This window comes from Paraburkholderia caribensis (assembly GCF_002902945.1).
GTDB classification, from domain to species: Bacteria; Pseudomonadota; Gammaproteobacteria; order Burkholderiales; family Burkholderiaceae; genus Paraburkholderia; species Paraburkholderia caribensis.
The window spans coordinates 2,240,930-2,298,600 of the sequence record NZ_CP026101.1 but is presented as its reverse complement, the minus strand read 5'-3'; the positions used below and the strand labels follow the sequence as shown (position 1 = coordinate 2,298,600).

Genomic DNA, 57,671 nt, shown 5'->3' with positions numbered 1-57,671 from the left:
TTCGAAGACGAAATGGTCCGCCTGATTCTCGGCTTTCTCAACTACGATCTCGATCCCGACATTCCACGTCTGGCGCCGGAGGGTGGCAGTTTTACAAGCGCGTGAAAGTTATGAGGATTCCTCGCGTATACGCAATGCAGCAACGACGGGCTTGCGAGGGAATTTTCCCTGATGTCATATTGTGCATCCGAGGGCTGCAAGCACTTGCCGGTGCAATGAATCATCCCGTGGCGAGCGCGTCGTGGCTTCCTGAAGGACAGATCAATTCGACACCGCCGTGACGCCGCACTGTCGGTCCGCGCGGACGGTGCAATCGGGGAAAACATGAACCATCACCAGCTTGAGTCGGCTCTCGACCATCTCGAGCACATTTTGGCGCGAATTTCCGGCACGGATCACCTGCCGCTGTCGTACTGGCGCAAGCGTGTCGACGACGTCACGGCTGCCGCGCGCATTCCCGCTCAAAAGAACCGCGCGCGCAGGCTGGACGAGGCGCTCAGCGCGCTGGAGTCGCGCGCAGGAGCATGACGGCTGCCAGCTGGCGCGAAGGGAAAGTATTGCAAGCGGACGCGCTATAAATTGCACGTCCGCTGGCACGTCGCATCCGTCGTCAACGTCGGATCACGCCCATGAGCAGCGTGACGAGAAAGATCACGATAAAGATAAAGAACAGAACCTTCGCTATTTCGGCAGCGCCAGCGGCAATGCCGCCGAAGCCGAAGACGGCCGCGATAATGGCGATGACGAAAAAGATGGCAGCGTATCGAAGCATGGAAGTCTCCACCAAAGGATTGCTGGACAGATCGATCCGATGACCGACCCACGCGCGGGAACCGCATTGACGGACGCAGGCGCCGCCGTCACGGCATGGAGCAACACCCGTGCCCATCTGGCTGTGCGCCGGAATCCGATAGTCGCGTTATGAAAAGGATACTCGTTAGCGCGTGCCTCGCCGGTCTCCCCGTGCGATATGACGGCTCCGCGAAGACGCTCGCAAGCATGCTGCTGCAGACATGGCGCGACGAAGGGCGGCTGGTCGTCGTGTGTCCGGAAGTGGCGGCGGGCTTCGCCACGCCGCGCCGTCCCGCCGAAATCCAGTTGCGCCGCAATGGGCACGATGTGCTGGACGGCACGGCCCGCATCCGCGACAACGCCGGCGCGGACGTCACCGCGCTTTTCATCGACGGTGCGCGCCACGCGCTCCAGCAGGCGCTTGCGCATGATTGCCGCTACGCGCTGCTCGCCGATGGCAGTCCATCGTGCGGCAGCAGCTTTATCCATGACGGCACGTTTTCGCGCGTCGCGCACGAGGCAGTGGGTGTGACAGCCGCGCTGCTCGAACGGCACGGCATCCGCGTATTCGCGCCTGACGGGATCGATGAGCTGGCAGCATCGATCAATGTCGACGGATGATGCCCTGTCGTGACCTTGACGACCTCATAGCCACTCGCGCGCGAGCATCGTCAGCACACTCGTTGCGATCGCGAGCAGCACGACGCCCGTGACGCGTTCGATTGCGGCGCCGTGCCGCGTGAAACGCGCGACCACGGCGGGATGCCCAACGCCCATCGCGACGAGCAGATCCCAGCCGAACACGGCGGCGAACATCCATACGCCATACACGATTTGCGCGCTGAACGGCGCGTCGCGGGCCGCGAGCAACGCAAACAGGCTCGCGTAAAAGAGCGCGTTCTTCGGATTGAGAATCGCGGATGCGAAACCCATCGCGAAACGCGTAGGCCACGCGCCCGTGTTCGACGCAGGCGAATCGTCCTGCACATGTGCCGCAATCGATGCCGCCCTTGCATGCCGAAGCATCAATACGCCGAGATAGAACAGATACGCGCATCCCGCGGCCTGCACGAGCGCGAAGGCGATGCCGTGTCGATGCAGCGCCGCAAAGCCGCCGACCGCGAGCACGATGAACACGCCGTTCGCGCAGGCGATGCCGAAGCACACGGCGCCCGTCTTGCGCCAGCCGCGCAACAGCGCACTGCGCGCGATCAGAAAAAAATCCGGGCCGGGGCTGAGCAGCGCCAGAAGATGCGCGCCCGCGACCATCGCGAATTGCTGTAGAGAAAGACCCATCTCGACTCCTTGTGTGTGCCGGGAGTCTGCTGGACAGGCGAACGAAGATATTGAAGAAAAGTGCGCGACGCGAAGCGGCAGGGCGCGCTCACGACACGGCGGCGCGACGGTAGGCGCCGGGCGTCATCGCGACACGCTCCTTGAAGGCGCGCTGGAAATGCGCCTGATCCGCGAAGCCGAGTTCATGCGCGATGGCCGTGAGCGCGCGTCCATGGCGCAACAGACGCCGCGCCGCGTTGATGCGCAGATCGAGCTGATAGGCGTGCGGCGACATGCCCGTCGCGGCGCGGAACGCGCGAATGAACGCGTAGCGGCTCATGCCCGCCATCTGCGCAAGTTGCGCGATGGGCAGGCGCTCGCCGTACGCATCATGCAGAAGGCCGGTGATGCGCGCGAGGCGCTCGCCTGCGATACGCGGCACAGGAGGCAGGTCGCGCGCCTCACCGAGCCACGAGCGTTCGCCGACGAACAGGATCAGCGCCGCTTCCTTCTCGCCGCTGTCCGCATTCGAGAACAACAGCCGGTTGAGCGCGCAGTAACGCAGGTACGCTTCGCGGTTCTGGTTGATCGACGGACACGCGAGCACGGTGTCGGCGTCCGCGCTGCCGTTCTCGCGCAGCACCGCGCTCGCCCATGCGACGTCGAGATGAAGCATCTGGTAGCTCCACTCGCTCTGCGCATCGGGATTGCACGAGTGGACACGCATGGCCGGAATCAGCACGAGACTGCCCGGACCGAGACGCGCGCGGTCGCCGCCGCACGCGTAATTGCTATGCCCGCTGTCGACGGCGCCGATCGATAGCGTCTCGTGTGTATGCGGCACATAGCACGCGCGGGAATGGGAGGCGCGCCGGCTTTCGACGAACGGCAGCTGCGGATCGCACCAGTAACGTTGATCGTTCATGCGCCCGATGATCGCACAAACCTGCTCGCGCCCGCGAGTTGCGCCGGGTTGCAATCGCGAAATCGTTTGCGTTCCTTTCAATTATGAAATATTGGGATTTTAAAATGGCCACACCCTGCATGAAATACAGGCATTGCACTGTCGCCGAAATGAAAAATAATGAAAAGTGAATATCCGTTCGCTATTATCTGTTTAACGTTTGCGAGCCTTTCTCAGTTTAATTCGCTATCGCCCGGGCCCTTCTTTAAAGCCTTTTCAGCCGCGTGATATTTTTACGACACCCGTTTTTTTCGACGTCGTTCGCGTTAGAATTCGCGCCGATTCACAGAGATAGCGCTTCATATCCTCTGATCTTTCCAGTCTGCAGATTTTCATCCGCATGCAGCGGCCGCCAGATATTTAACAATTGGCCATCCAGTGCTGCCGTAGGGACATAAATCCCGGGGGAAACCGGCTTTAAAAACCGGTCGGTAAAAAGTAATAAAACCGAAGAAAAAATCGTATGCCAGTGGGGATTCAATCGATATTCGAAGCGCGACAGGCGCTCGACGGGGTAATGCAAGGCGATAAGCCGCGAATGGTCCGAACGACGATGGCGCAGCCGCGCGCGCTCGTTCGTGCGCTGACGCTCGTCCGCATGGTTGCGCTCACTTCGACGGCAGCGCTTGCGCTGCACGGCGTGGCCGCGCATGCACAGACGCAGGCTCAGGCTCAGGCTCCCGCGTCCACTCAGTTGCACGCGCAAGCGTCGGGCGGAGCTCAGGCGCCGCGCGTCAATCTCGCATTCTTCTATGGCTCGCGCGTGCCCGTCGGCGAGTTGCAGGCGTTCGATGCCGTCGTGATCGATCCCGCCAGCGGCTTCGATCCTGCCGCGCACCCGTTGCGTCACACCGTGTGGCTCGCGCGCACGCATGCCGATGCCGCACAAGCCACGCCCGACGCATTCGTCGCTGCGCAGATCGAAACGCTCTGGCAGCGCGGCTATCGCGGCTTCCTGCTCGACACGCCGACGGCCATCGCGGCCGTCGATGCGATCCGCGCCGCGCATCCCGACGCGCGTCTCGTGATCGGCGGGGACGCGGCGTTGCAGGCCGCGTTGCCGCATGCGAAAGCGCTCTATGCGGTGATCGGCCCGTCCCTGGTGCGCGACGCGGCGAGCGGCAATGTCGCGGCCGGCGAGCGCGACGCGCGCAGCGCCGCCGCGCAACAGTTCACGCAAACGACGGGCGTGCCCGTCGTATCGATCGAAACCTGTCCCGCCGACGACCGCGCCTGCGCGCGCGCAACGGCCGCCCAGGTGCTCGCTGCGGGCGTCACGCCGTATGTGACGAACGCGTCGTTGAATGCGGTCGGCATCGGCGCAATCGAAGTGCTGCCGCGCAAGGTGCTGATCGTGCAGGACAGCGACGAAGACTTGCCGCTCGACGAAACACCCGGCGTGCGCGACCTCGCGACGCCGCTCAACTATCTCGGCTACGACGTCGAATACGCGAACGTCCACGAGCCCCTGCCCGAGGGCATCACGCCGGACCGCTATGCGGGCGTCGTCGCTTGGCTGCAGGGCGACGAGACGCCGAACAGCGGCGCGTGGCGCGCGTGGGTCGATGCGCGCCTCGCGGCGCACGTGCCGATGGTGTTTCTCGGCCAATTCGGTTTCGATGCGGCAGAAGACGAAGGACGCGCGCTCGATCTGCAAGCCGTGGCTGGGCCGTTCGCGGACAAGATCGAGGTTGTCTCGCGCGATCCGATGGTCGGCTTCGAAGTCGATCCCAAGCTCGGCACGCGCGATCTGACGGGCGTGCAGGTCGGCAGCGCGAGCAGGTCGCTGCTGCGCGTGAAGAGCGGCGAAGCGACGCTCGACCAGATTGCGATCACGCCGTGGGGCGGCTTCGCGATGAGCCCGTACACGGTGGTCTCGCTCAACGGCATCGGCCAGGAGCGTTGGGCCATCCAGCCGATCGCGTTCCTGCGCGAGGCGTTGCGTCTGCAACCGATGCCGTCGCCGAGCGTCACCACGGAAAACGGCCGGCGTCTGTTCATGTCGCACGTGGACGGCGACGGCTTCGCGTCGCGCGCGGAGTTTCCCGGCGCCGACTATTCGGGCGAAGCGCTGTTCCAGCAGATTTTCACGCGCTACAAGGTGCCGATGACGCTGTCGGTGATCGAAGGCGAAGTGGGGCCGAAGGGGCTGTATCCGCAGATCTCGCCGAGACTCGAAGAGATCGCGCGCAAGATGTTCGCGCTGCCGTATGTCGCGATCGGCACGCACACGTATTCGCATCCGTTCGAATGGGAGAACGTCGATGCGAAGACGGGCGAGCGCATCGATCGCGGCGGCGGCGACACCGCGTTCTCGCTGAACATTCCGAACTACACGTTCAATATCGACCGCGAAGTGACGGGTTCGATCGACTACATCAATTCGCGTCTCGCGCCGCCGGGCAAGAAGACGACGATCCTGCAATGGCCGGGCAACTGCGAGCCGCCCGCGATCGTCGTGCGCAAGGTCTATGCAGCAGGGGTCGACAACGTGAACGGCGGCGACACCGTGATCACGAAGAGCGCGAACAGCTGGACCAATATCGCGCCCATCGGCGTGCTGAAAGGGCCGGGCGCGTATCAGGTGTACGCGCCGAACCAGGACGAGAACGTCTACACGAACGACTGGCTCGGCCCGTTCTACGGTTTCACGCGCGTGCTCGAAACCTTCGACATGACGGACAAGCCGCTGCGCTTCAAGCCGATCGACATCTACTACCACATGTATAGCGGCACCAAGGTCGCGTCGCTGCGCGCGCTCGACCAGATTTTCGCGGCCGTGCTCAAGCAGCCTGTGCTGCCCGTGCATATGACGGACTACGCGCACAAGGTGCTCGACTGGCGCTCGTTCGCCGTCGCGCGCACGGTGCAGAGCGAGGCGTCGAATGCGAAGTCGAGCGACTGGATCGTGCGCGGTAACGGCGAAGTGCGCGAACTGCACTGGCCGCTGACGAGCTCGCCCGATCTGCGCGCGTCGCGCGGCGTCACGGGCTATGCGGCGGGACCGGACGGCACGTACATCCATATCGCCGATGGCGCGGCGCGCGTGTCGTTCGACCCGGCCGGCGCGCTGTCGAAAGCGGATGCGCTGCCGTACATCGCCGAAGCGAATGGCTTTGTGCGCGATTTCAAACGCGACGGCAAGAACATGTCGTTCGAGTTCGGCAGCTACTACCAGCCGTTCGTGAAGCTCGCGAATGCGCAGACGTGCAGCGCGACAGTAGCGGGCCGCGCGGTGCCGCTGCAACGCGACGGCGCCTACGTACGCTTCGACACGCCCGCGCTCAATGCCCTCGAAGCCCACTATCAGCCCGTCGAGATCCGCTGTGAACGATAAAACGAACGACAAACGTCCCCGTATCGTTCCGACGTGGCTCGTCTACACGCTCACGGGCGTCGTGCTCGCGACCATGTACGGCGTGTCGCCGCGCGGCGGCTTGCGCCAGCGCGTCGCGTCCGTCGGCGCGCCCAGCGAGTTGAGTGTCGCGTATCTGGAAGCGTGGTCGAGGGTGCGGCCCGACAACGAGGAATTCCTGTCGCTATTGGGCGCGCAGTATCTGTATCTGGGGCGCACCGACGACGCCGAACGTATCGCCACGCGCATGGAAGCGCTCGGCAGCGACGACATGATGCGCAGCGCGATGATGCTGCATCTGTCCGTGACGGAGCAGCGCACCTTCGCGATTCCCGAAGACGATCCGCGCCGCGTGGCCGCGCTCGACGATCTGCGCGCGCGCCTGACCCAGGCCGCGCAGCTGCCGTGGGCGCCGAAGGATCTGGAATGGCTCGCGCAACGTTCGGCCGCCGTCGGCATGCCCGATGTCGCGGCGCGTCTGTACGCGCGTCTGTCGGCCAACGATCCCGACGGACGCACGAAGTGGGACACGCAGATCACGCGCTACGCACTGCAGGTCGGCGACTATCACGCAGCCGCTGACGCATGGTTCCGTCAGGAAGCCGTGGCGCAGACGCGCGACGAGCAACGCCGTTGCTTTGTCGCAGGCGTGCGCGTGCTGCAATCGGGCAATCTGCTCGACGACGCGCTGACAGCCGCCGACGCGCATCTCGGCAAGCTCGCCGACGATCCCGCCACGCTTATCGTGATGCTCAATCTCGCCCGCGCGGCGAATCGTCCCGATGCGGTGGACCGGTACGCGAAGCTGCTGGCGAAGTACGCGCTCGCCGAGCCGACGTCGCCGCTGGCCGGGCATGTGCGCGCCGCGGCGCAAGCGGGCTATGCGTATATGGATGGTCCCGTCGCGTACCGGCATGGCGGCTCGCTCGTCAGCCTGCGCGCCGCGATGCGCGAGGCAGCGGCGCAACAGCAGGGCGAAGTGCGCGTGATCCGCGTCGCCACGCAAGCCGTGCCGGCGCAGCAAGCCGCAAGCAGCGTGAATGGTGTGGACGCTTCGGCAGTCCGTTCGGACCCGAGCGTCGCGAATGTCGTGTTTCAGGCCTTCGTCGAATCGGGCGATCTCGCGAGCGCGCAGAAAATCGCCGCGCAGCAGGTGCAGCGCGATCCGCATTCGGTGGAGTGGGTCAAGCGTCTCGCGCAGGTCGCCGAATGGAATCGCGATCCGTCGCTCGCGCTGAAGTCGTGGCTCGATTATGCGCAACTGTCGAACGATCAGGTCGGCTGGCAGAACGTGCTGCGCATCGCGCCGATGCTCGACGACGACGAAGCCTATCTGACGGCACTCGTGCACGAAGCGCGCGCGAAGCCGAACGACCTGAAACTGATCGACGACGTCACGGCAACCTACGAACGCCTCGGCCGTCCCGACGACGGCCTCGCATTCCTGCGCTCGCTGCCGCGCGCGACGAACGCCGATGCGATCGATCAACGCATCGGCCAGCTTGCCGAGCGTGCGGGTCATGACGATCAGGCACTCGCGACCTATCGGGCAGTGCAGGCGCGTCATCCGAACGACGCGAATGCGGCGCTGCGCACCGCGAGCGTGCTGTACCGGCAGGGCGACTATCGTGCGTCGCTGGCCGCGCTGAAGACGGCGCGCGCGGGCGCGAAAGATAGCGACGAAGATTTCTGGCGCAACTACGCGGAACTCGCGCGTCTGCTGCAACGGGACGACGACGCGAACGAAGCGTATCGCCATCTGATCGCGAGCGGCGCGGCGACGCCAGAAGACCTCGGCGACATGACGTACTTCTACGATCCGTATCCGATCGATGCGGGCCGCGTCGCCGAATTGCGTTATCGCCGCGATCACACGGTGCGCGCGTTGCAGGACGCGATCTTCTACTACACCGACGCGCAGGCGATGGACCGCATCGCGTTTCTGCTCGCGAGTCTCTCGCCTGAAGAACTGAAGGCGGCGGAAGCCTCGCCCGCGCTGCTCGGCGTGCGCGCCGAATACTACCGTCTCATCAACGAGCCGCAGAAGGCACTCGCCGATCTGAAGCGCGCCGTCGATTTGCCGGGCGCGAGTTCCGATCTGCGCGCCGCGTACCTGTGGACGCTGGTCGACTACGGCAGCGACGGCGATCTGCGCGAAGCGCTCAAGCGTTGGCGCGGCAGTGCCGATCAAAGCTCGGCTCTGTGGGAGCCATACGCAGCCGCCGAAATGCGCCTGAACCGGCCCGTCGCGGCGCTCGAATATCTGCGCCGCCAGTCGGCGATGATGTCGCGCGATCCGCTATGGCTGCTCACCTATGCCGACGCGCAGGAACAGGCGGGGCACGACGGACTCGCGTGGTCGATCCGCAAGAAGGTGTGGCTGCAGATGCAGCAGGACGAAGCGCAGCTCGTGAAACTGCACGGCGCGCAGCGCGCGGCGATGCGCGGGCGCACCGCGCAGGACGCCGAGACGCTCGAAGATCTGCGCGGCCGGCGCGTGACGCTTTCGGCCGAATATGCAACGGGCGATACGTCGGCTGCGCTGCTCGACAGCCTGATGTCGGCGCGGCCCGCGACGGCTGACAATGCCATCGCACGCCGCACCATGATCGGCACGGCGAAGGGCCTGCCGGGCGGCGCGCCGCTGGACGGCGCAGGGCTGCCGGAGAATGCGCGCGTGCGCGGCGCCGTCGCGAAAGAAGTGGCGGTGGCGTGGGCGCTGTCGAAGGAAAGCAATCCGCTGGCCAAGCGCTGGCTTGCGCAGCAATACGCGGAACGCCTGTCGCGTCCCGCCGATGCGCAGCTGACCATCGCGCTCGCCGAGAACGATATTCCCGAGATGGAGCGCCTGCTCGCGGTGGAGCGCTCGCGCCTGCCCGTCAACGACCGCATCGACGCGACGATCGCCGTCGACCGGCCGGACCGCGCGCAGCAGCTCGCGTTCGACGCGCTCGACGGCGCGCCGGAAGACACCGACCTGCATACGCGCGTGACGGAAACGACGCTCGACTGGCCGCAATCGATCGACGCCGATGTGGTCAACCATATCGAGCATCCACTCGATTACGTCGAAACCACGCTCGCGGCCAGCCGCAAGATCGCCGAGCGCTATCTGGTCGGCGTGACGGCCGTGCAGCACTTCCAGCATTCGACCGACATCACGCAGCTGGTCAATGTGCCGTCCGTCGACCGCTGGCTCAACATCTACGGCGAGCGGCAAACGCGCGATACGTCGTTGACTGTGACAGGCGGACGGCGCGTCGGCTCGGCCGCGTTCTACACGCTCGATCTGGCAGGCGAAGTGGGGCGCAACTCGCCGCTCACGCTCGGCGTGCGCGCGGGCCGCAACCAGGTCGCGGACGAAAACCAGGCGCTGCTGGTCGGCGGCATGAAAGACAACGTGATCGGCGATCTCACGTATCGCATGACCGAGCGGATCACGTTCACGGGCAGCGTCGAAGCGGACCGCTTCTATAGCCAGGCGCGCAACTATATCGGCAGCGGCGTGCTGTCTACAGCGGAAGTGAGCTACCGCATCCGCACCAGTTACCCGGACTACACGTTGCGCGCGCTGATCACGCACGGCGGCTACGGCGCAAGCGGCCAGGCCGACGCGCTGATGACGCGCCTGTTGCCGACTGCGCTGCAGCCCGCGACGCCGCAGGACTTCATGCCGGACACGTACACGCAATACGGCTTCTACTTCGGCTTCGGCAACGATCTGCGGGAGCAGTACACGCATGCATGGCGTCCGTTCTTCGACGTCGGCATCGTGCATGACTCGATCCAGGGCTGGGGCCCGGACGTGAGTCTCGGTATTGCGGGCACCGTGCTGGGTGGCGATCATCTGGCCGTGTTCCTGCAGCATCAGCGCGTGTCGAAGATCGGCACGCCCGTCACGCTGCTGGGTGCGACCTACAAATGGTTTTACTGACTCGGGTTTTACTGACTCGGGTTCTCCGATCCGGCGAATTGGGACGATAACGACATTTCTGAGGAGTGGTTCGATGAGCAACATCAACGGCTGGACACGTTTGATCAAGTGGGTGGCGGCAGCAGCCGCATCGGCGCTGGTGCTGGGCGCGTGCGGGTCGATCCGCCAGGCGGGGTCGCCGGCGATCGAATCGAAGGATTCCGTTGCGGTCGTGACGATGGCGAACTTCACCGAAACGCCGGCAGCGGGCAGCAGCGCGGCGGCGATCGCGGCGAACGCGTTGCGTCAGAACGGTTTTGTCGATGTGCGCCTCGCACCCGTCGATGCGTCGGCGAACGCGATGTTCGACACCGCGCAGCGCGATATTGGCGAGAAGAAGCTCGCATGGGCGCGCGAGCAGCGCGTGAAGTACGTGCTGACGGGCGCTGTCGAAGAGTGGCGCTACAAGGTCGGCGTGGACGGCGAGCCCGTTGCGGGCGTGACGTTCGAGCTGATCGACGTGGCCTCGGGCCAGGTCGTGTGGAGCGCGACGGGTTCGAAGAGCGGCTGGACGCGTTCGAGCCTGTCGAGCGTCGCGTCGTCGCTGATCGGCAGCCTGCTGTCGCCGCTGCGCACGCCCGGCTGATGGCGTCGCGCGTCTGTCGTGTGCTGCCTGACATGCGCGCGGCAATCTGCAATACCAGTGCAACTCGACACGTGATGAGGAGTCGGCCGTGAATACCGTCACCGCGCAAAGCGCCGCCAGTGCCGCGGCGAAACCGCGCCAATCGAACCCGTTCGGCAACCTCAGCGCGTGGCGGCGCCTGGTCGCGCCCGCGGTATCGCGTCCGTTTTCCATCGTGGAGACGGTCGTGTTCATCGGCGTGGTGTTCGCGGTTTCCTATGCGCTCGATCGCAACGATCCGTTCCTGTTGCACACGGGCTTCCCGTGGCTGTGGTTCGCGCCGCTCATCGTCGCGCTGCGTTACGGCACGCTGCTCGGTCTGCTCGGCTGCGCGATGCTGATCGGCGCGTATCAGTTCCTGATACAGGGCAGCAGCGCAGCCGCGTGGCCGACGCTGTTCTTCACGGGCGGCGTGTTGCAGACCATCGTCGCGGGTCACTTCGGCGACACGTGGGGCAGCCGCGCGCAGCGCGCGAATGCGATCAACGACTATCTGAACGACCGGCTCGTTGCGATCACGAACAGTCACTATCTGATGCGCCTGTCGCACGAGCGCCTCGAAAAGGATCTGTTGACACGGCCGACCACGCTGCGCGATTCGATCACCGAACTGCGCCGCATCTCCGTCGCGCATGGTCTCGACACGAAGCCGCGCAGTTCCGGCGACATGCCCGGCACGCGCGAGCTGCTCGAATTCGTCGCGCAGGCCTGCCAGATCGAAGTGGCCGCGCTGTATCCCGTGCATGACGGCAAGGTCGGGCGCGAGGCGCTCGCGCATATCGGCGATACCTTCGACTTCGATCCGCGCGACGAACTCGTGCAGCGCGCGCTCGAAACGCGTGCCGTCGCGCATCTGAAGAGCGAAGAGCGGCCGGTGACGAACACGCATCTGCTGGTGTGCGCGCCGCTGATTTCCGCCGACGGCACGATGCTCGCGCTGCTCGCCATCCGCCGCATGCCGTTCCTGTCGCTGAATTTCGACAACCTGCAACTGCTGCTCGTGCTGCTCGGCTATTACGCCGACGGCGTCGAGCACTCGCAGCAGGTACGCGAGATCCTGCACGCGGTGCCCGATTGCCCGTACGAGTTCGCACTCGACGTGAGCCGGCTCACGCGGCTCGAACGCTCGGCGGGCATCACGTCGTCGCTGGTGGCGCTGGTGTTCCCGCATGACGACGCCGGCGATTCGTTCTTCGAGCACGTGATGCGCCGCCGCCGGTCGCTCGACCTGATGTGGCCGGTGAAATCGGCGGGGCAGTCGGTGCTGCTGAACCTGATGCCCGCAACCGACGCCACGGGCGTCGACGGCTACCTCGCGCGGATCGAATCGAGCCTGCGCGCGCAGTTCAACCTCGACCTCGAAGGCGCGCGCATCGGCGTGCACACGCTGCATCTGGGCGGCGACGAGCCGGGCCAGGCGTTGAAGCGTCTTCTTCTGCGCAGTGGTCTCGATGGATAAGGCCACCGCAAACCGCTCCCGCGGCGGCGGGTTCGTGGCCGGACTGGCCGCCGTGCTCGCCGCGCCTGGCATTGTCATCGTTGCCGGTCTTCAGTGCGTGGGCATTGTGTACTTCGCGAACGTATCGACTGCGTACGATCCGCTGCTGCCCGCCGTGGCCTTCAATGCGGTGTGCGGCGTGCTTCAGGCGCTGCTGTTCCGCCTGCTGCTGCCGCTGCGGTATCGCGAGCCGCGCGCGTGGAGCTTGCTGCTGCTCGGTCTTGCGTGCACGTTCGTGCCGCTGCTCGGCGGCGTCGTGGTACTGGTGAGCTGCATCTGGGCTGCGTGCTATCCGGTCTCGCATGCGGACGACGAAATGGGCGATGTGCCTGCGCCCGAGTTCGTCACGTATCTGATGTCGCGTGTTTCGCACGGCGGCGGCGCGCGCTTGCAGGCGCGGCTCGTGAACACGAAAGTCGCGGCCGCCGATCGCCTGTCGGCGCTCGTCGCGATCCAGAGCATGCCGACCCGCACGACGGGCACGCTGCTGCGCGATCTGCTCGCGGACCCGGTCGAAGACGTGCGCCTGATCGCGTACGGCACGCTGGATCAGGCGGAAAACGATGTGATGCAGCGCATTTTCCATGCGTCGAAGACGCTGGAATCGGCCCAGTCGGAAGGCGATCGTCATGCGATCAACCGGCAGCTTGCCGAGCTGTATTTCGAGCTTATCTATCAAAACCTCGTGCAGGGCGTCGTCTATCGGCACACGCTCGAACAGGCGGACCGCCATGCGCGCGCCGCGCTGGAGATCGACGCAAGCGACGCTGCATTGTGGATGATTCGCGGCCGCCTCGCGCTGACCAACGGCGCCGCCGACGAAGCCGCGCAGCACATGGACCGTGCGCAATCGCTAGGTTTTCCGCGCGAGCGTCTGGTGCCGTGGCTCGCCGAAGTCGAATATCTGCGCGGCGATTATGCGCGCGTGTCCGAACTGCTCGCGTCGCTCGGCAATGCCGCGACGCTGCCGATGCTCAATCCTGTTGCGCGTTACTGGTCCACATGAAACCGTCACTGATGCGCCGCGCTGCGGACGCCGATGTCTGCCTGCTGCTCGAAGGCACGTTCCCGTATGTGCGCGGCGGCGTGTCGAGCTGGGTCAACGAAATGCTCCGCTCGTACCCGGAGATCCGCTTTGCGATTGCGTTCATCGGCAGCCGCGAAGAGGACTACAAGGCGGCCGCCTACGCGCTGCCCGACAACGTCGTGCACTTCGAGGCGCATTACCTGTACGAAACGTCCAGTGCCGACGATCAGGCGGCGCGCGAAATTCCCGGCGATGCGCAGGCGTTCGCGCAATCTGCGGCGCTGCACGAAGCGTGGCGCAACGGCGGCGAAGTCGATGCCGGCGCGATGATGGCCGACATGGTGCAGTTGATCGGCGACAAGGCGCCGCTCAGCGAGGAACAGTTCCTGACGAGCCGTGCAGCGTGGGACTTCATCGTCGACCAGTATCACCGCCATTGCACGGACCCGTCGTTCACCGATTACTTCTGGACCGTGCGCATCATGCACAAGCCGTTGTGGCAGCTCGCGCGCGTCGCCGGGCAGTTGCCGCCCGCGAAGGTCTATCACACGGTATCGACGGGTTATGCGGGCTTTCTCGGCGCCTTGCTGCACTACCGGACTGGGCGGCCGCTGCTCGTTTCCGAGCACGGCATCTATACGAAAGAGCGCAAGATCGATCTGCTGCAAAGCCAATGGATTCGCGACAACCGGGGTGCATTCGAGCGCGACATTTCGAAGATCAGCTACTTTCGCGAACTGTGGGTGCGTTTCTTCGAGGCTCTTGGCAAGCTCGCCTATGACGCCGCCGACGATATCGTCGCGCTGTACGAAGCGAACCGTCAGCGGCAGATCGCGGACGGCGCGCGAGCCGCGCGCACGCGCAACATTCCGAACGGCGTGGACGTCGACGGTCTCGCGCCGCTCGTCGACAAACGCGTGGCACGACCGCGCAACGTGGTCGCGCTAATCGGCCGCGTGGTGCCCATCAAGGACATCAAGACCTTCATTCGCGCGCTCTTCATCGCGTCGCGCGCGATGCCGGATATCGAAGGGTGGATCGTCGGGCCCGAGGAAGAAGATCCGGCGTACGCGCAGGAATGCCGCGCGCTGGCGGAAAGCCTTGGTCTTGCGAACAACGTGAAGTTTCTCGGCTTTCAGCGCATCGACGAAATTCTGCCGCAGGTCGATGTGCTTGCGTTGACGTCGATCAGCGAGGCGCTTCCACTCGTCGTGCTGGAAGGCTTCGCGGCGGGCATCCCGTCGATCACGACGGACGTGGGCTCGTGCCGCCAGTTGATCGAAGGCTACGGCGACGAGGACCGCGCGCTGGGCGCGGCGGGCAGCGTGGTGCCGATCGCCAATCCCGCTGCGTTCGCGCAGGCGGTGCTCGATCTGCTCGGCGACGAGCCGCGCTGGCTCGCCGCACAACAGGCGGGACTGGCGCGCGTGCGTCGTTTTTATACGAAGGCGCAGATGATCGATCAATATCGTGTGCTGTATCAGCGTTTGATGGCGGCGCCTTCGCAGGTCAAGGGCGCTGAAGGCAGGCAGGGCGGCGGCTGTCCGATGCATGCGGGCAGGGCCGCAGCGGCACAGTCGTCACAGTCGGCACAGACAGAAGGAGTGCGCTGATGGCTGGCATTGGATTCGAGCTTCGCAAGATTCTCAAGCACCAGACGCTGACGGGTGTTGCGCGCGCCTACGCCTATGCGGGGCTGATCAGTTCCGGTCCGCTGATCCTGTCGATCTTCGGCATTCTGATCATCGGCGTGATGAGCCTCGCGTTCGTGATCCCGAAGTACGCGATCGTGCAGTTCCAGGTGTCGGTGACGTATCTGATTGCGTGCAGTCTGATCCTCACGGGGCCGCTGCAACTGTCGTTCACACGCTTCATTTCCGACCGGATCTTCGAGAAGCGCGACGACCTCGTGCTGTCGAACTACAACGGCGTCGTGCTGGTTTCGACGGCGGCGTCGGGCGTGCTGGGTGTTATCGCTGTCGCGTTGGGGTTTCGCGGCGAGCCGCTGATGTACCGGCTGCTGATGGTGGCGGGCTTCGTGGTGGTCAGCAATATCTGGATCGCGGTGATCTTCCTGTCGAGCGTGAAGCAGTACCGGCAGATTCTCTTCGTGTTCGCAATCGGCTACGGTTGTACCGTCGCGTTCGCGTTGATGCTCAATACGCACGGGCTGTCGGGCTTGCTGGGCGGCTTCGTCGCCGGGCATGTCGTGCTGCTCGCGGGATTGTCGGGGCTCATCTATCGCAACTATCGCAGCCCGCGCTTCATTTCGTTCGAGGTGTTCCAGAAGCGCTTCGCGTATCCGAGCCTTGCGTTGGTCGGCTTCCTGTTCAATCTCGGCGTGTGGCTCGACAAGTTCATGTTCTGGTATGCGCCGGGCACGGGGTCGAAAGTGATCGGGCCGCTGCATGCGTCCGTGATCTACGATATTCCCGTTTTTATCGCTTACGTATGTGTGATGCCGGGCATGGCGACCTTCCTCGTGCGCATCGAGGCGGATTTCGTCGAATACTACGACCGCTTCTACGACGCCGTGCGCAGCGGCGCGACGCTGCGCCATATCAACGACATGCGCGACATGATGGTCGGCAGCGTGCGCGCGGGCCTGTATGAGATCGTGAAGATTCAGGCGGTGGTGCTGCTGCTGATTCTCGCGTTCGGCCATCTGGTGCTCGATGCGCTGGGGATATCGTCGCTGTATATGCCGCTGATGATGGTCGACGTGATCGCCGCGAGCCTGCAGGTATTGCTGCTCGGCCTGCTGAACGTGTTCTTCTATCTCGACGCGCGGCGCACCGTGTTGCGTCTGTGTCTTGCGTTCGTGCTGTTGAACGGTATCCTCACGGGTATTACGTTGTACATGCAGCCGGACTATTATGGTTATGGCTTCGCGCTGACGCTGCTGATCCTCGTCGCGGCCGCCGTGCAACTGCTGGATCGCAAGTTCAGCAAGCTCGAATACGAAACTTACATGCTGCGTAACTGAACGGTTTTATGACAGCCAGTTCGCTCGCCCGTCTGGGCGTTTCGTGGATCGTCGTCGTTTGCGCGGCGGTGGTCATCCTGTTGCTGTCGGTTGCGTGGGTGCGGCCCGCGCTGGCCGCGTGCAAGCGGGCGTCGTCGACGGGAATCGGGGCGGTTGCGTTTTTCTACGGCGCGAACGTGCAGGCCGAACGGTTCGAACCGTTCGATACCGTGGTGATCGAACCCGATAGCGGTTTCGACCCGCGCGCGCATACGGCGCATTGCCCGAACTGGTACGCGTATGTGAGCGTCGGCGAAGTGACGAAAGAGCGCGCGTACTACGCGCAGATGCCGAAGACGTGGTTCGCGGGCAGCAATGCGGCGTGGGCATCGACGGTCGTCGATCAGACGGCTTCTGGATGGCCGGCGTTTTTCGTCGATCAGATCATCAAGCCGCTGTGGGAACGCGGCTATCGCGGCTTTTTTCTCGATACGCTGGATTCGTATCAGTTGGTCGCGAAGACGGACGCCGAACGGGCGCAGCAGCAGGCGGGCATTGGCGCGGTGTTGCGCGAATTGAAGGCCCGCTATCCGCAAGCGCGGCTGATACTGAACCGAGGCTTTGAAATCCTGCCGCAGGTGCACGAACAGGTTGCGGCCGTCGCATTCGAATCGCTGTTCGGGCGCTGGGATCAGGCGAATCAGCGTTACGACGAAGTACCCGGCAACGACCGCGAATGGCTGCTGGCCCAGGCGCGTGAGATACACGAACGCTACCGCCTGCCCGTGATCTCGATCGACTATTGCCCGCCGGAAGACGATGCCTGCCGCCGTGACATCGTGCAGAAGATCAGTGCGCTCGGCATCGTGCCGTATGTGGCGGACGGCGGATTGCAGACCATCGGCTTGAGCCACTCGATCATCAAGGACGCCGAGCCGCTCACGAAGGTCTCGCTCGGGCGCTGAACGGCGGCTCGCGGATCAGCGCATCGAGGTATCAACGAATCAACGCAACTGCGTGACGGCCAGCAGCAACACCATGCTGCCGATCGCGCCATCCAGCACGCGCCAGGCGGTAGCACGTTTGAACAGCGGCGCAAGCGCGCGCGCTCCATACCCCAATGCGACGAACCAGATCGCGCTGACGGCCATCGCGCCGATCGCGAATGCGGCGCGCGAGCCTTGCGCTTCCCGTGCCCCCGCCGTGCCGATCAACAGAAACGTATCCAGATAGACGTGCGGGTTGAGCCACGTGAACGCGAGCGTCATCAGCACGATGGGCAGCGCGCGTTGCACGGGCGGCGCGGTGTCGGCTTTCGCATCGGCATCGAGGGTGGCGTGGCCGGGGCGCACCGCGCGTACCAGTGCGCTGATGCCGAACCACGCGAGATAGGCGAGACCCACATACAACAGCGCGTGGATAAAGGTCGGATAACGCTCGACCAGCACCGACGCGCCACCCACGCCCGCGCCGATCAGCAGGAAATCCGACAGCGTGCACAGCAGCACGATCTTGCCGATATGCGAACGCATGATGCCTTGACGGAGCACGAACGCGTTTTGCGCGCCGATAGTGACGATCAGGGAGGCGCACAACGCGGCGCCGTGCGAAAAAGCCAGCCAGTTCATGATGGTGTGATGGAGAGAGGGGATCGGATGGCGTGAGTGTGCCGTCGTCGATAGAATAAGAGAAGCTAATTTCGGTAACGCCGCTTAAGGAACGCTAATGCTGGACTATGCTTTGCTGGATGCACTCGCGGCCGTCGTGCGCCACGGCTCGTTCGACCGCGCGGCTACGGCGCTGAACGTGACGCCTTCCGCCGTGTCGCAGCGGGTGAAACTGCTGGAGGAGCGCGTCGGCAGCGTGCTCGTCAAGCGCGGGCAGCCGTGCACGGCGACCCGCTCGGGCGCGCTGCTGTGCAGGCATACGGAGCGCGTGCAATTGCTGGAAGCGGAGCTCAATGGCCGCATGCCCGAGTTGCCCGGCGCGCTGCTCGAACCGTGGCCGACCTTGCGCGTCGCGGTGAACGACGACAGTGTCGGCACATGGTTCATCGACGCGGTCGCGGACTTTTGCGCGGAGCGCGGCATGCTGCTCGACCTGGTGATCGACGATCAGGACCATACCGCGCAGCGGATTCGCGACGGCAGCGTGCAGGGCGCGGTGACGACACAGTCGGAGCCCGTGCAGGGGTGCCGTTCGACGCGTCTGGGGCGCATGCGTTACCGTGCCGTTTGCACGCCCGCGTTCTACGAGCGCTATTTCAGCGAGGGCATCGGCCGCGACGCGCTGCGCGGCGCGCCGTGCGTCGACTTCAATCCGAAAGATCAGCTACAAAAGCGCTTCGTGCAGAAGATCACGCGTGGCGAAGTCGATGCGCCGACGCACTGGATTCCGCACGTATCCGGTTTCTTGCGCGCGTGCGCGACGGGAATGGGCTGGGGCATGTGCCCGGAGCGGATGATCGCCGCGCAACTGGAAAGCGGCGAACTGATCGACATGGCGCCGGGCAAGCATCTCGACGTCGATCTGTATTGGCAGAGCTGGCGGCTGTCGATCGGTTGGCTCGACGACTTCGGGGCCGCGTTGCGCAAGCGGTCGGCCGAGTTTCTCGACTGACCGCCTGCCGTTCTGCGCGTGCCCCCGGTTCAATGCAGCCGGATCACGGGATGGGCGCGGCGCCGCAGCCATTGGCTTGCGGTATCGAGCGCCATGCGCGCGAAGCCCGTGACCGTCATCACGTGCCGGCGATAGATCAGCCGGTACACGACGGTGGCGAGCCAGCCGTCGACGAACACGGTCCGCTCGCGCAGGCCGCTCAGGCTGCCTATCGTGCCGACGTCGCCGAACCCGACCAGCGTGCCCGCATCGCGATACGTGAATTCGGGCAGCGCTTCCCCGCCGACACGGCACTTCAGCGCGCGAGCCAGGAACATCGCCTGCTGATGCGCGACCTGGGCGCGCGGCGCGAGAAAGCCGTCCGCGTGCGAAGGGCAGGCCGCACAATCGCCGAGCGCGAAGATGTTCGCATCGTTCGTGGTCTGCAGCGTGCGCGTCACGAGCACCTGCGCATTGCGGTTCACGTCGATACCATCTAGCACGCGCAACACGGGCGGCCCGGCGATGCCTGCCGTCCAGATGGCGATATCGCTTGGCAGATGCTGGCCGTCGTGCGTGAGCACGGCATCCGCGCGGACTTCCGTCACGCGTGTCGTCGTGAGGACTTCGACGCCGAGACCGCTGAGTATCCGCTGCGCACGCGCTGAAATGCGTTGCGACAACGCGGGCAACACACGCTCCGTGCCTTCAATCAGGCGAATGCGAAAGTCGCGCTCCGGATCGAGTGCGAACAGGCTGTAGCGATGCATCAAACGGATGCTGTCGCGCAACGCCGCTGCAAGCTCGACGCCCGTTGCACCCGCTCCGACGATGTTGATCGACACCGGCTGCACGTGCTGCGCGCCGCTCACGCGCCGTACATGATTCGCCCGCGTGCACGCGTCGAGCAGCTTGCGGCGGAACGATTCCGCATGCGTGACGGACTCCAGCGGCAGCGCATGTTGCTCCGCGCCCTTGACGCCGAAGTAGTTGGTCACGCTGCCGAGTGCGAACACGAGCGTATCGAACGCGATGCGGCGCGCGGGGAGCACTTCGCGGCCGTTGTCATCGCACGTTGCGCTGATCGTGATGTGACGCTGCGCGCGATCGAGCGATTGCAGCGCACCCTGTTCGAACTCGAAGCCGTGACGCCGCGCCTGCACCGCGAATTGCAGCTGATGCGTGGCGGGATCGATCTGGCCCGATGCGGCCTCGTGCAGCAGCGGCTTCCAGAAGTGCGTAGGCGAGCGGTCGACGAGAACGACTTGCGCATGCCCGCTCTTGCCGAGCGATTCGCCAAGACGCGTGGCGAGTCCCAGTCCACCCACGCCGCCGCCAACGACGACGATTCGGTGCGGCGCAGTGTGTGTGCTACTTGCGGTGTGTCGATCGATCGAGGTCATGATGCGTACTCTCCTGAAACGTTTTTCAATGCGGATTCATGCGCGAACATCATCAGTGAGGTCGAGTATAGAATTGGGTGAAACCGCAGCACAATTTAATGTTTGTACAGAACATATAGGTTTTCACTTATGTTAAAGGCAGCGACATTTCGTCAATTGAAGGCGCTTCATACGGTGGCGAAGCTCGGCAGCGTGTCGGGCGCGGCGGAGGAATTGCGCTTGACGCAGCCCGCCGTATCGCTGCAAATCCGCTTGCTGGAAGATGCAGCGGGCGCACCGCTGCTGCAGCGCGTGGGGCGGGGCGTGCAACTGACGGCGGCGGGCGAAATACTCGCGCGCTATGCGCTCGAAATTCTCGACCTGTGGAACGGCGCCGCCGACGATCTCGCCGCATTGCACGGCGAGCAGGGCGGCACACTGCGCATCGGTGCGATCACGACGGCCGAGTATCTGATCCCGCCGTTTCTCGTGCGCTTTACGGAAGCGCGACCGCAAGTGAAGGTGCAATTCAAGGTGGGCAATCGCGCGGACATCATCCGCATGCTCGCGACACATGAAATCGATCTCGCCGTGATGGGCAGCCCGCCGCGTGAATTGCGCACGGTGGCCACGGTGTTCGCCAAGCATCCGATGGCTTTCGTCGCGTCGCCTTCGCATGCGCTGATGAAAAAGAAGCGCCTCACGCTTGGCGATCTGGAGTCGGCGAACCTGTTCGTGCGCGAGCGCGGTTCAGGCACGCGCTCGACGGTGGAAAACCTGTTCAGGCAGGCGGGCCACAAGCTTCATATCGGTTCCGAACTGTCGAGCAACGAGGCAATCAAGCAACTGGTGGAAGCGGGGCTCGGCATTTCGTTTCTGTCGCTGCACGCGTGCTCGCTGGAATTTCAGGCGGGGTTGCTCGCGCTGTTGCCGCTGCCCGACAACCCGATCGAACGCGACTGGTATGTGATGCATGTGTCGGACAAGCGCCTGCCGCATGTCGCGAGCCTGTTCCGCGACTTTCTGATCGAAGAGGGCACGAAGGGCAGCGTGCCGATTCCGATGCCTGCCGTTGCGGCGGCAAGGAAGCGCCGCAGCACCTGAAATCTGCCGATTCTTTTCGACGTTTTGCATGCCGCAAGCTGCTTTCGAGACTTTCAGCGACGCTCCTATCTGCTCAGTAAGCCTTGCTGCATAAGGAGTTCCGCTTACATCGACCGATATCGAAGTAAAGGTTGCGCCGACGATATTTTTGCCCGAATTGTTTCTCTTTACAGTGGCGGCCAGACATTCGTTAAAAAGCGGACGCCGCCAGCCAGTCGCGAGCCGCGTGATTTCCCTGGCCGTCAGAGGAGTCGGAGACATGAGCAGCCCCACCGAGAGCAACAACAGCAGCATCACGACCGTCGAGACCTTCGGTTTCGAACGCATTCCCGACGCATCCCGCTACGCGCGCCCCATCGATCTGTTCCGTCTGCTGTTCGGCGGCTGCAATACGTTTTCCACTTCAGTGCTCGGCAGTTTTCCCGTGCTGCTCGGCCTGTCGTTCTGGGCGGGCGTCGCGTCGATCGTGATCGGCGTGCTGGTCGGCTCCTGCATTCTTGCGCCGATGAGTCTGTTCGGCATGCGCAACGGCACGAACGATCCTGTTTCGTCGGGCGCGCACTTTGGTATTCATGGCCGGATCGTCGGCTCGTTTCTCGCGCTGCTGACGTCCGTCGCGTTCTTTTCGCTAGCGGTGTGGAGTTCGGGCGATGCGCTGGTGGGCGGCGCGAATCATCTGCTCGGTTTGCCTGTGAACGGCTTTACGCTGAGCGCCGCGTACGGCATCTTCGCGGTGCTCGTGTTGACCGTGTGTATCTACGGGTTTCGCTTCATGCTGTGGGTGAACAAGATTGCAGTGTGGACGGCGAGTCTGCTGTTCATTGCGGGCATCTTCGCGTTTGCCGGTCCGTTCGACAGCCACTACGCGGGCAAGTTTGCGATGGGCGCGGTGGGCTTCTGGCCGGCGTTCGTCAGTGCGGTGCTCGTCGCGTTGAGCAATCCTGTTTCGTTCGCTTCGACGATGGGCGACTGGGCGCGCTACATTCCGCAGAACACGCCGAGGCATCGCACGATGCTTGCCGTGATCGTCGCGCAGATTGCGACCTTCGTGCCGTTCTTCTTCGGCCTCGCGACGGCGACGATCATCGCGCAAAAGGCGCCCGACTTTATCGCCTCGAACAACTACGTTGGCGGATTGCTGGCGATCTCGCCGAACTGGTTCTTCCTGCCGGTGTGTCTGATCGCGATCATTGGCGGCATGTCGACGGGTACGACGGCGCTGTACGGCACCGGTCTCGATATGTCGAGCATGTTCCCGAAGCTGCTCAACCGCGTGCGTGCGACGTTCCTGATCGGCTGTGCGGCGATCGGCTTCATCTTTCTCGGGCGCTTCGTGTTCAACCTCGTGGAAAGCGTGTCGACGTTCTCGGTGCTCATCAATACGTGCAGCTGCCCTTGGATGGTGATCATGATCATCGGCTACGTGACGCGCCGCGGTTTCTATCTGTCCGACGATCTGCAGGTGTTCAATCGCGGCGGACGTGGCGGCCACTACTGGTTCACGCACGGCTGGAACTGGCGCGCGATGGGCGCGTGGGTTCCGAGCGCGCTGACGGGCCTGTGCTTCGTCAATCTGCCGGATCAGTTCGTCGGCCCGCTCGGCGAGCTCGCGGGCGGCCTCGATATCAGCTTGCCCGTCGCGTTGACGATGGCATGCACGCTGTACGTGACGCTGCTGCAATGCTTCCCTGAACCGGACGGCGTATATGGTCCGCAAGGCCGCCGATGGCTGCGCGGCAGCCACAAGGCCACGCACGCGCGGATCAAGGTGGTCGAGCCGCGCACGGCGGAAGGCATGCGGGGCAACAGGATGACGGCGCCGCGCGAAGAAGTATTCGACACGCAGGATGCAGCGTAATAAAAGAGAGCATGCCGCGGGTGGCATCATTATCAAAGATTGGAATAGAGCAGGTGAGAAGATGAGCGAGTCGGTCAAACGCGCCTTCGAAGGTGTCAAGCTGTTTCCGTTCTGGCTGGACAATCCGGCGGCGCCTGCCGTCGAACGCGAGCTGATCGGGCCGACCACGGCCGATCTCGTGATCGTCGGCGGCGGCTTTACGGGATTATGGGCAGCCATTCAGGCGAAGGAGAACGATCCTCGTCTTGATGTCGTGCTGATCGAAGCGGGCAAGGTTGCATATGGTGCGTCGGGCCGGCCGGGCGGGATCATTTCGACGTCCGTGATGCACGGGTTGCCGAATGCGACGCGGGTATTTCCGAAAGATCTCGATGTGCTCGAGCGTCTGGGGCAGGAGAACCTCGACGGGTTCAAGGAATCGCTCGTGCGTTATGGCATCGAAGCCGATGTGGAATGGAATGGTGAAATGACGGTGGCCGTCGACGAAAAGCATCTCGACCATTTGCAAAATGACTTCGAGTTGCATGTGTCGCATGGGCATGATGTCGTATTGCTCGATAGCAAGAAGGCTCGAGAGCAACTGGATTCTCCGTTGTTTGCAGGTGCGATGTGGTCGCGCAATCGCAGCGGGACGATTCATCCGGCGAAGCTCGCGTGGGGGCTCAAGGCGGCTGCCTTGAAGCTTGGCGTGCGGCTGTATGAGCATTCGCCTTTGACGCGGCTTGAAGACGCGGGGAAGAAGATGATTGTGCATACGCAGGCGGGGCGGATTGATACGCCGCGTGTGTTGCTCGGCACCGGGACTGCGAATGTTGGCGTGACGGATATCAACCGGCGTGTGATGCAGGTGCGTGATCACATCATCGCGACGAGTCCGCTGACGGAAGAGCAGATGGTGCGGATTGGCTGGAAGAACCGCCAGGGCGTGTATGACACGCGCACGCAGCTCAATTATTTTCGTCTCACGAAGGACAATCGGATCATTTTTGGCGGGCGCGTCAGTTATCACTTTGGTGGAGATAATAATCCGGCTCAGGATCGTGATGAGCGGACTTATTACAAACTCGCAGAGGCTTTTTATCGGACGTTCCCGCAGTTGGATGATGTGAAGTTCACGCATGCGTGGGGCGGGCCGATTGATTACTGTTCTCGTGGGGCTGTTTTTGCGCGTAAGTACCACGGGGGGAAGACTGTTTTTGTTGCTGGGTATACGGGCTTTGGCGTTGCCGGGAGCCGCTTCGGCGCGCGGATGGGGCTTGAGATGCTGTGGAATCGCGATACGTTGATCACTTCGCTCGATATATCGCGGAAGGGGCCTTCGTATATTCCGCCCGAACCCGTGCGGTGGATCGCTGCCAAGATCACTTTTAATGCTTTTGATGGGGCGGATGATCGGGGTGGATGGAGGAGGTGGTGGATTAATTCCATTAAGGCGCTTGGGTTTCCGATGTAGGTTTTTTGTTGTCTTGCGACGCGGGGTGGGGGTTTTGGTTTTGCGCTGGCATCCGCGATGCGTTATCTCGCTTCAGGCGTCGCCCCTGTGCGGGGCGGCACCTACTTTTCTTTGCCGCCGCAAAGAAAAGTAGGCAAAAGAAAGCGGCTCACACCGCCAGCGCTAATTCTTGCCTGAGGGCCCCCACAGGTTCTTACGCTTCACACGGCAATCACGTGACTGATGTCGGTTGCCAGCGCCCTGAACAGGCGCCTCACCTGCTTCGGACACCCGTACTTGCGCAAGCGGCAGCGAATGGTACGTGCCGCCCAGGTGGCAAACTGTGTGTAGGTTGTCGCAGCGCACAGCTTAGTGCTCTTACCAGAAACACCGATCTTGCTACCCAGTCCGGAGTGGTGCGCGTATGGCGCGAAAGCCGACACACAGTTTGCCACCTGGGCGGCAGTGGACTGTCTGGCATGGCGTGCGTTGACGCGGGTATACGAAGCGGGTGAGGCGTACAGAGAGAGCGTTGGCAACGCACCCTAACCGGTGCGCTGCCGTGTGAAGGATGGGGACGTTGGGGGCCCGTGGACAAAGGTCAAGCGCTGGCGGTGTGAGCCGCTTTCTTTTGCCTACTTTTCTTTGCGGCGGCAAAGAAAAGTAGGTGCCGCCCCGCACAGGGGCGACGCGTGAAGCGAGCTAACGTAACGCGGATGCCAGCGCAGAGGCCAAAACACCAAAACACCGAAACACCAAAACACGGATGCCAGTGCAAACCCGGCCGCACGGCCGATTCACCCCATAACCTCAACCGCAATAAACAACACTGTACTTCTTAGTAGCAACAGGCATATGCCAGGTACCAGAGAAGCCCTTATGAAGAATAAACGCATCACCTGCATGGTAATGATCGGCACGCCCATCATCGCTGGTGATCACGACTTCACCTTCGATCAGCACACAAACTTCATGAATCGGCAGATCGGTCAACTTGAGCGTACCGGCATCGCATTGCCAGACCCCAGCCGTGAGCACATTGTCGACATCCGAAAAAGCAGTCAACGCATGCGGCGCTTTAGCGCCATCGAGAATCACATCAGCAGGATCATGCAATGCCGGCTGCAGGCCAGTAGCGCCAGGACCCTTCGCATCGATACGGGTAAAGGTAATGTTGCTCATATCAAAGTCTCCAGAATGAATCGCAGATAAAAAGCGGTTGATTGGGAAACGCGAGTCTGAGCCAAAGACGCTTGCCAATGAATTTCGATTTGAAGACATGTAGTTCGAGAACAGTCGATGTAACCGTACCGGACCAATTAGAGGAAAACATCATGCAACACGCCACGCAGTTCTATATCGACGGCAAATGGATCGACCCGATCGAAGCCAAAAAACTCGACGTAATCGACCCATCCACGGCCAAACCGTTCGCAACGATTTCGCTCGGCAGTGCAGGCGACGTCGATCGCGCAGTAGCGGCCGCCAAAACCGCATTCGCCTCGTATTCGCAAACCACGGTGCAGGAACGCATCGATCTGCTGCAAGCGATCCTCGAGGTCTATCGCAAACGCTACGACGACATGGCCGATGCAATCAGCCGCGAAATGGGCGCGCCCAAACAGTTCGCACACGACGCGCAAGCATGGACGGGCACCGCGCACCTGGAAACGATGATCCGCACGCTGCAGCATTTCGACTTCGAGCATCTAAAAGGCAGCATGCTGATCCGCAAGGAACCCGTAGGCGTATGCGGTCTCATCACGCCATGGAACTGGCCCGCATTGCAGATCACGACGAAGGTCGCGCCCGCGCTCGCAGCAGGTTGCACGATGGTACTGAAGCCATCGGAACTCGCGCCGATGAGCGCGATGCTGTATGCAGAAATCCTGCATGAAGCAGGCGTGCCCGCAGGCGTGTTCAACCTCGTCAACGGCGAAGGGCAGGTGGTGGGCGATGCCATGTCGCGCCACAAGGACATCGACATGATGTCGTTTACGGGCTCGACGCGCGCAGGCGTGCAAGTCGCGATGGCCGCCGCCGATACCGTCAAGCGCGTGCATCAGGAACTGGGCGGCAAGTCCGCGAACCTGATTCTCGAAGATGCCGATCTGCGCGACGCCGTCACGCGTGGCGCGCGCGCATGCTTCGATAACAGCGGGCAATCGTGCGATGCGCCCACGCGCATGTTCGTGCCGCGCGCGCGGATGGAGGAAGCGTTGGCCTATGCAAAGGAAGTGGCCGATGCGCTCGTCGTCGGTCCGGCGGACGCGCCGTCGAGCGATATGGGCCCCGTGATCAGCCAGCAGCAGTTCGACAAGATCCAGTCGATGATCGATGCCGGCCTGCGCGAAGGGGCGGTGCTCGCAGCGGGCGGTCCCGGACGCCCCGAAGGCCTGGGCGAAGGCTACTATGTACGCCCGACCGTGTTCGGCCACGTGACGCACGACATGACGATCGCACGCGAAGAAATTTTCGGACCCGTGCTGTCGATTCTCGGCTACGACACGGAAGACGAAGCCGTCGCGATGGCCAACGACAGCATCTACGGCCTCGCGGGCTATGTGCAGTCGGCGTCGCTCGAACGCGCGCGTGCCGTCGCCAGGCGGCTGCGCACCGGCACGATCTATCTGAACTACGCGGAGTACTCGCCGGAAGCGCCGTTTGGCGGCTATCGTCAGTCGGGCAACGGGCGCGAGTATGGAGAGTTCGGACTCGAAGACTTTCTGGAGATCAAGGGCGTCGTCGGCTACGGAAAATAAAAGCCTAGAAAAGCAGTTCGATCGAATGAAACAGACGGCGGCGGTCCGCGTCCTGCGACCGCGCGCCTTCGTCGATCACCTCGCGCAGGCATTCGATAAAACACGCGCCCGCCGGACTGACGGGCACGCCGCGCCGCGACGTGATGCTGACAATCGTCTCATCGACCACTTCGCGCAACGGCAGCGCGCGCAGATTCTCCTTTGCGATGTTCACCTCGACGAGGGGCCAGGGAAAGATGCTGAGGAAATCCGTCTGCTGAAGCAGGCCCAGCACGATCGCAAATGAATGCGCGAGATGGATCGTGTGCGGCACTCTCATCCCGCGCTTGCGGAACAGGTTGTCGGCCATCGACTCGCGGCTCGCCGGGTCCCAGTTCAACACCCATTCGGCGTCTTGCAGTTCGTGCAGCGTGCGGCATTCGCCCAACGGATGCCCGCGTCGCGCGACGACGGCCGAATGCGTCGAGAAAAGCGGCACGTTGTGAAACTCCGATTGCGGCGAGGCGGGCGGCGGCCGCCCGATCGAAAAGTCGAGACTGCCGTCGCGCAGACGCGGCTGCACGACAGCCAATAATCCTTCGAAGAATTCCAGCTGCACGTCGGGCATTTTCTGCTTGAAGCGGTTGACCGTCTCGGGCAGAAACGTCAGCGCGAGCCACGGCGTCACGCCTACCGAGAGCTTCCCCGCCGCCGCGCCGCGCATCGCTTCGAGTTCGGCCTCGGCGCGCGCGAGTTGACCGAGCACGAGCCGCGCGTGCACGACGAGCGCGCGTCCGTATTCGGTGAACGCGACTCCTGATGTGCCGCGTATCACCAGCGGCGCGCGCAGATCCGTTTCGAGTTCGCGCACGGACTTGGTGACGGCGGCGGGCGACAGGCCCAATTGCCGCGCCGCGGCGCGGATGCTGCCCGTCTCCGCGATGGCGGCGAGCGTGCTGAGTTGATGCAGTTTCATGTCGGGCGGGTGAAAGGTGGCATCGCGGGTGGCAACCATTGGTTGCCACCGTAACCGTTTCCCGCCTGCCCGTCAAAAAAACGGGCGGCTATGCTGGGTTCACAGACATCGATGGAGACAGCAGCGTGAATACCATGGTCATCCCCGCCGGCATCGCCGATCTCGAAGCAGAAATGATTGCGCTGCGACGCCGCATCCATGCGCATCCCGAGCTTGCATACGAAGAACACGTGACGGGCGACCTGGTCGCCGGCAAGCTCGCCGAGTGGGGCTACACCGTGACGCGCGGGCTGGGCAGCACGGGGGTCGTCGGGCAACTGAAAGTAGGCAGCGGTACGCGCAAGCTCGGCCTGCGTGCCGACATGGATGCGCTGCCCATCCACGAGCAGACGGGGCTGCCTTACGCCAGCAAGCTGCCCGGCAAGATGCACGCATGCGGCCACGACGGCCACACGGCGATGCTGCTCGCCGCGGCGAAGCATCTCGCGCAGGAACGTTCGTTCGACGGCACGCTGAACCTGATTTTCCAGCCCGCCGAAGAGGGCCTTGCCGGCGCGAAGAAAATGATTGAAGACGGGCTGTTCGAGCGCTTCCCATGCGACGCCGTGTTCGCGATGCACAACATGCCGGGGCATCCGACTGGCAAGTTCGGCTTTCTGCCGGGTTCGTTCATGGCGTCGTCGGATACCGTGGTCGTCAAGGTGACGGGGCGCGGCGGGCACGGTGCGGTGCCGCACAAGGCTGTCGATCCTGTCGTGGTGTGCGCTCAGATCGTGCTGGCGTTGCAGACCATCGTGTCGCGCAACGTCGCGCCGCTCGACATGGCGATCATCACGGTCGGCGCGATTCACGCGGGCGAAGCGCCCAACGTGATTCCGGAGACGGCGGAGATGCGTTTGTCCGTGCGCGCGCTAAAGCCCGAGGTCCGCGACTATCTGGAGACGCGCATTCTCGAGGTCGTGCACGGGCAAGCTTCCGTGTACAACGCGCGCGCCGAGGTCGACTATCAGCGCCGTTATCCCGTGCTCGTCAACGATGCGCAGATGACGGCATTCGCGACGCAGGTTGCGCGCGACTGGGTCGGCGACGACGGGTTGATTGCGAACATGCAGCCGCTGACGGGCAGCGAGGACTTCGCGTTCATGCTCGAACGATGCGCGGGTGCTTATCTGATCATCGGCAACGGGGACGGCGAGGGTGGCTGCATGGTGCACAACCCTGGCTACGACTTCAACGACGATTGCCTTGCGACGGGCGCCGCTTATTGGGTGCGGCTCGCGCAATCATTTCTCGTCTGACGCATCCGGGAGACGGATATGACTTACACAGCCACAACGACTTCCACGCCGGACGACAGCGTACCGACGAGCGATGCGCCGCCGCAGCGCGTGAGCCACGCGAAAGCGATCGCAGCGATCACGCTTGGCAACGGCCTCGAGTTCTTCGACTTCACGATCTACAGTTTCTTCGCGACGATCATCGGCAAGCTGTACTTTCCTGTCGAAGGGCAGCTTGCGCAGTTGATGCTCGCGGTCGGCACGTTTGGTGTGGGCTTCATCATGCGGCCGGTGGGCGGCGTGGTGCTCGGCGCGTATGCGGACCGTGCGGGCCGCAAGGCGGCGATGAGCCTGACGTTGTGGCTGATGACGCTGGGCTCGGCGATCATTGCGTTTGCGCCGACGTATGCGTCGATTGGGCTCGCTGCGCCCGTGCTTGTGATTCTTGCGCGGCTGATTCAGGGCTTTGCGCTGGGCGGCGAGATCGGGGCTTCGACATCGCTCCTGATGGAGTACGGCAGCGACCGCACGCGCGGTTTTTATGGCAGCTGGCAGTTCGTGAGTCAGGGCTTGAACACGGTGGTCGGTTCGCTGCTTGGCGTCGCGTTGGCGGCAATGCTGTCGACGCACGCACTCGAAAGCTGGGGCTGGCGCGTGCCGTTCGTGATCGGTATGGCGATGGGGCCGATTGGCGTGTATATCCGGCGGCATCTGGATGAAACGTTGCCGATGCCGGCGGCGTCTTCAGATCATTCGCCCGCGCTGGAAGCTGCGACGGTTGCGAAGCCTGTGCGCGAGATTTTCGGCACGCATATGGGCTCGATTGCGACGGGTGTCGTGACGACGATTGGCGGCACGGCCGCGAACTATATCGTGCTGTTTTATCTTTCTACTTACGCGATCAAGATTCTGCATATGCCGATGTCGCTGGCGTTGTGGGCTTCGTGGACGGCCGCTTTCGTGACGGTGATCTGTTCGCCGTTTGCTGGGGCGTTGTCGGATCGGTATGGGCGTAAGCGGGTGCTGTGGGTTTCGCGTGTGCTCTTGATTGTGGGTGTTTATCCGGCGTTTATGGTGATCAATGCCGTGCCTACGGTGCCCGTTCTGCTTTCAGTTGTTGCCGTGCTTGGCGTGCTTGTTGCGTTTACGGCGGTGCCTAATATCGTCATGCTGCCTGAGATGTTTCCGCGTGAGATTCGCGCTACCGGGATGTCAATTGTTTATTGTCTCGGCGTGTCGATCTTTGGCGGGTTTGCGCAGTTCTTTGCTACGTGGCTTATTCAGTTGTCAGGGAGTACGCTTGCGCCGGCCTGGTATCTGATTGGGTGTGGTTTGGTTTCTTTGTTGGCGTTGCCGTTTGTTCGTGAGACGGCTGGGCGGCCGATTGATTGAGGTTTTTTTGTTTTTTGTTTTTTTTGTTTTTTCGATGGTGGGTGGTGTGATTTTTCGCGGTTTGCGCGTTGTGTCTGGGCGCTTGCGTTTGCGCTGGCATCCGCGGTTTTGGGTTTTGGGTTTTGCGCTGGCATCCGCGATGCGTTAGCGTGCTTCACACGTCGCCCCTGTGCGGGGCGGCACCTACTTTTCTTTGCCGCCGCAAAGAAAAGTAGGCAAAAGAAAGCGGCTCACACCGCCAATTCTTGACGTTTGCCCACGGGCCCCCAACGTCCCCACGCTTCACACGCCAGTGGCCCTGGTTGGTGCCCGTTGCCAACGCTTCGAACAGGTGCCTCACCCGCTTCGATTACCCGTACCCGAGCAAACGGCAGCGAATGGTATGCGCCGCCCAGGTGGCAAACTGTGTGTAGGTTTTCCCGACGTACACGTTAGCGCTCTTACAGGGTGGAGCGCGTGCGCAATTGGTCTGGAGTGAAGCATGTGGAGCACCGAGGGCCGACACACAGTTTGCCACCTGGGCGGCCGTGGACTGTCTGGTGAGGCATGCTGAAACGCGGGTGCGTGAAGCGGGTGAGGCGCTCAGCAAGAGCGCTGGCAACGAACACGAATGACGTGATTGCCGTGTGAAGGATGGGGACGTTGGGGGCCCGTGGATAAGAAGATGGCCTGGCGGTGTGAGCCGCTTTCTTTTGCCTACTTTTCTTTGCGGCGGCAAAGAAAAGTAGGTGCCGCCCCGCACAGGGGCGACGCGTGAAGCACGCTAACGTAACGCGGATGCCAGCACAAAGGCCAGAACACCAAACAGCATAGCCCGCGCCACGAAGGCAAACCGCGAACGCCAGCAAAAACCCAAGCAAACCCCCCGCGTCGCAAGACCAAAAAAAGACCTTCACTTAGCCCGCTTCAAAGACCCATCACCAGCGGGTGCAGGCTTCTCCTGCACATCCCCATTCGCATCGCGAGTCTCAGGCATCGCCGCCCACACAAGCAACACAGCAAGCGCCCCCGCCCCAGCGAGCCCAAAAAAGCTAACCGCATTACCGAAGCGATCGGCGATAAACCCTGCAACGGCAGTAGAAAGCGTCGCCCCAATCCCGGCGGCAAGTCCAAACAGCCCAATGGTGAGGTTATAACGCCCTTTGCCGCCGGCAACATCAGCCGCGATCAGCGGCAGCATCACCCCGAACACAGCCGCGCTAATACCGTCGAGCATCTGCACCGGCACAAGCAGGTAAGGGCTGCTAACGCCCGCGAACAACAATGCCCGCACCGGCAGCGCAGAAAACCCAAGCAGCAAAATGGGCCTGCGTCCCCAGCGCTCGGCAGTGCGCCCAACCCAGGGCGACAACATCGCCACGATCGCCTGCGGCACGATAATGCACGCAGCAATCACAAGCTGCACGTTGTCGCCCATGCCCGCCGTCACTTCACCCGCAGCGAGATTGAGCATCGCCGCATTCGACAGATGGAACAGCACCACGCACGCAGCAAAGATCAACATCCGCTTGTCGCGCAGCAACTCGAAGATCGATTCCTTTTCTTCCGCGTCGTCGCGCTCCTTCTTCGCCGGTTGATGCGCGGGCACAGGATGATGCTGCGGCATCGTGATCATCGACAACGCAAACAGCGCAGGCGCTGCAAGCACAGCAGTCAGCCAGAACACTGCGCGCGCCGAGAAATATTCGCCGAACAGCCCCATCAAACCCGCAGCGACAGCGCTCCCAATCGACGCCCAGCGTGCATTCCGCCCGAGCCGGTCGCCCAGATCGTGTCGGCCGACGAGCGCGAACGAGATGGCCGCCATCGCCGGCACGAGCATGCAGCTCGCAAAGCCGTGAAAGACCTCGGCAGCCATCACGGGCAGCACGGTCGGGCTCGCCGCAAGCAGCACGGCGCTGATAATGATCGCGATAATCGCCCAGGCAGCCGCGCCTTTCTTGTTGCGCAGCGCATCGACGGCCGCGCCGCCGGGCACCTGGCTCACCATCGCGCTGATCGTGCCGACTGACAGCGCGAGGCCGATTTCGCCCTGCGTCCACTTATGCGACGCGAGATACGAAGCAATGAACGGCCCGAATCCCGTCTGCACGTTGGCAACGAAAAAGTTGAGCCAGTCGAGGGCGCGGAGACTGCGTGCGTTGACCATGAGACGGCTCGTCATCGTGAAGTGCGTGCGGTTGAGGCCGCCGCAGCGGACGATGAAGGGCCAGCCGACGGCGCGGTCGCGGAAACTGGAGCAGGGGCGGGCGAGACCGCCCGGATCGGTTTGTCTGCCTCGTAAGTGGGCGACGCCTTGATCTGCGCGTCATTGAGATCCATCAAGGGACGCAGCGTCTTGTCCTTCGCGACGAAGCGCAGCGCCGACCAGTTCGCGGCAATCGCGCGGCGATCGGGACTGATGATGCCGCTCACGTCGAGCACGACGGCCTGCGGCTGCGCGTTCACATCGACCAGCACGTCGATCACGCGGCCGACCTTGCCGCCGTTCGGACGCTCGACGTCAGCGTCGATCAGCTCCATTTGCCCCGGCGGCACCGCTGGCGCGGCCGTTACGCCCGCAAGCGGCGTCGCGAGCGAAGCCGACGGCTTCGGCCGGTTGGTCGCGGCCAACTGGTTGGGCGGTGTCGTGATCGTGATGGGCGCGCCTTTCGCATTCGGCGTAAAGCGGAACGCAGTCCACGGAAATCCGACCTTGCGGTCGCCGATGCCGAGAAAACCCTGCAGATTGACGATCATCTGGCGCGGCGTGCCGCTGCCGTCAGCCGTCATGTCGACGGCGCGGCCCAGCACCTTGCCGTCGAGCTTCTGCACTTCGCTGTCGAGCAAACCATGCGTGGAGTTGCGATCGAGCGTGCGGGTCACGATGATCGGCGCAGGAGGGGGCGGCGGAGGCGGCGGCGCGGGCGCGACGACGGGCGGCGGCGGCTCCGGCTTGTGCGGGCGCACGACGGGCGGGCGCGGCTTCCTGGGTTCCTTGGGTTCAGGCGCCTCGGCCTGATCAGGCTCGGAGGCGGGCTCGAGGGCGGGAACGACGAGCGGCGTCACCGTGGCTTCGGTGATGGGCGCAGGCGGCTGCTCGGTCGGTCCGAACAGGCTGCAGCCCGACATCACGGCGGCAAGGGCCGCAAAAACGGCCAACAGCAAAAGACGGAAGGCTGGACGTAGGAAACCGCCAATCATCAAGTGGGACTCCGTGGCCAGGGCGGCGGGCCGATGCAGGTGCTGTCGCAAACGACGATCCAGCGATTCATGCGGGCATCGAGAGCCTCGCCGGCAATGCGTTAAAGGCATGGTTTGCCGAGAGTTTAACCCGTGACGTCGAAAGGCCCCTGTTTTGTCTGCGTTGGAAGGGCCCGGCCACAGGCTTCCAAGCCCTTTCAGCGGGGCTTCCCGAGCGCCTCTCATGCGGGTTGAAGCCGTAGGTGTTAACACCCGGATACGCAGCCCGCATTGCCGTGTGTCAGGCGATATACGCGTTGCGACATGCGCGGCATGTTTTTATTGCGATGGGAGATATATCGCGATTCGCCTAACCTTCGCTTCAGCATAAAAAGAACGGCGCGAAGTGGGTCGTGGACTGGTGAAAACGGAACGCGATGTCGATCGATCGTCCGACGACGGATTACCCGCCGTAACGAGGACGGTGCGCACCTGCGCGCCACGCGGAAAGCGCAACACGCACTACATCTACTACTCAACGAGACGAACCTGATGACGGCGAGCCTGCGACGGCAGCCGTTTCGGCATGCTGATAAAGGAGGCACTCATCATGATGGAACCCCAGGCCCAGAGCATCGCGGAAGCCGGGAGCGAGGCATTCGACAACACTCGCGACCGGCCGGCGGCGTTCATTGATCGCTTTTTCGACATCACCGCACGCGGCAGCACGGGACGCCAGGAAATCATCGCTGGCATTACGACGTTTCTGGCGATGGTCTATTCCGTGTTCGTCGTGCCGGGCATGTTCGGCAAGGCGGGCTTCGACACCAGCGCGGTGTTCGTCGCCGTGTGCCTGACGACGGCATTCGGCTCGCTGCTGATGGGCATCTGGGCGCGCCTGCCGATCGCGATCGGCTGCGCGATTTCGCTGACGGCCTTTACCGCGTTCGGCCTCGTGCTCGGCAAGGGCTTGCAGCCGAACGTCGCGCTTGGCGCGGTGTTCCTGATGGGCCTCGTGTTCACGGGGATCTCGGTAACGGGCGTGCGCTCCTGGATTCTGCGCAATCTGCCTGCGGGCGTCGCGCATGGGACGGGCATCGGCATTGGTCTCTTTCTGCTGCTGATCGCTGCGAACGATGTCGGCCTCGTCGTGAAGAATCCAGGGCCGGGACTGCCTGTCTCGCTGGGGCATATCACGTCGTTGCCTGTGCTGATGTCGGTGGGCGGGCTGGCCGCGATCTTCGGTCTGGTGCGCCGCCGCGTGCCGGGATCGATCCTGATCGTGATCGTCGCGATTTCGGCGCTTGCGTTGCTGCTCGATCCTGCTGTTGCGTTTCATGGTGTGTTCGCGCTGCCTTCGTTGAGCGCGCCGGGCCATTCGTCGCTGATCGGCGCGATGGATATCAAGGGTGCGTTGTCGCTTGCTGTGCTGCCTAGCGTGCTGGCTCTCGTGATGACGGCCGTGTTCGATGCGACGGGGACGATCCGCGCCGTCGCGGGGCAGGCGGGGCAGCTCGACGAGAATGGCCGCATCGTTAATGGCGGTCGCGCGTTGACTGCGGATTCGCTCAGTTCGATTTTCTCGGGGTTTATGGGTGGTGCGCCGGCTGCTGCGTATATCGAGTCGACGGTTGGTGTTGCTGCGGGCGCGAAGACGGGACTGGCTGCGGCTGTCGTCGGGTCGCTGTTTCTCGTTGTGATGTTCTTTTCGCCGCTTGCCGCGCTCGTGCCTTCTTATGCGACGGCGCCCGCTTTGATGTATGTCGGGCTGCTGATGCTCTCCAGTGTGAGCAAGCTGCATATGGACGATATGGTCGATTCGATGTCGGGTCTCGTGTGTGCCGTTTTTATCGTGCTGACGGCTAATATCGTGACGGGCATTATGCTTGGGTTCTGTACGCTGGTGATTGGGCGTGTCGTTAGTGGGGAATGGCGCAAGCTTAATGTTGGGACGGTTGCGATTGCTGTTGTGCTGGCTGTGTTTTATTTGGGTGGTTGGGCGATCTGACGTTGGTTGTCTGCGACGCTGGGTGGTTTGCTGGTTTTGTCGCTGGCATCCGCGATGCGTTATCTCGCTTCACGCGTCGCCCCTGTGCGGGGCGGCACCTACTTTTCTTTGCCGCCGCAAAGAAAAGTAGGCAAAAGAAAGCGGCTCACACCGCCAGCGCTAATACTTGCCTGAGGGCCCCCAAAGGTTCTTACGCTTCACACGGCAATCACATCATTCTTGCTCGTTGCTAGCGCTCTTGCCGGGCGCCTCACCCGCTTCACACACCTGCGTTTCAGCACGCCACGCCAGACAGGCCACCGCCGCCCAGGTGGCAAACTGTGTGTAGGCCGTAGTACCTCACACGCATCACTCCGGACCGATTTCGCACGCGTCCCACCCTGTAAGAGCGCCACCCTATACGACGCGACAACCTACACACAGTTTGCCACCTGGGCGGCGCATACCATTCGCTGACGCTGGCTCATGTACGGGTGTTTGAAGTGGGTGAGGCGCGGATTCGGCGCGCTGGCAACGCGCACGAACACGGGCGCTGGCGTGTGAAGTGTGGGGACGTTGGGGGCCCGTGGGAAAAGGTCAAGGGCTGGCGGTGTGAGCCGCTTTCTTTTGCCTACTTTTCTTTGCGGCGGCAAAGAAAAGTAGGTGCCGCCCCGCACAGGGGCGACGCGTGAAGCGAGCTAACGCAACGCGGATGCCAACGCAAACCCAGACAACCCGCCCAACGGTCGAAAGGCGATCAATAGAAATTGCCGCCCGCACAGGGGCAACAAAGGGGCAACAAAGTGAAGCACGCTATCGCATAGCAAATGCCACAGCAAACCCCAACCCCGCGACCGCGAAACAAAACCAAAAACCAAAAAAACCAAAACCAAAAAACAAAACTCACAACGACATCTCAAACGCCGGCCTGAGAAACAACTCAATCCCCATCACCACAAGCCCCATCGCACCCGAAGCAAGCGTCAGCGTCCCATACTCATCGTAACGAGAGTCATACAAACAAGCGACCACGAACAGAATCGCGAGCAGATTGGTCAGCCAGTCGAAATTAAGTGCAAGCAACATTGAATGATCCGTGCTCGAGCCGATAGATCGAGGTCGTCATCAACCTCATCGAACATCGCCGATTCTAGCGATTCGAGCTTACGGATACGCAACATCCTGGCTTACAACGTGTGCACTGGCCAACGTTCTACGCACGGTTTTAGGCGTGTTTCACGCGTCTTTCATCATGTCGTTCCCGATCCACTCGATCACCGACGTGTGCTTCGGCTGCCAGCCGAGCAACGTACGCGCACGAGTGCCGCGCACGCGGCTGTTCGAGCCGAGACCATACGACGCCATTTCATAACCCCATTCGTCGATCGCCTGATCGAGCGGCCAGTCCTGCGCCGGGCCGAGATGCATTGCCTTGGCGATCGCCTCCGTCATCTCGCGGAACGACGCTTCGCCGCTTTCGACGAAATAGAACGTGCCCGCCGGGCTCTTGTCGAGCGCGAGCCGATACAGATCGACCACGTCGTCGATGAAAACATTCGACCAGATGTTGCCGCCGCTGCCCACGTGCCGCACGACGCCGCTCTTTTGCGCCTGCCGCACGAGGCGCGGCAGTTGCACGCTGGCGCTGCCTTTCACGGCGCCATGCCCATAAATCAGCGTGTTGCACAGCACGGATGAACGGACGCCGCGCTTCGCCGCGTCGAGCACGAGGTTGTCGATGGCGACGCGCGGCGCCTTGTCCGCCGTCGGCTCGGGTAGCGCGTCTTCCGTGTAGATCTTCGCGTCGCCGCGTTCGCCGCCCGACGCATCGCCGACGATGCTCGAACCGCTCGTATGTAGTAACGGCTTGCCGGAGCCTTCGAGGCCTTCGATCAACGCTTCCACCGCGCCGCGATGGTCGCTGCTCGCCGCATTGATGACGGCGTCGGCAGCCCTGGCTTGCGCGATCAGCATGTCGCGGTCGTCGAGCGTACCGACGACAGGCTCGATGCCGAGGCGCTTCAGTTCAGCCGCATGCTCCGGATTGCGGATCAGGCCCGTCACGCGATGTCCCGCGCGCACGAGACCCGCCGCAATCGATCCGCCGATAAAGCCACTCGCGCCAGTGATGAAGATATTCAAGACGTTCTCCTTCGAGAGAAAACTGGGAATGACTTGAGTATGGCGGCAGACGAGTTTTGCAAAAAGCGCGTCAGTCTCAAATCAATCTTGATCTGGAATCAAGAATGACGTGGCGGGAGGCGCTGGGCCCATAGCCAGCCCGGCTTTTTGTCCGCTTGCCAACCCGAAAATTGGACGTGTATATACAAGTTATCGGATTTTCTCTGGCGAGAACGCAACTGAACGGCGCCCGGCGTCACCGCGGACCCAGGCGGACCCAAGCGGGCCAAACCGCCAGAACCATGCCAGCAACCCCGCTGTGCCTAATGGAAACTCCCTATCCAAAACCCCAAAATTTGAGTTGTATATACAAGCTGACGCGGCTACACTTTCTCAAAATTTGTATAGACAGGAACTCACATCATGATCCTTACGCCCGGCACCCTGACTTTGTCCCAACTGCGCCAGATCGCTCGCGAGCAGGTCACGTTGGAACTCGATCCCGCGAGCTTCGCCGCCATCGACGCCTGCGCTCAAGCCGTCGCGGACATCGCCGCGAAGGGCGAGCCGGCGTACGGCATCAATACGGGCTTCGGCCGTCTCGCGAGCACGCACATTCCGCATGACCAGCTCGAACTGCTGCAGCGCAATCTGGTGCTCTCGCACGCCGTTGGCGTCGGTGAGCCGATGTCGCGGCCGGTCGTGCGCCTGTTGATCGCGCTCAAGCTGTCGAGCCTCGGCCGCGGTCACTCGGGCATTCGCCGCGAAGTGATGGAGGCGCTCATCAAGCTGTTCAACGCTGACGTGCTGCCCGTGATTCCCGTGAAGGGCTCGGTCGGCGCGTCGGGCGATCTCGCACCGCTCGCGCATATGTCGGCCGTGCTGCTCGGCGTCGGCGAAGTGTTCGCCAAGGGCGAGCGCGTCCCGGCGACGGAAGGCCTGCGTCTCGTCGGCCTGAAGCCGCTGACGCTGCAAGCCAAGGAAGGCCTCGCGCTGCTGAACGGCACGCAGGCATCGACGGCGCTCGCGCTGTACAACATGTTCGCGATCGAGGATCTGTATCGCACGGGTCTGGTGGCGGGCGCGCTCTCGGTGGACGCGGCGATGGGTTCCGTCAAGCCGTTCGATCACCGCATTCACGCGCTGCGCGGCCATCAAGGCCAGATCGATGCAGCGGCAGCGTATCGCACGCTGCTCGACGGCTCGGCCATCAACGTGTCGCACGCCGACTGCGACAAGGTGCAAGACCCGTACAGCCTGCGCTGCCAGCCGCAAGTAATGGGCGCGTGCCTCGACCAGATGCGCGCCGCCGCGCAAGTGCTGCTCGTCGAAGCGAACGCCGTCTCGGACAACCCGCTGATCTTCCCGGATACGGGCGAAGTACTGTCGGGCGGCAACTTCCACGCGGAACCCGTCGCATTCGCCGCCGACAACCTCGCGCTCGCCGCATCGGAAATCGGCGCGCTCGCCGAGCGCCGCATCGCGCTGCTGATCGACGCGACGCTGTCGGGCCTGCCGCCTTTCCTCGTCAAGGATGGCGGCGTGAACTCGGGCTTCATGATCGCGCACGTCACGGCTGCCGCGCTCGCGTCGGAGAACAAGACGCTGGCTCACCCGGCTTCCGTCGATTCGCTGCCCACGTCGGCCAATCAGGAGGACCACGTGTCGATGGCGACCTTCGCCGCGCGCAAGCTCGCCGACATCGCCGAGAACACCGCGAACATCCTGTCGATCGAACTGCTCGCCGCTGCGCAAGGCGTCGATCTGCGCGCGCCGCACAAGACCAGCCCGGCGCTGCAAAAAGTAATGGACACGATCCGCGCACAGGTCGCGCACTACGAACTCGACCACTACTTCGCGCCCGACATCGCCGCTTGCACGAAGCTCGTGCAGGACGGCACGATCGCTGCGCACAGCCCGTTCTCGTTCATCTCCGAGCAACGTTAATTCATCCGTACAGCGAGACGCCCGGCATGAACGCACCGGCCTATCAGGGAATCAAGGACTTCATCCTCGCCCGTATTCACGCGGGCGAATGGAGCGAAGGCCATCAGGTTCCATCGGAGAATGAGCTTGCGCGCGAATTCAACGTTGCGCGCATGACGGTCAACCGCGCATTGCGCGAATTGACGGCCGATCAGGTGCTCACGCGCGTTCAGGGCTCGGGCACGTTCGTCGCGCGGCCGAAGTACGAGTCGACGCTGGTGGCGATCCGCAGCATCTCCGACGAGATCGTCGCGCGTGGTCATCGTTATCACGCGAAGGTGCTGCACGTGGGCGCCGCGATCGCCGACGAAGAACTCGCTGCCGAAATGCAGGTGAGTGCGGGCAACCCGATTTTTCATTCGCGCGTGCTGCACTTCGAGAACGACGAGCCCGTCCAGCTCGAAGAGCGCTGGGTCAACCCGGCCGTCGCGCCCGAATACGCGTTGCAGGACTTTACGAACACGACGCCTAACCAGTATCTCGTACGCGTCGCGCCGCTGCAGCGCGTCGAGTACCGCATCGAAGCCGCCGCGCCGGATGCCGACACCCGCCGGCATCTGACGATGGACGATGCCGAACCTTGCCTCGTGCTGCACCGGCGCACGTGGTCGCAGGGTGTGGTCGCTTCGGTGGCCAACCTGTGGCACCCCGGCAACCGCTACCGGTTCACCGGCCACTTTTAGATTCCCGTTTCCGTTCAATCTTCGACTCCGTTACCGAGTTATCAGCGCTTCCGAGGGCATCATGAACAACCCGAAACACATCGACCCGCGTCTCGACCCGACCCGCACGATCCGCGCACCGCGCGGCAGCGAGAAAACCTGCAAGACCTGGATCGCGGAAGCCGCGTACCGGATGATCCAGAACAATCTGGACCCGGAAGTGGCTGAACATCCGCATGCGCTCGTCGTGTATGGCGGCATCGGGCGCGCGGCGCGCAACTGGGATTGCTTCGATCAGATCCTCACGTCGCTGAAAGACCTCGAAGAAAACGAGACGCTGCTGATTCAATCGGGCAAGCCCGTTGGCGTGTTCCGCACGCATGCTGACGCACCGCGCGTGCTGCTCGCGAATTCGAACCTCGTGCCGCACTGGGCGAACTGGGACCACTTTCACGAACTCGACCGCAAGGGCCTGATGATGTACGGCCAGATGACGGCGGGCAGCTGGATCTATATCGGCAGCCAGGGCATCGTGCAGGGCACGTACGAGACGTTCTTCTCGGTGGCGAACCAGCATTTCAACGGCGATCCGAAGGGCCGCTGGATCCTGACGGGCGGTCTCGGCGGCATGGGCGGCGCGCAGCCGCTCGCGGCAACGATGGCGGGCTTCTCGATGATCGCCGTCGAATGCGATGAGTCGCGCATCGACTTCCGCCTGAAGACGCGTTATGTCGACAAGAAGGCGATGACGCTCGACGAAGCGCTCGCGATGATCGAAGAAGCGAAGAAGACGGGCAACCCGGTTTCGATCGGCCTGCTCGGCAATGCCGCTGACGTATTCGCCGAACTGGTTGCGCGCAACATCACGCCGGACTGCGTGACCGACCAGACCAGCGCGCACGACCCGATTCACGGCTATCTGCCGCAAGGCTGGAAGATCGAGGACTGGCGCGAGCGTCAGAAGACGGACCCGCAAAGCATCGTGACGCCCGCCAAGCAGTCGATGGCCAAGCAGGTGCAAGCCATGCTCACGCTGCAGGAACGCGGCGCCGCGACGCTCGATTACGGCAACAACATCCGTCAGATGGCGCTGGAAATGGGCGTGCAGAACGCGTTCGATTTCCCCGGTTTCGTGCCCGCGTACATTCGCCCGCTCTTCTGCGAAGGCAAGGGTCCGTTCCGCTGGGTCGCCCTGTCGGGCGATCCCGAAGACATCTACAAGACGGACCAGAAGGTCAAGGAACTGATCCCCGACGATCCGCACCTGCATAACTGGCTCGACATGGCGCGTGAGCGCATCGCGTTCCAGGGCTTGCCGGCGCGTATCTGCTGGGTCGGCGTGAAGGATCGCTATCGTCTGGGCCAGGCGTTCAACGAAATGGTCAAGAAGGGCGAACTGAAGGCGCCGATCGTCATCGGCCGCGATCATCTGGATACGGGTTCGGTTGCGAGCCCGAACCGCGAGACGGAATCGATGAAGGACGGCTCGGACGCTGTCAGCGACTGGCCGCTGCTCAACGCACTGCTGAACACGGCAGGCGGCGCATCGTGGGTGTCGCTGCATCATGGCGGCGGTGTCGGCATGGGCTTCAGCCAGCACTCGGGCGTCGTGATCGTCGCCGATGGCTCGGACGCCGCGCATGAGCGTCTCGGCCGCGTGCTGTTCAACGATCCCGCGACGGGCGTGATGCGTCACGCGGACGCCGGTTACGAGCTCGCGCAGGAAACGGCGCGCGAAGCCGGTCTCAAGCTGCCGATGCTGGGCCGCTGATCGTGACCGCGACGCGATCGACTGCCAGCGTGTCGCTGATTCGCGGCGCGGACCTCGTGGCGTCGCCGTGGAAGAACGGCGGCGGCGTCACGCGCGAGGTCGCCGCGTTCCCCGAGGGCGCGGCGCTCGACTCTTTCGTGTGGCGCGTGAGCGTCGCCGACGTCGCGCAAGCCGGGCCGTTCTCGCGCTTCGCCGGAATCGACCGGACGCTCGTGCTGCTGTCGGGCGCGGGCATGCTGCTCGACGAAGCTGGCGGTGCGACTCACACGCTGCGCAAGCCGCTCGACATCGCGCGCTTCGAAGGCGAAACGGCCATCGACGCGCGACTGATCGACGGTGCGACGCGCGATTTCAACCTGATGGTGCGGCGTGGCGCGGCAACGGGCGACGTCGCAATCTGGCGCGACCCGACGCGCACGCAACTCGATGCCGATGTCGTGCTGTTGTTCTGCGCGCAAGGCGAGTTGCACGTCGCGACGGACAACGCTGCCAACACAACGACGCTCGTGACCATGGACACGTTACGCATCGACCATGCACACGCGTTGTCGTGCGAAGTCACAGGGAAGGGCGCGCTGCTCGCCATTAGCATCCGCTATCTCGACACATCGCAAGCCTGAGCGCTTGCCCACATCACAGACAGCCCTGCCATGAAGCAAACCGTCTGGAACCATCTGAAGCTCTGTGCGCAGGGCGATCCCAACCAAACGATCGACGACGCCGCGATCGCCGTCGAGAACGGCTGCATCGCGTGGCTCGGCGCGTCGCGCGAGTTGCCCGCGCAATACGCCGCGTGGCCGCGCGAAGACCTGGGCGGCGCGTGGGTGACGCCCGGTCTCGTCGATTGCCATACGCATCTCGTGTACGGCGGCCAGCGCGCCGACGAATTCGCGCAGCGGCTCGCGGGCGTCAGCTACGAAGCCATCGCGAAGCAGGGCGGTGGCATCGTCTCGACGGTGCGCGCCACGCGTGCCGCAGACGAAGCGTCGCTGTTCGCGCAGTCGGCCGCGCGGCTCGAAGCGATGCTTGCCGAAGGCGTCACGGCCATCGAAATCAAATCCGGCTACGGGCTCGACTTGCAAAGCGAACGCAAGATGCTGCGCGTCGCGCGGCAACTCGGCGAGCGTTATCCCGTGACGGTGTACACCACGTTTCTCGGCGCGCATGCGTTGCCGCCGGAGTTCGCGGGCCGCGCCGACGACTACATCGACGAAGTCTGCGAGCGCATGCTGCCCGCACTGGCCGACGAAGGACTCGTCGATGCCGTCGATGTGTTCTGCGAGCGCATCGGCTTCTCGCTCGAACAGAGCGAGCGGGTGTTCAATGCCGCTGCGCGCCGCGGGCTGCCCGTCAAGATGCACGCGGAGCAGTTGTCCAACGGTGGCGGCACGGTGCTTGCCGCGCGGCATGGGGCATTGTCGGCGGATCACCTGGAGTTTCTCGACGAAGCGGGCGTCGCCGCGATGAAGGAAGCGGGCACGGTCGCCGTGCTGCTGCCGGGCGCGTTCTATTTCATTCGCGAGACGCAATTGCCGCCGCTCGACCTGTTGCGCCGCTACGAAGTGCCCATCGCGATTTCGACGGACAGCAATCCGGGCACCTCGCCCTCGACCTCGCTGCCGTTGATGATGAACATGGCGACAACGCTGTTCCGCATGACCGTGCCCGAAGTGCTGCAAGGCGTGACGCGCCACGCGGCGCAGGCGCTCGGCAAGGCGGATAAGCACGGAGCGCTCGCCGTCGGACGCAACGCCGATTTCGCGGTGTGGCCGGTGCAGTCGCTTGCGGAACTTGCCTACTGGATTGGACGCCCGCTGTGCGCACGCGTCGTGCGCGGCGGCGAAACCGTCTATACGCGTCGGGTGCACTGAGCGCGACGCGAGAATGGGATCGAACATGACTCAAGCCACTCAATCGCTTTTCGCCGATCACGCGTATCTGCCCGAAGGCTGGCGGCGCAACGTGCTGCTGCAATGGGACGCGCACGGCGCGCTCGTCTCGGTGACAGCCGATGCGCAAGCGCCCGCAGGCGTCGCCAAAGCCAGCGGTCCCGTGTTGCCCGGCATGCCGAACCTGCATTCGCACGCGTTCCAGCGCGCGATGGCGGGCCTCACCGAATACCGGGCGAACGCGACCGATAACTTCTGGAGCTGGCGCGACCTGATGTATCGCTTCGCTGCGCGCATCACGCCGGAAGGGCTCGCGTCGATCGCGCAATGGCTTTACATCGAGATGCTGAAGGCGGGCTACACGTCCGTCTGCGAATTCCATTACGTGCATCACATGCAGGACGGCAAGCGCTACGCGAACGATGCGGAACTCGCGCAACGCGTGGTCGATGCGGCGGGCGCGAGCGGTATCGGCATGACGATGCTGCCGGTGCTGTATCAGTACGCGGGCTTTGGCGCACAGCCGCCGCGCGACGACCAGCGCCGCTTCATCAACACGCCCGACAGTCTGCTTGGGTTGCTCGACACGCTGCGCCGCGCGCGTCCCGAGCACGGCGCGCTGCGCTACGGCGTCGCGCCGCATTCGTTGCGCGCGGTGTCGAACGATTCGCTGCGCGAGTTGCTGAATGGACTCGATGCGATGTCGCCAGGCGCGCCTGTGCACATCCATATCGCCGAGCAAACGGCGGAGGTCGACGCATGCGTCGCAACGGAAGGCGCGCGGCCCGTGCAATGGCTGCTCGATCGCTTCGATGTCGACGCGCGCTGGTGCCTCGTGCATGCGACGCATGTCGATGCCGATGAAACGGCCGCGCTCGCGAAGAGCGGCGCCGTCGCGGGCCTGTGCCTGACGACGGAAGCCAACCTCGGCGACGGTATCTTTCCGGCGCACGACTATCTGGAACAAAAGGGGCGCATCGGCGTCGGCAGCGACAGCCATATCGGCGTCGACTGGCGTGCGGAACTGCGGCTGCTCGAATACGGTCAACGTCTGTCGAGGCGGCAGCGCAACGTGCTTGCGTCGGCCGATATGCCGCGCGTTGCGGACCGTCTGTACGCGGCGTCGCTGGAAGGCGGCGCGCTCGCGACGGGTCGCGCGGCAGGCGCATTGCGCACGGGCGCGCGGGCCGATTTCATGGTGCTCGATGCGGACCACGCGAGCATCGCCGAACACGCGAACGACGCGTGGCTTTCCGGTGTCGTATTCTGCGAGCACGGCGAGACACCCATTCGCGACGTCTACGCGGGCGGCGCCAAAGTGGTCGACAACCGCAAGCATCGCGACGAAGAGCGCGCGTATGCGCAATATCGCGCGGCGCTCGCCGAACTGCTGAAGTGAACCCGAGTCAACTTTGAGAAGCACCGACGACATGACCGCCACCGATACCTTGCCCGTCTTCTCGCTGCATCGGGGAAGCCTGCCGTTCCTGATCTCGATCCCGCATCTGGGCACGCGCCTGCCCGCCGATATCGCCGCGCAGATGACGCCCGCCGCCGCGCGCACCGACGATTGCGACTGGCACCTCGACCGCCTGTATGCATTCGCAAAGCGCATGGGCGCGTCGATTCTGACGCCGACCTATGCGCGCTACGTGATCGATCTGAACCGTCCGCCCGATGGCGCCAACCTCTATCCGGGGCAGGACACGACGGGCCTGCTGCCCGTCGATACCTTCGACAAGGAGCCGCTCTATCGCGACGGCCGCTTGCCCGACGACGCCGAAGTCGCGCGGCGCCGCGACCTGTACTGGAAGCCGTATCACGAGGCCCTGCAGGGCGAGCTTGCTGCACTGAAGGCGCAGCACGGCAAGGTGCTGCTGTGGGAAGCGCATTCGATCCGCTCGCATGTGCCGCGCTTCTTCGACGGCCGCTTGCCCGATTTCAACTTCGGCACGTCGAACGGCGCGAGCGCGGCGCCGGGGCTCGCGGAAGCGCTCGCGAAAATCGTCGACGGACATGGCGGCTATACGGCCGTGGCGAACGGCCGCTTCAAGGGCGGCTACATCACGCGCCACTATGGCCAGCCTGAGCAGGGCGTGCATGCAGTGCAGCTCGAGCTTTCGCAGATCACCTACATGCAGGAACAGATGCCTTATGCGTACGACGAAGCGCTCGCAGGCAAAATCGAGCCGTTGCTCGACAAGCTCGTGAAGACGGCGCTCTCGCACGTCGCGGCGGCCTGAAAGGCGCGTGCGCGCGGGCTTCGGGCCACGCGCGCAGCGACCTCGCAGGCGTCCGGCCGGACGTCTCGCTCCCTCCGTTGATTTGCCGCGTGGCGAAGTCCACATGGCGAAATCCATCCGTCCTCGTGCCTCGGTGCGGAACGCCGACCGCCTGCCGGGGTCAATGCTCAGTGAAACGCCCATGTGCCGCGACGCGTAACGGTGTTGCCTTTGCGCAGCAACCGCGGTGCGAATCCGATTGCGCGCCGCATGGCGATGCGACTATCGTTGTCGGACGCGGCGCACGGGCATGCGTGTTGCGGTGCGTATGGCCCGATCAACGCAGGCTTAGCAGCAAGACTGATGAAGGAAGACCCAGCGATGGAATATTCCGACGAATCCCTGCTTCCCATCTGGCGGGCCAATCTGGCGTTGCTGACGCGGGAGGTCGGCGCGGTGACACGGCTTGCGCGGATGATGACGTTCTCCGCGTCGTATCTGAAGCTGATGCTCGCCGGGCAGCGCGATTTCAGCGAGGAGTTCGTGCGCGGCGTCGAGTCCGTGACGGGACTGCCCGGCGGCTGGATGGACGCGCCGCATGAACCCGCAGACGTGCCCGACAATGCGCGCGAAGCGATCGACAACGAAACGCCGCTCGCGCGTTTCCGCGGCACGGCGCACCCGGTACGCAAGAAATCGGTGCTGCGTCCGCCGGAGCCGATTTTCGGACAACAGGCGCCGCGCCGTCCGGAGGACGAAGTCCACGAAGCCGAACAGCACCGGCGCCAGGCGTATTTCCGCAAGGTGCGCGATCTCGCCGTGCAGGAAGTGCGGCGCTTCGAGCGCTCGCTGACGCATCCGACCGTCGAGTTCGCATCGGTGCGTACCAAAGTCGAAGACGTGCTGTCGGCCGCCGAGCTCGATGATCCCATTCACGCCGATCTGGCCGGCCGCCTCGAACAGATCGACAAGCATCGGCACATGCTGTTGCGTCACACCGAGCGGCTGCACGCATTGCTGGTGCAATTGGGCGAAGAAGGATGAACGTGCAGAGGGCCGCTGCCACAACGCGTGCAGCGCGCGTCAGAGCCGCGCGAGCGCGCCGCTGTCCAGAATGCGAATCTGCTTGCCGCGCGCCTGCACGAGCCTTTCCTGCTGCAGCCGTGAGAACATGCGGCTCGCCGTTTCGAGCGTGATGCCCAGGTAGCTGCCGATCTCGCTGCGCGTCATGCGCATGTTGAACTCCGTCGCGGAGTAGCCGCGCGTGCCGTAGCGCTCGGCGAGATTCAGCAGGAAGGCCGCAACCCGCTGCTCGGCGCGCATCGTGCCGAGCAGCATGATCATGTTCGATTCGCGGACAATCTCGCGGCTCATCACCTTGTGCAGATGCCGCTGCATGGGCTTGATTTCGCGGCACACGTCTTCGAGCAGCTCGAATGGAATCACGCAGACGGTGCTGCGTTCGAGCGCAATCGCGCCGCACAGATGCTGCTCGCCGACAATCCCGTCGAGTCCCAGCATTTCCCCCGCAATCTGAAAGCCCGTCACCTGCTCGCGTCCTTCGCGATGCATGACGACCGTCTTGAACGAGCCGCTGCGCAGAATGTAGACGTTGTGAAACGGGTCGTTCGCGCGATACAGGCTCGCGCCGCGCTGCACGGTGCGCACTTCCTGAACCAGCGAATCGACTTGCGCAAGCTCCTCGGCGTTCAGCTCGCCGGGATTGCACAGCGGGCTGATCGCACATTGCGAACAGCGCGGCGCGGGATGCTGCGCACCGCCTGGCTGGAGCCTGCGCACGAAGTCGGTTGCCTGTGTGAACGGCGAGGGCGTGAGCATCGGTGCATCGGCAAGTAGCATGGTGGCCTCCTTCGGGAACACGCGTGCGGGCCATGATGCACGCACGATGAAATGGTGTTGTCCGGCGTGCGTCGCCGCGGTCGGACGGCAACGCGCGCACTGTCAACCCCGAAAGTATGTTGGGTGCTGTCTCAAAATTGAATCAGCGGCGAATGAATCTGCGGTCAGTCGATCGGAGGGCGCGTAGGGTGTCGCCTACAGCGGACCCGTTCAGGACTCTTCGCTGTCGTCGAACAGCTTGTGGCGCATCGCGTAACGCACCAGCGCGGCGCCATGCGGCATCTGCATCTTGTCGAGGATGCGCGCCTTGTAGGTGCTGATCGTCTTGGTGCTGACGCACAGCTGCGCGGCGATCTCGCCGATCGTCTGGCCTGCCGTGATGCGGCGGAACACGTCGAACTCGCGGTCGCTAAGCCGTTGATGCGGCAACATCTCGAGCGGCTCGTGCAGGTTGCGCGCGAAGCGCTCGGCCATCGAAAGGCTCATGTAGACGCCGCCGCCCGCGATCTTCGTCAGCGCGCTCACCAGCTCGCTGCTCGCGCTTTCCTTCGTCAGATAGCCGGACGCGCCCGCCTTGAAGGCGCGCACGGCGTACTGGTGCTCGCCGTGCATCGTCAGCACGAGAATGTGGAGGCCGGCATTGGTGGCCTTGATCTGCGGGATCATTTCGACGCCGTTGCGCCCCGGCATCGACAGGTCGAGGATCAGGATGTGCGCGTCCGTCGAGCGCACCAGCGCGATCGTGCTGGCCGCGTCGGCGGCTTCGCCGGCTACTTCGAACTCGGGTGAGCCCTTCAGGATGTGGCGCAGACCTTCGCGTATCAGCGCGTGGTCGTCGGCGATGAGAATGCGGATCATGGCTGCGTCTCTTCAGATTGCAATGCGTCGAGCGGAAACGTGATGGACAGGGTGAAGCCGCGGCCGGGCTCGCCCGTCGATAGCGTGCCGCCGAGCATATGGACCCGCTCGCGAATGCCGAGCAGCCCGAAATTCCTGCCGGTGCGTGGATCGCGCGGGTGTCCGGCGGCGGGCAGCCCGCGGCCGTCGTCGACGATGTCGAGCGTGCAGTGCTCGCCGTCGACGCGCATCGCGAGCGTGACGAGCGATGCTCGTGCATGCTTCGCGACATTCGTCAGCGCTTCCTGGACGATGCGAAAAATCGCCGTCGCCGCACCGTGCGAAAACGCCGCCGCGCCAACCTCGAGCCGTCGTGCCACGCGTATGCCATAGCGCTGGGAGAAATCGTCGGCGAGCCAGTCGATCGCCGCGACGAGGCCGAGATCGTCGAGCATCGCGGGCCGCTGGTTCGCCGCGATGTGCCGCACGGACGCCACCATCGCGTCGATCACGCGTGTCATCGCATGCAGCCGCTCGTGCACGTACGCGTTGTCGATTCCTTCGCGTTCCAGCGCATGCCCGATCACCGACAGGTCCATTTTCAGCGCAGTCAGCGATTGCCCGAGATCGTCGTGCAACTCGCGCGCGATGTGCGCCTTCTCTTCCTCGCGCACACGCTGCAGGTTTGCCGACAGCTCGCGCAGGTCTTCGCGCGACTGCTTGAGCGCTTCCTCGGCGCGCACGCGCTCGGTGATGTCGCGCAGCATCACGGTGTAGAGCTTCTCGTTGTCATACTGGCTTTGCGAAATGGATGCCTCGATGGGGAACTCCCGGCCGTCGGCGCGCAACGCATACAGCACGCGCTGGCTGCCCATGCGCCGGTCGGACCCGCTCGTCGCGCCGAAATGCTCGACATGCTTCGCATGCGCGATGCGAAACCGTTCGGGGATGAAGCGCGAGAGCGGACCGCCCAGCACCTTCGCCGCCTCGCAACCGAGCAGTTCCTCCGCCATCGGGTTCATCAGCACGATGCGTTGCATCGCGTCGATCGTGACGATTGCCTCGCGCGACGAGCGGATGATGGCTGTCAGGCGGGCCTCGTCGAAGGTTTGAACGGGCGCTGTGTTGTGCGCATCGTCGTCGAACGGGCTTGCGTGGGCGAGGCGGCTGAGCCGTTCCTGCCGGTGCGACCACACGATGCACGCGAGCGCGCACGCGAGTCCCGTCGCGGCCGCGACGATCGTCGTCCATCGCAGCGTGAGGGAGGCGGTGACCGAGGCTGCGAGCACGCCCGCCATGAAGACGGCGAGCGTCATCGATGCCGTGCGCAGGTTCAGGCAGGATGGCGATGCGGCAGGGTTCATGTGCTGGTTCAGATCGTCCGGTTGCAGCGGGCGCGCCTGGACTTGCGCAGCAGCGTCGCGTGTGCCCGCCCAGGCGCGTTGCGGGTCGTGTCTTGGTGTGTGCGATGTTTTGTGCCAGGTTTGCCCGTTGCGTCACGTTGGCGCTCGAGCGGGCGCCCTGTGCGTGCAATCACGCGCGGCGAGGCGGCCGTTGCGTGGCATGCGTGCTGCAGCGAACGATCCTCATGAATGCTCGTAGCCAAATCATATGTCGAATAGGATAACTATCAATACATGCGGCTGGAAACGACGTTTCCAGATTTGAGAGTCCGCGCGAACGCCAGAGCGTTCTACGGTCGATTCGAATCGGGTTGATCCGGTTTCGATGCATGTTGCAGGGCGCCAATCCGGGGGGCTGCTCAAGCCGCGAGCGGCTCGGCTGTCTGCCGTTCGACGCCGCGCGGAACGCCGTGAGCGAGCGACGCAAGCAGCGCGCAGTCGTCGAGCGCGAAGCGGCAGAAAAGCATGTTCGTCGCGGCGAGCCTCGCGATCTGTTCGGGCGGCAAGCTGGCAATCTCCTTCAACGATTCCTCGCCGACCCTGAGCAGACGCATGGCCATCGGACTATCGACGCGCGCTAGCCGTTGCGCGAGCAAGAGAAATGACAGATTCACCTCCCGGATTTCGTTGAGCGTTTCGTTGTGGTCCAACTTTGAATCTCCTGACTAGAAGCATGCGCGATATGCCGTGGGTGTCGGCGCGCGCGGTTCGTCCCGTTGTGCGGGACGGGTCCATTATTCGGTTTTGGCGGGGCGGCCTGTTTTTCCCGCCCGCGAGGGCGGCTTGCACAGACCGCAGACGTAGCCGGGTTCCAGCTCATAGGCGAGCGCGAGGAAGTCTCCCTTGCAGCAACCGCACGTTCTCAGATGCAGCAGGTCGCTCTCGACGAACCTCACGAGCGTCCACGCGCGGGTAAAGCTCAAGATGGGTTCGGTGCCCTGGGGCACGTGTTCCAGATAGAGCCGGTACGCCGCGATGATCGCCGCGATCCGCCTGATGTCGCGTTGCGCGGAAACGGACCGGTACAACGCATGGAACAGCGACGCATGGATGTTCGGCAGCCACGTCACGTACCAGTCGGCGGAAAACGGCAACATGCCTTTGGGCGGCGATTCTCGGTGCAATTCCTTGTAGAGGCGAATCAGACGGTCACGCGACAACGTCGTTTCGGCTTGCGTGACCTGCAGCCGCGCCCCGAGTTCGAACAGTTCGATGGCAAGCAGCGTCTCGTTGACGTCGTCGACAAGGCGACGTTGCCCCGGGTCTGTGCGCGCGACCACGGCCCTCAGCGAAGCAAGCGCGGTCATTACAGGGTTCTCGCCGGCAATTGCGCGAGCAGCATCGCGGCGTGCATCGGCTGCATCTCGTGCCGGGCGAGGCTGTCGTTGAGCGCGCTCAGCACAGATCCCTCATGAAGGTCGACGCCGCACAGCAGCATGTCCGAATCGGCGAGCCGCACGATCTGCGCGGCGGACAGGCCGCCGATGATCGCTGCGAGCGGTGCCGACACGCCAAGCCGCACCTGTGCCTCGACGGAATTCCTGCGCACGAGGCTTTGAGCCAGCATCAGATAGGCAAGGTTGACTTCGCGTATCTCCGAAAAAACATCGTCAGCGTTCATGGTTTCCTCGCAGGCAAGGCGGCGTGGCTACGATCAGACGGTGCTATCCGAACGGCATGACATCGCAATCAACCCGCGCGATGCGTCCGTAGCGCTTACGTCGAATTCCCGAGCGAGAGTATTGCCCGCGTTGTCTCAAAATAATATGGGTGTTCGGTTGAATTGCGCGTAGGGCAGGGGGATATCGTGTAGGGCGTGGATGACAGATCTATTTTCATGCCGTGCCATTGTCATGCGCGACACGTACGGGAAATATAGAAAAGGTTTCCTAAATATATAAGAATTTTCCCGCCTATCTTGATATTGACCTCCATCATTGCCCGCACGCCCGGCCAACCTTACGATCTCAATGGACAGTCGCCCCTAACGACGCATGTGATGCGTTGCGGCTCGATCGACATGGGAACGCGACCCGACGAAGACGCGTTCCGCCACGGCTGCGCGATGCGCGCGCGAGCCGTCTTCTTCTTCAGGCGCGAGGCGCGGCACGTGAGCCGCCCGAGCGCCACCATCCGGCAGAGTGGAATGACCCAGTTTTTTCAAACGATCCGCTTCAGGATCATCGCGGCCTTTGCCGTCTGTACCGTGTTACTGGTTGGCAATGCGCTGTACGGCATGCGTGCCGTCAAATCGATCAGCGACAACATGCAGGTCGCCTACACAGGCAATCTGGTTCCCGTTACGCAACTCGCCATGTTCCGCATCCACGAGATCGAAATCCGCCGTCTGCTGTGGCAGACACTCGTGACGCAGGACAAGGACAACCTGCGGCGCGTGCGCGAGCTGCTGGCCGCAATGGATTCATGCTGGGCGCAATACTATTCGGGCGGCATCAGCAGCGCCGATGAGCAGGCGCTTGCTGACAGGATTCACGCTCAGGCTGGCATGTTCAGGTCGGCGATCGATCAGGAGGTCGCGCAGATCGAGAGCGGCGACATGGCGGGCGCTATCGGGTTCCAGCGCAATACCGTGGTGCGCGCGGCCGAGGCGCTCAATGCGCTGATCCAGCAGGACATGGACCTGAACCAGGCACAGGCGAAAGAATTCGCGGGCGACAGCGCGCGCTCGTCGAAGCAGATGTTCTGGATCGCGCTCGGCATGCTGGCGTCGAGCGCGCTCGTGTGTCTCGGCGCGACGGTGTATCTGTCGAAGGCGATCACACGGCCGTTGAACCGCTCTGTCGAGATCGCCAACGATATCGCGGACGGCCGTCTGGACCGTTCGATCGCGGTCGACGCGAAAGGCGAGTTCGGCTCGCTGCTCGACGCGATGAAGCGTATGAGCGGGCAGCTCGCGGACACCGTGCACCGCATCAAGACGTCGAGCGACTCGGTGACCGTGGCCTCGCACGAGATCGCGGCGGGCAACATGGAGTTGTCGTCGCGCACGGAAGAGCAGGCGGCGTCCGTCGAAGAGACGGCCGCGACGATGACGGAGCTGGCCGAAACGGTGAAGCAGAACGCCGACAACGCGCGCCAGGCCAATGCGCTGTCGGCCAACGCCCGCTCGATGGCCGATGCGAGCAACGACGCGGTGCAGGCGATGATGCGCACGATCGGCAACATCAGCGAGAGCTCCGCGAAGATCGGCGATATCACGGCGCTGATCGAAGGCATTGCGTTCCAGACCAATATCCTCGCACTAAACGCGGCCGTTGAAGCGGCACGCGCGGGCGAGCAGGGGCGCGGCTTTGCCGTCGTCGCGGGTGAAGTGCGCTCGCTCGCGCAACGTTCGTCGTCGGCGGCGAAGGAGATCAAGGATCTGATCGAGTCTTCGACGGCACTCGTCAAGGACGGTTCGCGCCAGGCAGAAGAAGTCGGCTCGACGATGGGCCAGGTGATGCGTGCGATCAAGCAGGTGTCCGATATCGTCGGTGAAATTTCTGCGGCGTCGGAAGAGCAGAGCCAGGGCATCGAGCAGATGAGCCAGGCGATCAGCCAGATCGACGCGGTCACACAGCAGAACGCGGCGCTCGTCGAGCAGTCGGCAGCGGCAGCGCAGGCGCTCGACGAGCAGGCGGTCCAGATGACGGGCGCGATCGCCGTCTTCAGGCTCGCCGATGCGCACAACGCCGCGCCTGCCGTGACGTCGCCGCGCGCCGTGCGCCCGCCCGTCGCCGCGGCAAGGCATGCACTGGCGGTGCGCTGCGCCGCGCCTGCCGCGAAGCCGGGCGTGGCAAATGCGACCGTATCTGCCGATGACGACTGGGAGTCGTTCTGAACGTGATGGAAATCTCGATGCAAGCCTCTTCCACTGATCGCGCCGAGTGTTACGACGAAGGCGACAGCACGGGTTCGTCTGTCGATCCGCTCACGCAGCTTTCGTCGCGGCAAAGCGATGCGCTGATCCAGTACGGCGCGCGCATGAAGAAGGTGTGGAACGATCCGCGCATGAGCAATTTGCCCGAGTGCTATCACTCGACAATCGCTGCAGAAGTCGCGCACTTCGACGAGGCGCTTCGCTAGCGTGCTGGCGCGCGCGTTGCCAGCCGTCGAAAAAACAGGCTCCGCAGCCGGGGAACTGCGGAGCCCGAAGAGACGTCGCGCACCGTGGAGTGTGACGCGCTCGTCCCGTCGGCTAGGAGCTAGCCGAGAAGAGATTGTCGGCACTGTGTCCGCAGAAGGCATTGATATTGGTCAGCGTCTTCGCGCCAGTGCATTCATGTGATGGTGTGTATCCAGGATTGCCTGGCATCCCATATCAATACGCTCGCCTTGCGGATCGTCACCCCATAGGTGGCGACGCGCACGAACGCTTCCCCAACATTTCGGCCAGACCATTTATGAGCAGATCAACTTCAACCGGCTCGGGTGCGGCGCCGCGCCCCGTGCATCGGCGATGGGGCGACATGCTGCGCGCGGACGCGTTGCGCATGCACTATCAGCCGCTGCTCGACCTGCGCACCGGCCGCGTGACGAAGGTCGAAGCGCTCGCGCGGCTGCGCGACGGCGACGCGCTGATCGCACCAGGCCAGTTTCTGCCTTCGCTGTGCGGCGACGGCCATCTCGAGCTGTATAGGCGCGGTCTCGCACAGGTGCTGACGCAGCGCAACGCGTGGCGGCGTATCGGCATCGATGTGGTCGCGTCGGTCAATCTGCCGCCGGCCGCGCTCGGCGATCCGCGCTACTTCGACGCGACGCGCGCCGCGTTCCGCGAATTCGGCTGCGCACCGGGCGAACTGATGCTGGAAGTGCTGGAGTCGGGCGCATTGCCATGCGGCGTCGAACTGGACGCGCAGATCGCGAGCTACAAGACGCTCGGCGTCGAGCTCGCGCAGGACGATCTGGGGACGGGGCACAGCAGCCTGAGCCGGTTGCGCGAGCTGCCGTTCGACTGCGTGAAGATCGATCGCAGCATCGCGGATCTGCAGGATCATGACGCCGCCGATGTGCTGCCGTTCCTCCATCATCTGACGCGCCTTGGGCAGGCGCTCGGCAAAGCCGTGGTGGTCGAGGGCGTCGAGGACCCGGCGCTGCTCGACGCGCTGCGGATCTTCGGCGTCGATCTCGCGCAGGGCTATGGGATTGCGCGTCCGATGCCGGGCGAGCAATTTCCCGAATGGATCGCGCAGGCGCACTTCGAACCGCGGCGCGCAGCGCGCGCTAGCCGCTACGCGCGGCTCGCGTACCTGATGGTGTGGGAAGAGCGCATGCTCGCCGACGCGCATCTGCGCACCCAGGGCGCGGCCGGCCATCCCGACGCAACGAGGGACATCGACGCATGGCTTGCCGGCGATGGCCCCAGCGCGCGGGCTCGCGACGGCCTGCTCGATGCGGCGCGCGATTCGGGCGTGCACAGCGGCGCTTATCGCGCGGCGCGGCAACGGTTGATCGCGACGATGTGAAGCGTACAGCGGCGCGCGAATCTGCTCAGTCGCGCAGTTCGCTGAGGATCTGCTCGGCCAGATAGTCGCACGGCGGGCGGTTCGAGCGTGCGCTGCGCGCGAGGATGATCTCCAGTTCGGGCAACTTCGGCAGGCCATGCTGGCGGCCGAGCGTGACGAAGCGCTCGGGCACCGCGCAACGCGCGAGCGGCGCGACGGCGAGACCCGCGTCGACCATGCTGAACAGGCCCATCAGGCTCGGGCTTTCATACGACGTGCGATAGGTGATCTTCGCGCGCTCCAGCGTCTGAATCGCGTTGGCGCGCGCGACGCTGCCCACGCCGAACAGCGCGATAGGCAGCGGGCGTTCCTTCCACACTTCGCGTCCCGCTGTGGACGTGCCCGCCCACACCATCGGCTCGAGCCGGATGAATTCGCCCGCCAGCCCCTTCACACGCGTCACGCATGCGAGGTCGATCTTGTTGTCCTTCAGCAGCGGCGCGAGCGCGTTGCTCGGCAGGCCGACCACCTGGATCTCGACCTTCGGATAGGTCGCCGAGAAGTTGCGCAGCACGGACGGCAGCAGCGATGAAGCGTAATCGTCCGGTACGCCGATCGCGACGCGGCCTTTCACGTCGGGGTGCACGACGGATGCCCACGCTTCGTCGCGCAGCGCGAGCATGCGCCGCGCGTAGCTGAGCATGACCTGGCCGTCCTGCGTGAGCGTCACGCTGCGTGGGCCGCGCACGAACAGCGGCTTGCCGAGCGCGGTTTCGAGCGAACGGATCTGCATGCTCAGCGCGGACTGCGAGCGATGCACGAGCGCCGCGCCGCGCACGAAGCTGCCGGTGTCGGCGATGGCGACGAACATCGCGAGCACATCGAGATCGAGGGCTTTCATCCGCTTGCCTCTCCTTGAAATACGTATAAGAAATATTGATCGAAATGTTCAATATAACGCGTTTGTCTGATCTCAGGGGCAGCGGCATACTGGCCTCACACACTGCGCTCGACATCCGGTGCGAGCGCGCTCATCCGGGGACATCATGGCGACGCCTTCCACTTACGACGAATTCCGGCAGCTTGCGATGCG

The 57,671-nt window shown here is 63.6% G+C and carries 49 protein-coding genes and 1 pseudogene (2 of these 50 running past the window's edge); 31 read left to right on the top strand and 19 right to left on the bottom strand.

Annotated features, from left to right (window positions below; translation table 11 throughout):
- Together C2L66_RS10145 and C2L66_RS10140 are read left to right on the top strand one after the other, a co-directional pair.
- Positions 1–105: the end of a TetR/AcrR family transcriptional regulator gene (locus C2L66_RS10145; protein WP_060602584.1), read on the top strand. Its footprint begins 567 nt before the window's first position; the window shows 105 of its 672 coding nt (coding positions 568–672); its start codon lies beyond the left edge, outside the window; its stop codon occupies positions 103–105.
- 219 nt (positions 106–324) lie between these two features.
- Positions 325–528, top strand: coding sequence for a hypothetical protein (locus C2L66_RS10140; protein ID WP_054930144.1), 204 nt, complete (start codon positions 325–327; stop codon positions 526–528).
- A gap of 82 nt (positions 529–610) precedes the next feature.
- Here the strand turns inward: C2L66_RS10140 and C2L66_RS10135 are convergent, their stop codons facing one another.
- Positions 611–772: a DUF1328 domain-containing protein gene (locus C2L66_RS10135; RefSeq protein ID WP_028368672.1), complete on the bottom strand. Its 162-nt coding sequence runs from the start codon at positions 770–772 to the stop codon at positions 611–613.
- Between the two features lie 149 nt (positions 773–921).
- On the opposite strand from C2L66_RS10135, the gene C2L66_RS10130 reads away from it, so the two are divergent.
- Positions 922–1,413, top strand: a complete 492-nt coding sequence (locus C2L66_RS10130) for a 2-thiouracil desulfurase family protein (protein ID WP_060600262.1) — start codon at positions 922–924, stop codon at positions 1,411–1,413.
- 24 nt (positions 1,414–1,437) lie between these two features.
- Here the strand turns inward: C2L66_RS10130 and C2L66_RS10125 are convergent, their stop codons facing one another.
- The 3 genes from C2L66_RS10125 to C2L66_RS41215 form a co-directional block, all read right to left on the bottom strand.
- A complete protein-coding gene (locus tag C2L66_RS10125) occupies positions 1,438–2,088 on the bottom strand; it encodes a LysE family translocator (protein WP_060600264.1) in 651 nt (216 codons plus the stop codon).
- 88 nt (positions 2,089–2,176) lie between these two features.
- Positions 2,177–2,992 (bottom strand): helix-turn-helix domain-containing protein, encoded by an 816-nt coding sequence (locus tag C2L66_RS10120; protein WP_054930150.1) that lies wholly within the window; start codon positions 2,990–2,992, stop codon positions 2,177–2,179.
- Positions 2,993–3,314: 322 nt separating this feature from the next.
- Positions 3,315–3,554: a hypothetical protein gene (locus C2L66_RS41215; RefSeq protein ID WP_167352337.1), complete on the bottom strand. Its 240-nt coding sequence runs from the start codon at positions 3,552–3,554 to the stop codon at positions 3,315–3,317.
- Here C2L66_RS41215 and C2L66_RS10115 point away from each other — a divergent pair.
- The 8 genes from C2L66_RS10115 (at position 3,495) to C2L66_RS10080 (ending at position 17,439) form a co-directional block, all read left to right on the top strand.
- Positions 3,495–6,368: a hypothetical protein gene (locus C2L66_RS10115; RefSeq protein ID WP_060600266.1), complete on the top strand. Its 2,874-nt coding sequence runs from the start codon at positions 3,495–3,497 to the stop codon at positions 6,366–6,368. The genes C2L66_RS41215 and C2L66_RS10115 overlap by 60 nt on opposite strands.
- On the top strand, positions 6,358–10,320 hold the full coding sequence (locus tag C2L66_RS10110) for a tetratricopeptide repeat protein (RefSeq protein ID WP_060600267.1): 3,963 nt from the start codon (positions 6,358–6,360) through the stop codon (positions 10,318–10,320). The genes C2L66_RS10115 and C2L66_RS10110 overlap by 11 nt, the downstream gene beginning before the upstream one ends.
- A gap of 73 nt (positions 10,321–10,393) precedes the next feature.
- Positions 10,394–10,945: a hypothetical protein gene (locus tag C2L66_RS10105; protein ID WP_060600269.1), complete on the top strand. Its 552-nt coding sequence runs from the start codon at positions 10,394–10,396 to the stop codon at positions 10,943–10,945.
- Between the two features lie 88 nt (positions 10,946–11,033).
- A complete protein-coding gene (locus C2L66_RS10100; protein WP_054930153.1) occupies positions 11,034–12,443 on the top strand; it encodes a PelD GGDEF domain-containing protein in 1,410 nt (469 codons plus the stop codon).
- Complete coding sequence (locus C2L66_RS10095; RefSeq protein WP_060600271.1) at positions 12,436–13,488, top strand: hypothetical protein; 1,053 nt, start codon at positions 12,436–12,438, stop codon at positions 13,486–13,488. Before C2L66_RS10100 ends, C2L66_RS10095 begins: the two co-directional genes overlap by 8 nt.
- Positions 13,485–15,122: a GT4 family glycosyltransferase PelF gene (pelF, locus tag C2L66_RS10090; RefSeq protein WP_060600273.1), complete on the top strand. Its 1,638-nt coding sequence runs from the start codon at positions 13,485–13,487 to the stop codon at positions 15,120–15,122. The genes C2L66_RS10095 and pelF overlap by 4 nt, the downstream gene beginning before the upstream one ends.
- A complete protein-coding gene (gene pelG / locus C2L66_RS10085) occupies positions 15,122–16,495 on the top strand; it encodes an exopolysaccharide Pel transporter PelG (RefSeq protein WP_060600275.1) in 1,374 nt (457 codons plus the stop codon). Before pelF ends, pelG begins: the two co-directional genes overlap by 1 nt.
- An 8-nt stretch (positions 16,496–16,503) precedes the next feature.
- Positions 16,504–17,439, top strand: coding sequence for an endo alpha-1,4 polygalactosaminidase (locus C2L66_RS10080; RefSeq protein ID WP_060600276.1), 936 nt, complete (start codon positions 16,504–16,506; stop codon positions 17,437–17,439).
- A 39-nt stretch (positions 17,440–17,478) separates the two neighbouring features.
- Here the strand turns inward: C2L66_RS10080 and C2L66_RS10075 are convergent, their stop codons facing one another.
- Positions 17,479–18,102: a LysE/ArgO family amino acid transporter gene (locus tag C2L66_RS10075; RefSeq protein WP_054930157.1), complete on the bottom strand. Its 624-nt coding sequence runs from the start codon at positions 18,100–18,102 to the stop codon at positions 17,479–17,481.
- A 97-nt stretch (positions 18,103–18,199) separates the two neighbouring features.
- On the opposite strand from C2L66_RS10075, the gene C2L66_RS10070 reads away from it, so the two are divergent.
- Positions 18,200–19,093 carry a LysR family transcriptional regulator ArgP gene (locus tag C2L66_RS10070; RefSeq protein ID WP_054930158.1) on the top strand — a complete coding sequence of 298 codons (894 nt, stop codon included), beginning with the start codon at positions 18,200–18,202 and terminating at the stop codon, positions 19,091–19,093.
- 29 nt (positions 19,094–19,122) lie between these two features.
- Here the strand turns inward: C2L66_RS10070 and C2L66_RS10065 are convergent, their stop codons facing one another.
- Positions 19,123–20,475 (bottom strand): NAD(P)/FAD-dependent oxidoreductase, encoded by a 1,353-nt coding sequence (locus tag C2L66_RS10065; protein ID WP_054930159.1) that lies wholly within the window; start codon positions 20,473–20,475, stop codon positions 19,123–19,125.
- 129 nt (positions 20,476–20,604) lie between these two features.
- Here C2L66_RS10065 and C2L66_RS10060 point away from each other — a divergent pair, with 129 nt between their 5' ends.
- From C2L66_RS10060 to C2L66_RS10050, 3 genes are all read left to right on the top strand, one after another.
- Positions 20,605–21,558: a LysR family transcriptional regulator gene (locus C2L66_RS10060; RefSeq protein WP_060600281.1), complete on the top strand. Its 954-nt coding sequence runs from the start codon at positions 20,605–20,607 to the stop codon at positions 21,556–21,558.
- Positions 21,559–21,817: 259 nt separating this feature from the next.
- Positions 21,818–23,416 carry a purine-cytosine permease family protein gene (locus C2L66_RS10055; RefSeq protein WP_060600283.1) on the top strand — a complete coding sequence of 533 codons (1,599 nt, stop codon included), beginning with the start codon at positions 21,818–21,820 and terminating at the stop codon, positions 23,414–23,416.
- A 61-nt stretch (positions 23,417–23,477) separates the two neighbouring features.
- On the top strand, positions 23,478–24,869 hold the full coding sequence (locus C2L66_RS10050; RefSeq protein ID WP_060600285.1) for an NAD(P)/FAD-dependent oxidoreductase: 1,392 nt from the start codon (positions 23,478–23,480) through the stop codon (positions 24,867–24,869).
- Between the two features lie 789 nt (positions 24,870–25,658).
- Here C2L66_RS10050 and C2L66_RS10045 read toward each other — a convergent pair.
- Positions 25,659–26,030, bottom strand: coding sequence for a cupin domain-containing protein (locus tag C2L66_RS10045; protein WP_082433776.1), 372 nt, complete (start codon positions 26,028–26,030; stop codon positions 25,659–25,661).
- Between the two features lie 152 nt (positions 26,031–26,182).
- On the opposite strand from C2L66_RS10045, the gene C2L66_RS10040 reads away from it, so the two are divergent.
- Positions 26,183–27,610 carry an aldehyde dehydrogenase family protein gene (locus tag C2L66_RS10040; RefSeq protein ID WP_060600289.1) on the top strand — a complete coding sequence of 476 codons (1,428 nt, stop codon included), beginning with the start codon at positions 26,183–26,185 and terminating at the stop codon, positions 27,608–27,610.
- A gap of 4 nt (positions 27,611–27,614) precedes the next feature.
- Here C2L66_RS10040 and C2L66_RS10035 read toward each other — a convergent pair whose 3' ends face one another.
- On the bottom strand, positions 27,615–28,565 hold the full coding sequence (locus C2L66_RS10035) for a LysR substrate-binding domain-containing protein (protein ID WP_054930169.1): 951 nt from the start codon (positions 28,563–28,565) through the stop codon (positions 27,615–27,617).
- Between the two features lie 125 nt (positions 28,566–28,690).
- Here C2L66_RS10035 and C2L66_RS10030 point away from each other — a divergent pair, with 125 nt between their 5' ends.
- Positions 28,691–29,863 carry a M20 aminoacylase family protein gene (locus tag C2L66_RS10030; RefSeq protein WP_054930170.1) on the top strand — a complete coding sequence of 391 codons (1,173 nt, stop codon included), beginning with the start codon at positions 28,691–28,693 and terminating at the stop codon, positions 29,861–29,863.
- A gap of 18 nt (positions 29,864–29,881) precedes the next feature.
- The gene (locus C2L66_RS10025) at positions 29,882–31,234 is read left to right on the top strand and encodes an MFS transporter (RefSeq protein WP_060600290.1); all 1,353 of its coding nucleotides are present in this window, start codon (positions 29,882–29,884) and stop codon (positions 31,232–31,234) included.
- An 892-nt stretch (positions 31,235–32,126) separates the two neighbouring features.
- On the opposite strand, the gene C2L66_RS10020 is transcribed toward C2L66_RS10025, so the two are convergent.
- A complete protein-coding gene (locus C2L66_RS10020; protein ID WP_060600292.1) occupies positions 32,127–33,398 on the bottom strand; it encodes an MFS transporter in 1,272 nt (423 codons plus the stop codon).
- Entirely contained in the window at positions 33,395–34,417 is a 1,023-nt protein-coding gene (locus tag C2L66_RS10015) for a hypothetical protein (protein WP_060600295.1), read from the bottom strand. The genes C2L66_RS10020 and C2L66_RS10015 overlap by 4 nt, the downstream gene beginning before the upstream one ends.
- Positions 34,418–35,087: 670 nt before the next feature.
- On the opposite strand from C2L66_RS10015, the pseudogene C2L66_RS10010 reads away from it, so the two are divergent.
- Positions 35,088–36,404: pseudogene (locus C2L66_RS10010) on the top strand (NCS2 family permease); the annotation flags it as partial.
- A gap of 882 nt (positions 36,405–37,286) precedes the next feature.
- Here C2L66_RS10010 and C2L66_RS10005 read toward each other — a convergent pair.
- Together C2L66_RS10005 and C2L66_RS10000 are read right to left on the bottom strand one after the other, a co-directional pair.
- Positions 37,287–37,469, bottom strand: coding sequence for a hypothetical protein (locus C2L66_RS10005; RefSeq protein ID WP_054930172.1), 183 nt, complete (start codon positions 37,467–37,469; stop codon positions 37,287–37,289).
- Between the two features lie 150 nt (positions 37,470–37,619).
- Positions 37,620–38,525 (bottom strand): NAD-dependent epimerase/dehydratase family protein, encoded by a 906-nt coding sequence (locus C2L66_RS10000; RefSeq protein ID WP_060600297.1) that lies wholly within the window; start codon positions 38,523–38,525, stop codon positions 37,620–37,622.
- Between the two features lie 402 nt (positions 38,526–38,927).
- On the opposite strand from C2L66_RS10000, the gene hutH reads away from it, so the two are divergent.
- From hutH to C2L66_RS09960, 8 genes are all read left to right on the top strand, one after another.
- The gene (gene hutH, locus C2L66_RS09995; RefSeq protein ID WP_054930174.1) at positions 38,928–40,451 is read left to right on the top strand and encodes a histidine ammonia-lyase; all 1,524 of its coding nucleotides are present in this window, start codon (positions 38,928–38,930) and stop codon (positions 40,449–40,451) included.
- A 26-nt stretch (positions 40,452–40,477) separates the two neighbouring features.
- Positions 40,478–41,173, top strand: coding sequence for a histidine utilization repressor (hutC, locus tag C2L66_RS09990; protein WP_054930175.1), 696 nt, complete (start codon positions 40,478–40,480; stop codon positions 41,171–41,173).
- Between the two features lie 61 nt (positions 41,174–41,234).
- A complete protein-coding gene (gene hutU / locus C2L66_RS09985) occupies positions 41,235–42,923 on the top strand; it encodes a urocanate hydratase (protein ID WP_054930176.1) in 1,689 nt (562 codons plus the stop codon).
- A 29-nt stretch (positions 42,924–42,952) separates the two neighbouring features.
- Positions 42,953–43,543 (top strand): HutD/Ves family protein, encoded by a 591-nt coding sequence (locus C2L66_RS09980; RefSeq protein ID WP_233444905.1) that lies wholly within the window; start codon positions 42,953–42,955, stop codon positions 43,541–43,543.
- 30 nt (positions 43,544–43,573) lie between these two features.
- Positions 43,574–44,794 (top strand): imidazolonepropionase, encoded by a 1,221-nt coding sequence (hutI, locus tag C2L66_RS09975; RefSeq protein ID WP_060600300.1) that lies wholly within the window; start codon positions 43,574–43,576, stop codon positions 44,792–44,794.
- A gap of 25 nt (positions 44,795–44,819) precedes the next feature.
- Positions 44,820–46,211, top strand: a complete 1,392-nt coding sequence (locus C2L66_RS09970) for a formimidoylglutamate deiminase (protein ID WP_060600302.1) — start codon at positions 44,820–44,822, stop codon at positions 46,209–46,211.
- A 31-nt stretch (positions 46,212–46,242) separates the two neighbouring features.
- Positions 46,243–47,055 (top strand): N-formylglutamate deformylase, encoded by an 813-nt coding sequence (gene hutG, locus C2L66_RS09965; protein ID WP_060600304.1) that lies wholly within the window; start codon positions 46,243–46,245, stop codon positions 47,053–47,055.
- Positions 47,056–47,415: 360 nt separating this feature from the next.
- The gene (locus C2L66_RS09960) at positions 47,416–48,078 is read left to right on the top strand and encodes a hypothetical protein (protein WP_054930201.1); all 663 of its coding nucleotides are present in this window, start codon (positions 47,416–47,418) and stop codon (positions 48,076–48,078) included.
- Positions 48,079–48,117: 39 nt separating this feature from the next.
- On the opposite strand, the gene fnr is transcribed toward C2L66_RS09960, so the two are convergent.
- The 6 genes from fnr to flhD form a co-directional block, all read right to left on the bottom strand.
- Positions 48,118–48,894 carry a fumarate/nitrate reduction transcriptional regulator Fnr gene (fnr, locus tag C2L66_RS09955; RefSeq protein ID WP_054930202.1) on the bottom strand — a complete coding sequence of 259 codons (777 nt, stop codon included), beginning with the start codon at positions 48,892–48,894 and terminating at the stop codon, positions 48,118–48,120.
- Positions 48,895–49,104: 210 nt separating this feature from the next.
- Positions 49,105–49,752, bottom strand: coding sequence for a response regulator (locus C2L66_RS09950; RefSeq protein ID WP_054930181.1), 648 nt, complete (start codon positions 49,750–49,752; stop codon positions 49,105–49,107).
- A complete protein-coding gene (locus C2L66_RS09945; protein WP_060600306.1) occupies positions 49,749–51,095 on the bottom strand; it encodes a PAS domain-containing sensor histidine kinase in 1,347 nt (448 codons plus the stop codon). The genes C2L66_RS09950 and C2L66_RS09945 overlap by 4 nt, the downstream gene beginning before the upstream one ends.
- A 398-nt stretch (positions 51,096–51,493) precedes the next feature.
- Positions 51,494–51,784 carry a flagellar transcriptional regulator FlhD gene (locus tag C2L66_RS09940; protein ID WP_054930183.1) on the bottom strand — a complete coding sequence of 97 codons (291 nt, stop codon included), beginning with the start codon at positions 51,782–51,784 and terminating at the stop codon, positions 51,494–51,496.
- 84 nt (positions 51,785–51,868) lie between these two features.
- Positions 51,869–52,441 carry a flagellar transcriptional regulator FlhC gene (gene flhC / locus C2L66_RS09935; RefSeq protein ID WP_054930184.1) on the bottom strand — a complete coding sequence of 191 codons (573 nt, stop codon included), beginning with the start codon at positions 52,439–52,441 and terminating at the stop codon, positions 51,869–51,871.
- Positions 52,441–52,755, bottom strand: a complete 315-nt coding sequence (gene flhD, locus C2L66_RS09930) for a flagellar transcriptional regulator FlhD (protein WP_060600308.1) — start codon at positions 52,753–52,755, stop codon at positions 52,441–52,443. The genes flhC and flhD overlap by 1 nt, the downstream gene beginning before the upstream one ends.
- A 399-nt stretch (positions 52,756–53,154) precedes the next feature.
- Between flhD and C2L66_RS09925 the strand changes: the two genes are divergently transcribed.
- The 3 genes from C2L66_RS09925 (at position 53,155) to C2L66_RS09915 (ending at position 56,599) form a co-directional block, all read left to right on the top strand.
- Entirely contained in the window at positions 53,155–54,975 is a 1,821-nt protein-coding gene (locus C2L66_RS09925) for a methyl-accepting chemotaxis protein (RefSeq protein ID WP_233444904.1), read from the top strand.
- A gap of 17 nt (positions 54,976–54,992) precedes the next feature.
- Positions 54,993–55,220 (top strand): hypothetical protein, encoded by a 228-nt coding sequence (locus C2L66_RS09920; RefSeq protein WP_060602590.1) that lies wholly within the window; start codon positions 54,993–54,995, stop codon positions 55,218–55,220.
- A 317-nt stretch (positions 55,221–55,537) separates the two neighbouring features.
- A complete protein-coding gene (locus tag C2L66_RS09915) occupies positions 55,538–56,599 on the top strand; it encodes an EAL domain-containing protein (RefSeq protein ID WP_060600311.1) in 1,062 nt (353 codons plus the stop codon).
- Positions 56,600–56,624: 25 nt separating this feature from the next.
- Here C2L66_RS09915 and C2L66_RS09910 read toward each other — a convergent pair whose 3' ends face one another.
- Complete coding sequence (locus tag C2L66_RS09910; RefSeq protein WP_054930187.1) at positions 56,625–57,479, bottom strand: LysR family transcriptional regulator; 855 nt, start codon at positions 57,477–57,479, stop codon at positions 56,625–56,627.
- A 145-nt stretch (positions 57,480–57,624) separates the two neighbouring features.
- Between C2L66_RS09910 and C2L66_RS09905 the strand changes: the two genes are divergently transcribed.
- Positions 57,625–57,671: the 5' end (the start) of an aminotransferase class I/II-fold pyridoxal phosphate-dependent enzyme gene (locus tag C2L66_RS09905; protein WP_060600313.1), read on the top strand. The gene runs 1,177 nt beyond the window's last position; 47 of the gene's 1,224 nt are visible here — the first part of the coding sequence; it begins with the start codon at positions 57,625–57,627; its stop codon lies off the right edge, out of view.

Bases quoted from the DNA above. Each gene is read 5' to 3' on its own strand.
- C2L66_RS10140 (WP_054930144.1), top strand. From the start codon at position 325: ATGAACCATCACCAGCTTGAGTCGGCTCTCGACCATCTCGAGCACATT.
- C2L66_RS10135 (WP_028368672.1), bottom strand. From the start codon at position 772: ATGCTTCGATACGCTGCCATCTTTTTCGTCATCGCCATTATCGCGGCC.
- C2L66_RS10130 (WP_060600262.1), top strand. From the start codon at position 922: ATGAAAAGGATACTCGTTAGCGCGTGCCTCGCCGGTCTCCCCGTGCGA.
- C2L66_RS10125 (WP_060600264.1), bottom strand. From the start codon at position 2,088: ATGGGTCTTTCTCTACAGCAATTCGCGATGGTCGCGGGCGCGCATCTT.
- C2L66_RS10120 (WP_054930150.1), bottom strand. From the start codon at position 2,992: ATGAACGATCAACGTTACTGGTGCGATCCGCAGCTGCCGTTCGTCGAA.
- C2L66_RS10115 (WP_060600266.1), top strand. From the start codon at position 3,495: ATGCCAGTGGGGATTCAATCGATATTCGAAGCGCGACAGGCGCTCGAC.
- C2L66_RS10105 (WP_060600269.1), top strand. From the start codon at position 10,394: ATGAGCAACATCAACGGCTGGACACGTTTGATCAAGTGGGTGGCGGCA.
- C2L66_RS10095 (WP_060600271.1), top strand. From the start codon at position 12,436: ATGGATAAGGCCACCGCAAACCGCTCCCGCGGCGGCGGGTTCGTGGCC.
- pelF (WP_060600273.1), top strand. From the start codon at position 13,485: ATGAAACCGTCACTGATGCGCCGCGCTGCGGACGCCGATGTCTGCCTG.
- pelG (WP_060600275.1), top strand. From the start codon at position 15,122: ATGGCTGGCATTGGATTCGAGCTTCGCAAGATTCTCAAGCACCAGACG.
- C2L66_RS10080 (WP_060600276.1), top strand. From the start codon at position 16,504: ATGACAGCCAGTTCGCTCGCCCGTCTGGGCGTTTCGTGGATCGTCGTC.
- C2L66_RS10075 (WP_054930157.1), bottom strand. From the start codon at position 18,102: ATGAACTGGCTGGCTTTTTCGCACGGCGCCGCGTTGTGCGCCTCCCTG.
- C2L66_RS10070 (WP_054930158.1), top strand. From the start codon at position 18,200: ATGCTGGACTATGCTTTGCTGGATGCACTCGCGGCCGTCGTGCGCCAC.
- C2L66_RS10065 (WP_054930159.1), bottom strand. From the start codon at position 20,475: ATGACCTCGATCGATCGACACACCGCAAGTAGCACACACACTGCGCCG.
- C2L66_RS10060 (WP_060600281.1), top strand. From the start codon at position 20,605: ATGTTAAAGGCAGCGACATTTCGTCAATTGAAGGCGCTTCATACGGTG.
- C2L66_RS10055 (WP_060600283.1), top strand. From the start codon at position 21,818: ATGAGCAGCCCCACCGAGAGCAACAACAGCAGCATCACGACCGTCGAG.
- C2L66_RS10050 (WP_060600285.1), top strand. From the start codon at position 23,478: ATGAGCGAGTCGGTCAAACGCGCCTTCGAAGGTGTCAAGCTGTTTCCG.
- C2L66_RS10045 (WP_082433776.1), bottom strand. From the start codon at position 26,030: ATGAGCAACATTACCTTTACCCGTATCGATGCGAAGGGTCCTGGCGCT.
- C2L66_RS10040 (WP_060600289.1), top strand. From the start codon at position 26,183: ATGCAACACGCCACGCAGTTCTATATCGACGGCAAATGGATCGACCCG.
- C2L66_RS10035 (WP_054930169.1), bottom strand. From the start codon at position 28,565: ATGAAACTGCATCAACTCAGCACGCTCGCCGCCATCGCGGAGACGGGC.
- C2L66_RS10025 (WP_060600290.1), top strand. From the start codon at position 29,882: ATGACTTACACAGCCACAACGACTTCCACGCCGGACGACAGCGTACCG.
- C2L66_RS10020 (WP_060600292.1), bottom strand. From the start codon at position 33,398: ATGACGAGCCGTCTCATGGTCAACGCACGCAGTCTCCGCGCCCTCGAC.
- C2L66_RS10015 (WP_060600295.1), bottom strand. From the start codon at position 34,417: ATGATTGGCGGTTTCCTACGTCCAGCCTTCCGTCTTTTGCTGTTGGCC.
- C2L66_RS10005 (WP_054930172.1), bottom strand. From the start codon at position 37,469: ATGTTGCTTGCACTTAATTTCGACTGGCTGACCAATCTGCTCGCGATT.
- hutH (WP_054930174.1), top strand. From the start codon at position 38,928: ATGATCCTTACGCCCGGCACCCTGACTTTGTCCCAACTGCGCCAGATC.
- hutC (WP_054930175.1), top strand. From the start codon at position 40,478: ATGAACGCACCGGCCTATCAGGGAATCAAGGACTTCATCCTCGCCCGT.
- hutU (WP_054930176.1), top strand. From the start codon at position 41,235: ATGAACAACCCGAAACACATCGACCCGCGTCTCGACCCGACCCGCACG.
- hutI (WP_060600300.1), top strand. From the start codon at position 43,574: ATGAAGCAAACCGTCTGGAACCATCTGAAGCTCTGTGCGCAGGGCGAT.
- C2L66_RS09970 (WP_060600302.1), top strand. From the start codon at position 44,820: ATGACTCAAGCCACTCAATCGCTTTTCGCCGATCACGCGTATCTGCCC.
- hutG (WP_060600304.1), top strand. From the start codon at position 46,243: ATGACCGCCACCGATACCTTGCCCGTCTTCTCGCTGCATCGGGGAAGC.
- C2L66_RS09960 (WP_054930201.1), top strand. From the start codon at position 47,416: ATGGAATATTCCGACGAATCCCTGCTTCCCATCTGGCGGGCCAATCTG.
- fnr (WP_054930202.1), bottom strand. From the start codon at position 48,894: ATGCTACTTGCCGATGCACCGATGCTCACGCCCTCGCCGTTCACACAG.
- C2L66_RS09950 (WP_054930181.1), bottom strand. From the start codon at position 49,752: ATGATCCGCATTCTCATCGCCGACGACCACGCGCTGATACGCGAAGGT.
- C2L66_RS09945 (WP_060600306.1), bottom strand. From the start codon at position 51,095: ATGAACCCTGCCGCATCGCCATCCTGCCTGAACCTGCGCACGGCATCG.
- flhC (WP_054930184.1), bottom strand. From the start codon at position 52,441: ATGACCGCGCTTGCTTCGCTGAGGGCCGTGGTCGCGCGCACAGACCCG.
- flhD (WP_060600308.1), bottom strand. From the start codon at position 52,755: ATGAACGCTGACGATGTTTTTTCGGAGATACGCGAAGTCAACCTTGCC.
- C2L66_RS09925 (WP_233444904.1), top strand. From the start codon at position 53,155: ATGGGAACGCGACCCGACGAAGACGCGTTCCGCCACGGCTGCGCGATG.
- C2L66_RS09920 (WP_060602590.1), top strand. From the start codon at position 54,993: ATGCAAGCCTCTTCCACTGATCGCGCCGAGTGTTACGACGAAGGCGAC.
- C2L66_RS09915 (WP_060600311.1), top strand. From the start codon at position 55,538: ATGAGCAGATCAACTTCAACCGGCTCGGGTGCGGCGCCGCGCCCCGTG.
- C2L66_RS09910 (WP_054930187.1), bottom strand. From the start codon at position 57,479: ATGAAAGCCCTCGATCTCGATGTGCTCGCGATGTTCGTCGCCATCGCC.